This is a genomic window from Nocardioides sp. 31GB23 (genome assembly GCF_040012395.1).
In the GTDB taxonomy this organism is placed as follows: domain Bacteria; phylum Actinomycetota; class Actinomycetes; order Propionibacteriales; family Nocardioidaceae; genus Nocardioides; species Nocardioides salarius.
Genome location: NZ_JBDYKJ010000038.1, coordinates 1 through 43,356, shown reverse-complemented (window position 1 = coordinate 43,356; position 43,356 = coordinate 1). Strand labels below are relative to the sequence as shown.

The 43,356-nt window shown below is 73.6% G+C and carries 39 protein-coding genes and 3 tRNA genes; 17 read left to right on the top strand and 25 right to left on the bottom strand.

The annotated features are described in order from the left end of the window. Nucleotides 1–103: 103 nt before the first annotated feature. Entirely contained in the window at nt 104–1,045 is a 942-nt protein-coding gene (locus ABKW28_RS13540) for a helix-turn-helix domain-containing protein (protein ID WP_007079305.1), read from the bottom strand. A 107-nt stretch (nt 1,046–1,152) separates the two neighbouring features. Between ABKW28_RS13540 and ABKW28_RS13535 the strand changes: the two genes are divergently transcribed. From ABKW28_RS13535 to ABKW28_RS13510, 6 genes are all read left to right on the top strand, one after another. Beyond that, nucleotides 1,153–1,464: an antibiotic biosynthesis monooxygenase gene (locus ABKW28_RS13535; RefSeq protein WP_348610460.1), complete on the top strand. Its 312-nt coding sequence runs from the start codon at nt 1,153–1,155 to the stop codon at nt 1,462–1,464. A gap of 989 nt (nt 1,465–2,453) precedes the next feature. Next, nucleotides 2,454–3,779 carry an ISL3-like element ISPfr2 family transposase gene (locus ABKW28_RS13530; protein ID WP_348610466.1) on the top strand — a complete coding sequence of 442 codons (1,326 nt, stop codon included), beginning with the start codon at nt 2,454–2,456 and terminating at the stop codon, nt 3,777–3,779. 102 nt (nt 3,780–3,881) lie between these two features. Then, nucleotides 3,882–3,954, top strand: a tRNA-Gly gene (locus ABKW28_RS13525). Between the two features lie 32 nt (nt 3,955–3,986). Next, nucleotides 3,987–4,057, top strand: a tRNA-Cys gene (locus ABKW28_RS13520). A gap of 1 nt (nt 4,058) precedes the next feature. Further along, nucleotides 4,059–4,133: transfer RNA gene (locus ABKW28_RS13515), tRNA-Val, on the top strand. A 545-nt stretch (nt 4,134–4,678) separates the two neighbouring features. Then, nucleotides 4,679–5,200 (top strand): hypothetical protein, encoded by a 522-nt coding sequence (locus ABKW28_RS13510; RefSeq protein ID WP_193669312.1) that lies wholly within the window; start codon nt 4,679–4,681, stop codon nt 5,198–5,200. A gap of 3 nt (nt 5,201–5,203) precedes the next feature. On the opposite strand, the gene ABKW28_RS13505 is transcribed toward ABKW28_RS13510, so the two are convergent. Then, nucleotides 5,204–5,536, bottom strand: a complete 333-nt coding sequence (locus tag ABKW28_RS13505) for a hypothetical protein (RefSeq protein WP_193669311.1) — start codon at nt 5,534–5,536, stop codon at nt 5,204–5,206. 107 nt (nt 5,537–5,643) lie between these two features. Here ABKW28_RS13505 and ABKW28_RS13500 point away from each other — a divergent pair, with 107 nt between their 5' ends. Next, nucleotides 5,644–6,159, top strand: a complete 516-nt coding sequence (locus ABKW28_RS13500) for a hypothetical protein (protein ID WP_348610457.1) — start codon at nt 5,644–5,646, stop codon at nt 6,157–6,159. A gap of 15 nt (nt 6,160–6,174) precedes the next feature. Here ABKW28_RS13500 and ABKW28_RS13495 read toward each other — a convergent pair whose 3' ends face one another. Then, on the bottom strand, nt 6,175–7,275 hold the full coding sequence (locus ABKW28_RS13495; protein ID WP_307822757.1) for an NAD-binding protein: 1,101 nt from the start codon (nt 7,273–7,275) through the stop codon (nt 6,175–6,177). 10 nt (nt 7,276–7,285) lie between these two features. Continuing rightward, the gene (locus tag ABKW28_RS13490) at nt 7,286–8,299 is read right to left on the bottom strand and encodes a YihY/virulence factor BrkB family protein (RefSeq protein WP_193669309.1); all 1,014 of its coding nucleotides are present in this window, start codon (nt 8,297–8,299) and stop codon (nt 7,286–7,288) included. A 17-nt stretch (nt 8,300–8,316) separates the two neighbouring features. Between ABKW28_RS13490 and ABKW28_RS13485 the strand changes: the two genes are divergently transcribed. Beyond that, entirely contained in the window at nt 8,317–9,990 is a 1,674-nt protein-coding gene (locus ABKW28_RS13485; protein WP_348610454.1) for an acyl-CoA dehydrogenase family protein, read from the top strand. A 21-nt stretch (nt 9,991–10,011) separates the two neighbouring features. Here ABKW28_RS13485 and ABKW28_RS13480 read toward each other — a convergent pair whose 3' ends face one another. Further along, complete coding sequence (locus ABKW28_RS13480; RefSeq protein ID WP_348610451.1) at nt 10,012–11,457, bottom strand: glycine hydroxymethyltransferase; 1,446 nt, start codon at nt 11,455–11,457, stop codon at nt 10,012–10,014. Between the two features lie 338 nt (nt 11,458–11,795). Between ABKW28_RS13480 and ABKW28_RS13475 the strand changes: the two genes are divergently transcribed. From ABKW28_RS13475 to ABKW28_RS13460, 4 genes are read left to right on the top strand one after another with little or no spacing between them, the layout of a single operon-like run. Then, nucleotides 11,796–13,502 (top strand): nitrite/sulfite reductase, encoded by a 1,707-nt coding sequence (locus tag ABKW28_RS13475; protein ID WP_193669306.1) that lies wholly within the window; start codon nt 11,796–11,798, stop codon nt 13,500–13,502. Further along, complete coding sequence (locus ABKW28_RS13470) at nt 13,499–13,696, top strand: hypothetical protein (RefSeq protein ID WP_193669305.1); 198 nt, start codon at nt 13,499–13,501, stop codon at nt 13,694–13,696. Before ABKW28_RS13475 ends, ABKW28_RS13470 begins: the two co-directional genes overlap by 4 nt. Further along, a complete protein-coding gene (locus ABKW28_RS13465) occupies nt 13,693–14,439 on the top strand; it encodes a phosphoadenylyl-sulfate reductase (protein ID WP_348610448.1) in 747 nt (248 codons plus the stop codon). Before ABKW28_RS13470 ends, ABKW28_RS13465 begins: the two co-directional genes overlap by 4 nt. Nucleotides 14,440–14,494: 55 nt before the next feature. Further along, entirely contained in the window at nt 14,495–15,238 is a 744-nt protein-coding gene (locus tag ABKW28_RS13460) for a sirohydrochlorin chelatase (RefSeq protein WP_348610445.1), read from the top strand. Nucleotides 15,239–15,264: 26 nt separating this feature from the next. Here the strand turns inward: ABKW28_RS13460 and ABKW28_RS13455 are convergent, their stop codons facing one another. From ABKW28_RS13455 to ABKW28_RS13410, 10 genes are all read right to left on the bottom strand, one after another. After that, on the bottom strand, nt 15,265–15,654 hold the full coding sequence (locus tag ABKW28_RS13455; RefSeq protein ID WP_348610442.1) for a DUF3037 domain-containing protein: 390 nt from the start codon (nt 15,652–15,654) through the stop codon (nt 15,265–15,267). Then, on the bottom strand, nt 15,651–16,475 hold the full coding sequence (locus ABKW28_RS13450) for a HipA family kinase (protein WP_348610439.1): 825 nt from the start codon (nt 16,473–16,475) through the stop codon (nt 15,651–15,653). The genes ABKW28_RS13455 and ABKW28_RS13450 overlap by 4 nt, the downstream gene beginning before the upstream one ends. Beyond that, entirely contained in the window at nt 16,472–17,311 is an 840-nt protein-coding gene (locus ABKW28_RS13445) for a PPK2 family polyphosphate kinase (protein WP_348610463.1), read from the bottom strand. The genes ABKW28_RS13450 and ABKW28_RS13445 overlap by 4 nt, the downstream gene beginning before the upstream one ends. A 34-nt stretch (nt 17,312–17,345) precedes the next feature. Continuing rightward, on the bottom strand, nt 17,346–17,984 hold the full coding sequence (locus ABKW28_RS13440) for a regulatory protein RecX (protein WP_348610436.1): 639 nt from the start codon (nt 17,982–17,984) through the stop codon (nt 17,346–17,348). 14 nt (nt 17,985–17,998) lie between these two features. After that, complete coding sequence (gene recA, locus ABKW28_RS13435) at nt 17,999–19,051, bottom strand: recombinase RecA (RefSeq protein ID WP_341229448.1); 1,053 nt, start codon at nt 19,049–19,051, stop codon at nt 17,999–18,001. Between the two features lie 178 nt (nt 19,052–19,229). Continuing rightward, complete coding sequence (locus ABKW28_RS13430; protein WP_341229436.1) at nt 19,230–19,664, bottom strand: hypothetical protein; 435 nt, start codon at nt 19,662–19,664, stop codon at nt 19,230–19,232. Further along, nucleotides 19,661–20,824 (bottom strand): molybdopterin-dependent oxidoreductase, encoded by a 1,164-nt coding sequence (locus tag ABKW28_RS13425; RefSeq protein ID WP_204797123.1) that lies wholly within the window; start codon nt 20,822–20,824, stop codon nt 19,661–19,663. Before ABKW28_RS13425 ends, ABKW28_RS13430 begins: the two co-directional genes overlap by 4 nt. A 24-nt stretch (nt 20,825–20,848) precedes the next feature. Beyond that, the gene (locus ABKW28_RS13420; RefSeq protein ID WP_193669298.1) at nt 20,849–21,496 is read right to left on the bottom strand and encodes a class I SAM-dependent methyltransferase; all 648 of its coding nucleotides are present in this window, start codon (nt 21,494–21,496) and stop codon (nt 20,849–20,851) included. Then, nucleotides 21,493–22,182: a DUF2064 domain-containing protein gene (locus tag ABKW28_RS13415; protein WP_348610433.1), complete on the bottom strand. Its 690-nt coding sequence runs from the start codon at nt 22,180–22,182 to the stop codon at nt 21,493–21,495. The genes ABKW28_RS13420 and ABKW28_RS13415 overlap by 4 nt, the downstream gene beginning before the upstream one ends. Beyond that, nucleotides 22,179–22,811 (bottom strand): glycosyltransferase family 2 protein, encoded by a 633-nt coding sequence (locus tag ABKW28_RS13410; protein ID WP_348610430.1) that lies wholly within the window; start codon nt 22,809–22,811, stop codon nt 22,179–22,181. Before ABKW28_RS13410 ends, ABKW28_RS13415 begins: the two co-directional genes overlap by 4 nt. 45 nt (nt 22,812–22,856) lie before the next feature. On the opposite strand from ABKW28_RS13410, the gene ABKW28_RS13405 reads away from it, so the two are divergent. Beyond that, the gene (locus ABKW28_RS13405; RefSeq protein ID WP_348610427.1) at nt 22,857–24,041 is read left to right on the top strand and encodes a hypothetical protein; all 1,185 of its coding nucleotides are present in this window, start codon (nt 22,857–22,859) and stop codon (nt 24,039–24,041) included. A 72-nt stretch (nt 24,042–24,113) separates the two neighbouring features. On the opposite strand, the gene ABKW28_RS13400 is transcribed toward ABKW28_RS13405, so the two are convergent. Genes ABKW28_RS13400 through ABKW28_RS13370 form a run of 7 tightly spaced genes read right to left on the bottom strand, consistent with a single transcriptional unit; the run spans nt 24,114 to nt 30,008 of the window. Beyond that, nucleotides 24,114–25,157, bottom strand: a complete 1,044-nt coding sequence (locus ABKW28_RS13400; protein ID WP_348610424.1) for an NAD-dependent epimerase/dehydratase family protein — start codon at nt 25,155–25,157, stop codon at nt 24,114–24,116. Further along, complete coding sequence (locus tag ABKW28_RS13395; RefSeq protein WP_341229927.1) at nt 25,154–25,954, bottom strand: S-methyl-5'-thioadenosine phosphorylase; 801 nt, start codon at nt 25,952–25,954, stop codon at nt 25,154–25,156. The genes ABKW28_RS13400 and ABKW28_RS13395 overlap by 4 nt, the downstream gene beginning before the upstream one ends. 5 nt (nt 25,955–25,959) lie before the next feature. Further along, entirely contained in the window at nt 25,960–27,237 is a 1,278-nt protein-coding gene (locus tag ABKW28_RS13390; RefSeq protein WP_348610421.1) for an MFS transporter, read from the bottom strand. Beyond that, nucleotides 27,234–27,428, bottom strand: a complete 195-nt coding sequence (locus ABKW28_RS13385; protein WP_193669293.1) for a DUF3046 domain-containing protein — start codon at nt 27,426–27,428, stop codon at nt 27,234–27,236. The genes ABKW28_RS13390 and ABKW28_RS13385 overlap by 4 nt, the downstream gene beginning before the upstream one ends. Before the next feature lie 18 nt (nt 27,429–27,446). Next, on the bottom strand, nt 27,447–28,214 hold the full coding sequence (locus tag ABKW28_RS13380) for an ABC transporter permease (RefSeq protein ID WP_348610418.1): 768 nt from the start codon (nt 28,212–28,214) through the stop codon (nt 27,447–27,449). Nucleotides 28,215–28,239: 25 nt separating this feature from the next. Beyond that, nucleotides 28,240–29,082, bottom strand: a complete 843-nt coding sequence (locus tag ABKW28_RS13375; RefSeq protein WP_348610415.1) for an ABC transporter permease — start codon at nt 29,080–29,082, stop codon at nt 28,240–28,242. Then, nucleotides 29,082–30,008 carry an ABC transporter ATP-binding protein gene (locus tag ABKW28_RS13370; protein WP_193669398.1) on the bottom strand — a complete coding sequence of 309 codons (927 nt, stop codon included), beginning with the start codon at nt 30,006–30,008 and terminating at the stop codon, nt 29,082–29,084. Before ABKW28_RS13370 ends, ABKW28_RS13375 begins: the two co-directional genes overlap by 1 nt. 140 nt (nt 30,009–30,148) lie before the next feature. Here ABKW28_RS13370 and ABKW28_RS13365 point away from each other — a divergent pair, with 140 nt between their 5' ends. From ABKW28_RS13365 to ABKW28_RS13355, 3 genes are read left to right on the top strand one after another with little or no spacing between them, the layout of a single operon-like run. Further along, a complete protein-coding gene (locus ABKW28_RS13365) occupies nt 30,149–30,652 on the top strand; it encodes a GNAT family N-acetyltransferase (protein WP_348610412.1) in 504 nt (167 codons plus the stop codon). 42 nt (nt 30,653–30,694) lie between these two features. Beyond that, nucleotides 30,695–35,380 carry an ATP-dependent helicase gene (locus ABKW28_RS13360; protein WP_348610409.1) on the top strand — a complete coding sequence of 1,562 codons (4,686 nt, stop codon included), beginning with the start codon at nt 30,695–30,697 and terminating at the stop codon, nt 35,378–35,380. Continuing rightward, entirely contained in the window at nt 35,373–36,212 is an 840-nt protein-coding gene (locus ABKW28_RS13355) for a DNA-formamidopyrimidine glycosylase family protein (protein WP_348610406.1), read from the top strand. The genes ABKW28_RS13360 and ABKW28_RS13355 overlap by 8 nt, the downstream gene beginning before the upstream one ends. On the opposite strand, the gene ABKW28_RS13350 is transcribed toward ABKW28_RS13355, so the two are convergent. The 3 genes from ABKW28_RS13350 to ABKW28_RS13340 form a co-directional block, all read right to left on the bottom strand. Next, nucleotides 36,169–40,071, bottom strand: coding sequence for a M12 family metallo-peptidase (locus ABKW28_RS13350; protein WP_348610403.1), 3,903 nt, complete (start codon nt 40,069–40,071; stop codon nt 36,169–36,171). The genes ABKW28_RS13355 and ABKW28_RS13350 overlap by 44 nt on opposite strands. A gap of 182 nt (nt 40,072–40,253) precedes the next feature. After that, a complete protein-coding gene (locus ABKW28_RS13345) occupies nt 40,254–40,571 on the bottom strand; it encodes a helix-turn-helix transcriptional regulator (RefSeq protein ID WP_193669286.1) in 318 nt (105 codons plus the stop codon). A gap of 59 nt (nt 40,572–40,630) precedes the next feature. After that, the gene (locus tag ABKW28_RS13340) at nt 40,631–41,137 is read right to left on the bottom strand and encodes a CinA family protein (RefSeq protein ID WP_348610395.1); all 507 of its coding nucleotides are present in this window, start codon (nt 41,135–41,137) and stop codon (nt 40,631–40,633) included. On the opposite strand from ABKW28_RS13340, the gene ABKW28_RS13335 reads away from it, so the two are divergent. Then, nucleotides 41,102–42,952 (top strand): glycoside hydrolase family 15 protein, encoded by a 1,851-nt coding sequence (locus tag ABKW28_RS13335; protein WP_348610392.1) that lies wholly within the window; start codon nt 41,102–41,104, stop codon nt 42,950–42,952. The two genes, ABKW28_RS13340 and ABKW28_RS13335, sit on opposite strands and share 36 nt — an antisense overlap. The last annotated feature ends 404 nt before the right edge of the window (nt 42,953–43,356 follow it).

Sequence of the window (43,356 nt, the reverse complement as noted above, 5' to 3'; positions counted from 1 at the left end):
TGTCGAGTGGGTCGTCCAGGGGCGACGCAGGAGCGTCGACGCGACGTGCTGAGAGGTGGTTCCAACCGGGCGCTAGGACACCGGCTACAGGCATGGCGATAGGTCAGGAACGGCGTCGCTCCCTGCGCAGGAGGGAGCGCAGAGTCTCGGCGTTCGCGTAGCCGACCCGTAGCGCGATCTCGGCGGAGGTGAGGTCCGTGGTTGCTGAGAGGTGCCGAGCTCGTTCGATGCGAAGCCGTTGGACGAAGCCGAGCGGAGTGAGGTTGAGCGCCGCACGGACTCGTCGTTCGAGGGTGCGCCGGCTGGTGCCGAGCGACTGCGCGACGAAGGCGACGTTGAACGGTTCGTCCAGGCGGGCGCGCACGAAGCGTTCGAACTCGACGACGATCGGGTCCTCGTGCCGGAGATGTTCGTAGGCGACGAAGGCCGCCTGCGACGGACGCTCGTCGATGATGAGGAGCTTGGCGACATGTTGGGCCAGGTCGGGGCTGATCGATCGCACGAGTGAGAGCGCGAGGTCGATGTGGGCGAACGCGGCGCCGGCGGTGACGAGGTTCCCGTCCACGACGACCATGGTGTCGAGATCGAGGGCGACGGTCGGATAGCGCTTCAGGAACTCCGGCCCCAGGAACCAGCTGGTCGTCGCCCGCCGATGATGCATCCGTCCGGTCTCGGCGACGGCGAACACGCCGGTGCACGCCGCGGCGATCCGGGTGGTCGCGTCGTCGAGGCGCCCGAGCGAGGCGATGACCGAACGAGCATCTCGGCTCTGGAGGGCGTCGTTGGTAGCGGCGGCCGTGAGGGTTCCAAGCGCAGGGACGACGACCACGTCGAACTCTCCGGACTCCGACAGCGGGTGGTCAACCGACAGGGTCATCGATGCCGTCGTGGTCACTCGCCGTTTCGGTCCGAGGATGGCGAGTTCGATCGGGTCGATCCGCGGGTCGATATCGCCGCGGGCTCCGTCGGCCACCCGCACGATGTCGATGACCGACGCGACAGCCGAACCGAAGCAGCCGTCGATCGCGATCAGTCCGATACGCATGGCGCGAACAATAGCAATACTGTCGTATACGCCACTCCCCATCGGCCCTCGCTCGTCATACGCTGAACTCGCCCCACGAAGAACCCCGACTTCAAGGAGAACCCCTCATGTCCACACCCGCATCACTTCCGTATGCCTTCGTCGCCAAGATCGTCGCGGCCGATGGACAGCACGACGCGCTCGCCGATCTGCTCGCCGGCGCTGTCGCACTCGCCAACGAAGAAGTGGGAACGATTGTCTGGTTCGCGGCTAGAACCCACGCCGACACCTTTTGGATCTTCGATGCATTCCCCGACGAGGCCGCTCGCGACGCCCACGCCAACGGCGCCATCGTCGCAGCCCTGATGGCCAACCAGGACCTCCTCGGCGCAGCACCCGAGATCCTGGCGGCCGACGTCCTCGCGTCCAAGCTCCCGTAGTCCGCCAACGCACGAGACGATCGCGCCCCGCCGAGCCGTCGGACCCGACCGCCTCGACACCCGCACCACGTTGACGATCCCCGACGGGCCGATCACGAGGGGGGCCAGGCAACACCAGGCGCAAGCCTGGAGCGGCACTGGTTCACCGGTGGTCATCGAGAGAGCCAGCGCGGTTCCATGGCAGCGCAACCGTGTCAACTTGCCCTCCGTCCCGCTAGGCGCCGTGGGCGGGTCTTGGTTGCGATCCGTTGCCGTGACGGGAGACGCGTTGCGCGTCGCAGCGATGACGGGGCGTTGGCGTTCCGGGGCGTTGCGTTCGTGCGCGTCGCCCGTGCGGCATGGAACATCTCGCTGCGCACACAACGACCGCTGCGCCGACGCACCGTTGACACCTCGCACGTCCAGGTCGCGACACAACGCCACGCCGCGTTGCCGAGCGGAGCGAGGCCTATCGGCACACGGACAGGATGCCGGCCGCGAGCGCTCAGCCGGCGAGGGGTCCGTCGCAGAGGAGAGCGACGTCGGTGTCGGGGGCAGAGCCGTGAGGCCAGCGCATCGCGCGACCACCAGAACCCAACCGCCCTGCCCTGCGTTTCCGCAGGTCAGGGGCTGTTCGCCAGAGCCGCCTGTCGGAATCGAACCGACGACCTAATCACGTCGGCTTTGCGTCTATCGCTTGATGCGCCCACTGGGCGAACGAGCCGCTGACCTGCGCAAACGCCGAGAGTGGGCGCCGCCATCCGGTGGTGACCGACGACGACCGACCAGTACCGACCGTTTCACCGGAGCTTGCGGCGGCGTCGAAGCCGAGCAAGCTCCATTCTTTTAGCTCACCGCGCCCTCCTCCTAGCCGGTCCCGTCGTCGTCGAAGACGTTTCAGGGGTCTTCCCAGATGGCGGTGTAGGTCGGCCGGGCGCGTCGGTCCGCAGATAGACGTCGAGGTCTCCCGACGACGGAGCTGCTACGCCATCCATCCGAAAGACCTCGACGTGTCCGACGCTACCCCGCCGGCCGGCTTCGGCCGCCCTGACCTGACCGCCTTCGCTCGACTCGACGGCCTCGGTCTGAGCGTGACCGGGCAACGACTTGAACCGGATCGTGCGGTCCTCGCGTGCCGCTTGGTGGAACCAGATCAGTGGTGCCGACGGTGCGGCAGCGAAGGCGCTGCTCGTGACACCGTGATCCGGCGGTTGGCCCACGAGCCGCTGGGCTGGCGACCGACCGTGCTGGAAGTTGTAGTGCGCCGCTACCGCTGTGCCGACTGCGGACACGTGTGGCGCCAAGACACCAGCGCCGCGGCGGAGCCACGCGCGAAGCTCTCGCGCACCGGGCTGCGGTGGGCGCTGGAAGGGATCGTGGTCGCACACCTCACCGTCGCCCGTGTCGCCGAGGGACTCGGGGTCGCGTGGGACACCGCCAACAACGCGGTCCTGGCCGAAGGCAAGCGGCTGCTGATCAACGACCCCACGCGGTTCGAGGGCGTGAAGGTCATTGGCGTCGATGAGCACGTCTGGCGCCACACCAGGCGTGGCGACAAGTACGTCACCGTGATCATCGACCTCACCCCGGTCCGCGATGGCGCCGGCCCAGCAAGGCTGCTGGACATGGTCGAGGGCCGGTCGAAGGCGGCGTTCAAGACCTGGCTCGCCGACCGCGACGACGCCTTCCGTGACGCGGTCGAGGTGGTCGCGATGGACGGCTTCACCGGGTTCAAGACCGCCGCTGCAGAGGAGATCCCGGACGCGGTCACGGTGATGGATCCCTTCCACGTCGTGCGCTTGACCGGTGACGCCCTCGACAGGTGCCGGCGCCGGGTCCAACTCGCGATCCACGGGCACCGTGGGTTCAGGGACGACCCGCTCTACAAGTCGCGGCGCACGCTGCACACCGGCGCGGACCTGCTCACCGACAAGCAGAGCGACAGGCTACGCGCGCTGTTCGTTGATGACGCTCACGTCGAGGTCGAGGCGACCTGGGGTGTCTACCAGCGCATGATCGCCGCCTATCGCCACGAGGACCGGCAACGTGGCCGCGAGCTCATGGAGAAGCTGATCACCGACCTCAGCGCCGGCGTCCCCAAGGTGCTCACCGAGCTCACCACCCTGGGCCGGACCCTGAAGAAGCGAGCCGCTGACGTGCTCGCCTACTTCGAACGACCCGGCACCAGCAACGGGCCGACCGAGGCGCTCAACGGACGGCTCGAACACCTGCGCGGCTCCGCACTCGGGTTCCGCAACCTGACCAACTACATCGCCCGAAGCCTGCTCGAGACCGGCGGCTTCAGACCCCAACTTCTACACCCCCGATTGGGATGAGCCGGTTTGCCGCCTCGCCACGCCGACGACACCCGGATTTGGCGCGACCTGGGGGTTGGGCTAATGTTCCTGTCGCAGCCCGGGGGAAACCCCAGGCGGCAAGCGGACGTAGCTCAGTTGGTAGAGCGCAACCTTGCCAAGGTTGAGGTCGCGAGTTCGAGCCTCGTCGTCCGCTCGGAGAGGTCTCTCTCTTGGTTAGACCTCCGTGGTGGAGTGGCCGAGAGGCGAGGCAACGGACTGCAAATCCGTCTACACGGGTTCAAATCCCGTCTCCACCTCGGGCGATTGGCGCAGCGGTAGCGCGCTTCCTTGACACGGAAGAGGTCACTGGTTCAAACCCAGTATCGCCCACCAGGTTCGTAGCACCCCGAGGCCGGTCTCCTTCTCAGGAGCCGGCCTCGTTCCATGTCCGGACAGCACGCGAGCGGGGGCTGGCGCGAGGCGCACCATCCTGACGACCCGTACGCCGCCGTCGGCGTGTCGCGTGAGGGTCGTCAGGACCGTGACGGGCCGGTCGGCGTAAGCAAGGTGGGCGGGGTTGCTTGCGGGGTCTCGGCGACGTTCCTCGCTGGCGCTCGTCGCTGCTCGACCAACGATCGCCGAGCCGGCTCGTTCGAACCGGCCGGCTCGGCGAGGCGGCAGGGACGTCCAGTCGGGTCGTCTGGACACCTGCCGGATTCACGGCCGAGGTTCGCCAACAGCCTGCGCGGCCGTCGCGGCCGCGACAGAGTTCGGAGGGACGCCGCCACCTCAGTCCCCCCTGGTGGTCGCGGTCCGAGGCGCAACCCGGCCGTCTCCGGCGTGTCCCCGCCGGAGACGGGTCAGCCTCGTCCTTCGACACGGATGACCTCATCAGTCACATCCGTCACACGGGCCACAGCTGGGCCTACATTCCTCGGGTGCACCGACCTTCCCGCCTGTCCGCCGTCGTCGCCACCGCGCTCGCCACCGCCGCCCTCTCGCTGCCCCTGTCGCCGACACCCACCGCCTCGGCCACCGCGCCCGTGGCCACGGTCCAGGTCAGCGCCGCCGCCGGAACCGCGGACCGCCGCGCGGCGGACGACCGCGACCGGGGCTGGGCGCGCCTGACCACCTACCGGCGGGCCGCGCTCGAGGGCTGTCGCCCACCGCGCAAGGACGGCTTCCGCCGCATCGTGCTGCGCCTGCACAACGTCCACGAGAAGCGGCTGCGCCGAGCCGAGATCAGCTTCAAGGACCGCGCCTACTCCCAGCCGTGGAGCGGCAGCAGCCGCACGCCGTGGGTGCGGCCCGGCCGCGCCGCGCCGCTCGCGCGGGTCTCCACCACGGGCCGCCTGGTCACCCAGCGGCTGCGGGTGCGGCTGCGCACCCGCCACGACGCGAGCCCGGTGCGCTCGCTGCGGTGGAGCGAGGTGCCGACCTGCCGACGCGGGCGCCGCTGAGCCTCACAGCGGCGTGAGGCTCGCGCTCGGCAACCACTCCTGCACCAGGCCCCACGAGCCGGGCCGCACGCGCGCGGCGTACACGACCAGGCCCTGCCAGCCCTCGGGACCCTGCCGCCACTCCAGCAGCAGGCCGGGGCGCTTCTCGCCCTCCTCGTCGAGCGGGTCGCCCACCCAGCAGTGCCGCGCGGGGCACGCCGAGGTCGGCGTACGACGCGCGGGCGCGGCGGGCGGGGCCGGCCGGTCGCTGCGCCGGCGCTCGCCGAGCGGCACCCCGCTCCCCCGCTTGTTCATCCCGCCGGCCACCCGCCGATCCTCCCACAGGATCGAACGCACGTTCGACCCCCGTGTCGATCCGTGCGCGCCCCGCGGCGTCGGATACGGTCGTGGGGACCCGCACCCGAGCCGACCGAGCCGACAGACCCGATCAGCGGAGGACCACCGTGCCGAGCACCCCCCATCCGTCCCGCGCGAGCACCCGCCGCCCCGTCCTGGGCTCGGTGCTGGTGCCGGTGGCCGTGTCCCTCATGGTCGCCGCCGTGCTGGTCGTGCCGGGCCTGGTCTCCCCCGGCGATGCCACCGAGGACCGCACCCGCGACCTCGACCGCTCGGCGGCCGGCTCGAAGAGCTGGGACACGATGAAGACCTACAAGCGCGCGAAGCTGCAGGCCTGCCGCCCGCCCTCGAGCAACGGCTACGCCCACCTGCTGGTGCGGATGAAGAACAAGCACAACACCTCGGAGCGCCGCGCCGAGGTGTGGGTCAAGGACGCCGCCGCCGGCCCGATGTGGACCTCGTCGGCGCACAGCGGCTGGACGCGCGCGGGCAGGCGCAAGGTCTTCGCCCGCTTCAGCGGCACCGGCGACCTGGCCAAGCAGAAGGTGCGCGTCAAGATGCGCACCCACAACGGCGCGAAGAAGTTCACCTACTTCAACTGGTCACGCGTGCCCGTCTGCTGACCGGCCGGCGACGGCTCAGTCGTCGTCGGTCGCGGCGTCCTCGTTGTGGGTGCCGGGGCGCGGGGCCCAGGGCAGCTCCTTCGCCGGGCGTACGACGATCAGCCGGTCACCGCGGGCGAGCTGGCTGACCACCGGGTCGAAGTAGCGGTAGACCTTCTCGTCGCGCACCACCGAGATCACCTGGTCGGGCAGCGACTGGGGCTGGCGGCCCACCTCGGTGACCAGCAGCTCGCGCTCGGCCACCTCGAGCCCGTCGCCGTAGCTGAGCAGGTCCTCCATCACGGTGCCCAGCGTCGGGGAGACGCTGGACAGGCCCAGCAGCCGGCCGACCGCGTCGGAGGAGGTGATGACGGAGTCGGCGCCGGACTGCCGCATCAGCGGCGAGTTCTCGTGCTCGCGCACCGCGGTGACGATGTAGGCGTCGGGGTTGAGCTGGCGCACCGTCAGGGTGGCCAGCACGTTGGAGTCGTCGCGGTCGGTGGTGATGATGACCTGCTCGGCGTCGGCGACACCGGCGCGGCGCAGCACGCCGCGGCGGGTCGCGTCGCCCGAGACGACCGCCAGGCCGTCGGCGTGCGCGTCCTGCATGGCGACCTCGCTGGGGTCGACCACCACGATCGCCTCCCGCTCGAGACCGTTGTTGAGCAGGGTCTGCACCGCGCTGCGGCCCTTGGTGCCGTAGCCGATGACGACGACGTGGTGGTCCATGTGCTTCCTCCAACGGGCCACGCGGAACATCTCGCGACCCTGTGATGCCAGCACCTCGATGGTCGTGCCGATGAGCAGGACCAGGAACGCGATGCGGGCGGGGGTGATGACGAAGGCGTTGATCAGGCGGGCGGAGTCGGTGACCGGGGAGATGTCGCCGTACCCGGTCGTGCTGAGCGTGACGGTCGTGTAGTAGATCGCGTCGATCAGGCTGATGCCCGGGTCGGGTCCGGTGCCGTCGCGGTAGCCGCCGCGGTCGAGGTAGACCAGCAGCACGGTGCCGACGAGGATGGCCAGGGCGGCCAGCAGCCGCCGGGACAGCTCGAACCAGGGCGACCGGACCGGCTCGGGCAGGGAGATGGTCCCCCGCTCGCGGCCCTCGGTGAGGTCACGGGGCTGCTCGGTCACACGGGCGAACCTACTCGACCGGCTCCTCGAGCGGTGCGAGGCGGTCCCGCGACATGCGGGCCCGGAAGCGCTGCACCAGCTCGAGGCGCGCCCGCGTGGTGGCCGACTGCGGGAAGACCGTGTCGAACGCGGCGTTGACCGCCGCCCCGATGAGCACGGCCAGGGCGAGCAGGTAGAGCCAGAGCAGTACCGCGATGGGCGCCGCCAGCGGGCCGTAGATCGAGCGCGACTCGGCGGCGGTCACGGTCAGCACCCAGCGCAGCAGGTAGGAGCCGCCGATCCAGGCCAGCAGCGAGAAGGTGGCCCCGGGCAGGTTGAAGCTCCAGTTGGTGCGCACCGGCACCGACAGGTGGTAGAGCGTGGCCAGGAAGCAGATGCACACCGCCACCACGACCGGCCAGTAGAAGGCCATCAGCATGTCGACCCGGTTGGGCAGCACCTGGCGCACCATCGTGGGCCCGGCCACGACCAGCGGGAGCGAGACCACGCCGGTGACCATGGCCAGCACGTAGAGCAGGAACGACAGCGCCCGGGTCTTGACGATCCCCCGGTGCCCGCCGAGACCGTGCATCACGGTGATGGTGTCGACGAAGACGTTGAGCGCGCGCGAGCCCGACCACAGGGCGAGCACGAAGCCCAGGGAGATGACGTCGAAGCGACCGCCCTCCAGGACGTCGTCGATGGTCTTGGCGATGACGTCGTCGACGGCTCGCTCGGTGAGCAGGCGCGAGGAGACCTCGAGGATGGCCGCGCGCACGTCCTCGACCTGGGCGGGGGTGAACTGGTCGGAGACGTAGCCGACGCCGCCGGCCAGCGCGAAGATCAGCGGCGGCACCGAGAGCACCGCGAAGAACGCCGCCTCGGCGGCCAGTCCGGTCACCCGGTAGCGCAGGCACGAGCCCGCCGTGGTGACCACCAGGCGCCACAGCAGGTGCCCCGCCCGCCGCGCTCGCGCCTCGAGCGTCTCGCGCAGCTGCTCCACCGCCTCGCGCAGCTGGGAGGTCCCTCCGGTGCCCGAGGCCATGCGCCTACGGTATCCGCATGCAGACCTCCAGCAGCGCTCGCGCCGACCTGCGCGTCGTGACCAACCAGGCTCCCCCGCTCACCGGCCACAACGTGGTCACCGCCGACGCCGCCCTCACCGAGGGCGTGCTGCGCCACGGCACCCAGGAGACGCTCGACAGCCTGGTGGCCCTCGGCACCGAGGCCGGCTCGGCCGAGGCCCGCGAGCACGGCCAGCTCGCCAACGAGCACCACCCCGAGCTGGTGCCCTACGACCGCTACGGCCACCGCATCGACGAGGTGACCTTCCACCCCTCGTGGCACTGGCTGATGGAGCGCGCCGTCGGGCACGGCCTGGCCGCGACCCCGTGGGAGGAGCAGGCCGAGGGCGATCGCCACGCCCACCTGCGCCGCGCCGCCGGCTTCATGGCCTGGTCGCACACCGAGCCCGGGCACGGCTGCCCGATCTCGATGACGTACGCCGCCGTGCCGGCGCTGCGGGCCGACGAGGCCATCGCCAAGGAGTGGACCCCGCTGCTGGCCTCGCGCCGCTACGACCCCGGGGTGCGCAACCCGAGCGAGAAGCTCGGGGCGCTCGCGGGCATGGGGATGACCGAGAAGCAGGGCGGCTCCGACGTGCGCGCCAACGTGACGCGGGCGCAGCCCTCGGGCGGCCTCGACGGCACCTACACGCTGCACGGGCACAAGTGGTTCACCTGGGCGCCGATGAACGACGTCTTCCTGGTGCTGGCCCAGACCGACGGCGGGGTCACCTGCTTCGTGGTGCCGCGGGTGCTGCCCGACGGCACCCGCAACCAGCTCGACGTCGTGCGGCTCAAGGACAAGCTCGGCAACCGCTCCAACGCCTCCTCCGAGCTCGAGATGGACGGCACCGTCGGGCTGCGCCTGGGCGACGAGGGCCGGGGCGTGCGCACCATCATCGAGATGGTCGCCGCCACCCGGCTCGACTGCGTGCTGGGCTCGGCCTCCCTGATGCGCCGCGCGGTCTCGGAGGCCTCCTGGCACGTCACGCACCGCTCGGCCTTCGGCTCGCGCCTGGTCGACAAGCCGCTGATGCAGAACGTCGTGGCCGACCTGGCCGTGGAGTCCGAGGCCGCCACCGCGCTGGCGCTGCGCCTGGCCTCGGCCGTCGACGGGCTGGCCGACCCGCACGAGGCGGCGCTGCGGCGCATCGCCCTGCCGCTGGCGAAGTTCTGGGTCTGCAAGCGCACCCCGATGATGGTCGCCGAGGCGCTGGAGTGCCTGGGCGGCAACGGCTACGTCGAGGAGTCGGTGATGCCGCTGCTCTACCGCGAGGCCCCGCTCAACTCGGTGTGGGAGGGCTCGGGCAACGTCAACGCCCTCGACGTGCTGCGCGCCCTGGGCCGCGAGCCCGAGGTGCTCGACGCCTGGATCACCGAGGTCGGCCTGGCTCGCGGCGGCGACGCGCGCCTCGACCGGGCCGTCGAGGACACCCTGGCCCTGATCGGCTCGCTGATGGGCGAGCCCGAGGCGATGGAGCGCAGCGCGCGCCGGCTGGCCTCGCGGATGGCGGCGGTGCTGCAGGGCTCGCTGCTGGTGCGCTTCGCCCCGCCCGAGGTGGCCGACATCTTCTGCGCCTCGCGGCTGAGCCCGTCGTACGACGGCGTGCTGGGTGCACTCGAGGGCGGCGACCTGCGTGCGGTCGTGGAGCGGACCACCCCAACCGTCTAGGCGGGGCGCCCCGCACGGGCCTCAGCTCAGCTCGAGCCCGGGGTAGAGCGGGTGCTTGTCGAGCATCTCGGCGGAGCGCGCCCTGACCCGGTCGGCGACGCCGTCGGCCAGCACGAACGACGCCTTGGACTGGCCGCCGGCCTTGGTCGTGCCGGGCTGGGTGTTGGAGAGCACGTCGACGATGAGGTCGGCGACGGTGTCGAACTCGTCGTGGCCGAACCCGCGGGTGGTCAGCGCCGGGGTGCCCAGGCGGATGCCGGAGGTGTACCAGGCGCCGTTGGGGTCGGCGGGCACCGAGTTGCGGTTGGTGACCACGCCAGCCTCGAGCAGCGCCGACTCGGCCTGGCGACCGGTCAGGCCGTACTTGCTGACGTCGACCAGCACCAGGTGGTTGTCGGTGCCGCCGGTGACCAGGTCGGTGCCGCGGGTCAGGAAGCCCTCGGCCAGCGACTTGGCGTTGTCGGCGACCTGCTGGGCGTAGCCGCGGAAGGAGTCCTGGCGGGCCTCGGCGAAGGCGACGGCCTTGGCGGCCATCACGTGCGAGAGCGGGCCGCCGAGCACCATCGGGCAGCCACGGTCGACGCTGGGGGCGTACTCCTCGGTGGCCAGCACGATGCCGCCGCGCGGCCCGCGCAGCGACTTGTGCGTGGTCGAGGTGACGATGTGGGCGTGCGGGACCGGGTCCTCGTCGCCGGTGAAGACCTTGCCGGCGACCAGACCCGCGAAGTGGGCCATGTCGACCATCAGGGTCGCGCCGACCTCGTCGGCGATCTCGCGCATCTTGGCGAAGTCGACCCGGCGGGGGTAGGCGGAGTAGCCCGCCACCAGCACCAGCGGCCTGAACTCGCGGGCCTTGGCGGCGACCTTGTCGTAGTCGAGCAGCCCGGTCTCGGGGTCGGTGCCGTACTGCTGCTGGTGGAACATCTTGCCACTGATGTTGGGCCGGAAGCCGTGGGTCAGGTGGCCGCCGGCGTCGAGGCTCATGCCGAGCAGGCGCTGGTTGCCCAGCTCGCGGCGCAGCTCCTCCCAGTCGGCGTCGGTGAGCTCGTTGACGTTCTTGGCCTGCGCCTTCTCCAGCCAGGGGCCCTCGACGCGGTGCGCCAGGATCGACCAGAACGCCACCAGGTTGGCGTCGATGCCCGAGTGCGGCTGCACGTAGGCGTACTCGGCGCCGAACAGCTCGCGGGCGTGCTCGGCGGCGATCGACTCGACGGTGTCGACGTTCTGGCAGCCGGCGTAGAAGCGGTGACCGACCGTGCCCTCGGCGTACTTGTCGCTGAACCAGGTGCCCATGGTCATCAGCACGGCCGGCGAGGCGTAGTTCTCGCTGGCGATGAGCTTGAGCGAGGCGCGCTGGTCGGCGAGCTCGGCGCGGGTCGCCTCGGCGATCCGCGGCTCCACCGAGGCGATGACCTCGAGTGCCTGGGAGTAGGCGCTGCTGGACAGGCGGGACAGGTCGTCGGTCATGGGGCCAGCCTACGCAGCGCGCCGCCCCGGCCGGGCCCGTGGCAGCGGCGTACGCCGGCCGGCAGGGTGTGACGTGTGCCGCACTCGCGGCGCGGTTGAGCGTGCGGACGGCACCGCCGGTCCAGATGTCGAGATCGACGTCTCACTGCATGAGATGTCGGGTTGTGGCCGGGCCGTCCAGAAGTTGAGACTCCTTGCCATGAGCCTCGCCGCGACCCACGTCCACCTGGTGGTCCGCCGCCACGTGGACCTCGGGCGCACCCGCAGCTCGATGTGTCGACCCTCCTGAGCCGCCCTTTCCCGCGCGTCGCCGCGCACCCGCTCTCGAAGGACAACCGATGACCGAGCTCCTCACCCCCGCTCCCGCCCCTGCCCGCCCCCGCGCCAAGCGGGGCGAGGGCCAGTGGGCACTGGGCTACCGCGAGCCGCTCAACAAGAACGAGCAGGCCAAGAAGGACGACAACCCGCTCAACGTGCGGGCACGCATCCTGCACACCTACTCCCGCCGGGGCTTCGACTCGATCGACCCGGCCGACCTGCGCGGCCGCTTCCGCTGGATGGGCCTCTACACCCAGCGGGCCCCCGGCTTCGACGGCGGCAAGACCGCCATGCTGGCCGAGGAGGAGCTCGACGACCGCTTCTTCATGATGCGGGTGCGCACCGACGGCACCCTCCTCGACGCCGCGGCCGTGCGCGCCCTGGGCAGCGTCGGTGTCGACTTCGCCCGCGACACCGCCGACGTCACGGACCGCCAGAACATCCAGTACCACTGGATCCGCATCGAGGACGTCCCGCAGGTCTGGGAGCGCCTCGAGGCAGCAGGCCTGAGCACCCTCGAGGCGTGCGGCGACTCGCCCCGGCCCTTCCTCGGCTCCCCGCTGGCCGGCGTGGCCGCCGACGAGATCATCGACGGCACCGCGGCGCTGGAGGAGATCAACCGCCGCTACATCGGCGACCCCGAGTACGCCAACCTGCCGCGCAAGTTCAAGACCGCGCTCACCGGCCACCCCTCCCACGACGTCTCCCCCGAGACCAACGACATCGCCTTCGTCGGCACGGTGCACCCCGAGCACGGCCCCGGCTTCGACCTGTGGGTCGGCGGCGGGCTCTCCACCAACCCGATGCTCGCCCAGAAGCTGGGCGTGTGGATCCCGCTCGACGAGGTCGCCGACGCCTGGGCCGGGGTCGCCGCGGTGTTCCGCGACTACGGCTACCGCCGGCTGCGCTCGCGGGCGCGGCTGAAGTTCCTGGTCTCCGACTGGGGCGTCGAGAAGTTCCGCGAGGTGCTCGAGACCGAGTACCTCCAGCGCCGCCTGGTCGACTGCGAGTCGCCGGTCTCCCCGCGCGCCCACCGCGACCACATCGGCGTGCACGACCAGGTCGACGGGCTCAAGTACGTCGGCGTGGCCCCCGTGGTCGGGCGGATCTCGGGCACCACGCTGCTCGGCCTGGCCGACGTGATCGAGGAGTTCGGCCTCGCCGGCGCCCGGCTGACGGCGTACCAGAAGATCGTGCTGCTGGGCGCCGACCCCGCGCGCATCGAGGACCTCGTCGCCCGCCTCGACTCCATCGGCCTCTCCGCCCGGCCCTCGGGGTGGCGGCAGAACACGATGGCCTGCACCGGCATCGAGTTCTGCAAGCTGGCCATCGTCGACACCAAGGACCGCGCCCGCGCCCTGGTCGCCGAGCTCGAGCAGCGCCTGCCCGACCTCGACGTGCCGATCAGCGTCAACGTCAACGGCTGCCCCAACGCCTGCGCCCGCACCCAGGTCGCCGACATCGGCCTCAAGGGCCAGCTGGTCACCCACGAGGGCAGCCAGGTCGAGGGCTTCCAGGTGCACCTGGGCGGCGCCACCGGTCTGGGGGCCAACTTCGGGCGCAAGCTGCGCGCCCACAAGGTCACCAGCGCCGGCCTGGGCGACTACGTCGTCGCGGTCGTCTCGCACTACCTGGCCGACCGCACCGGGCCCGAGGAGCCCTTCGCCGACTGGGTGGCCCGCGCCGACGAGGCACTGCTGCGCGGCGAGGCGGAGGTGCCCGCATGAGCGAGCGCGCGGTGCCCTACCAGTGCCCCTACTGCGGCGACGACGACCTGCGCCCGCACGAGGTGGTCGACGCCGACGGCGAGGTCAGCTCGCCGCACGGCCAGTGGGCCTGCCGCTCGTGCCTGCGTGCCTTCTCGCTCAAGATGCTGGGCCAGCTGCGCCCCGGCCCGACGGCCGACGGCGGCCCGGCGTGAGCACCGCGACCACGCGCGCCGCGCGGGCCAACCGGGCCACCAGCACCGAGGGGCGCAGCCCCGAGGAGCTGCGCGAGATCGTGTCGCACTGGGGCGCCGAGCTCGAGCTCGCGCCGGCCGAGACCATCATCGAGTGGGCCGCGGCCACCTTCGGCGACCGCTTCGCCATCACCTCCTCGATGGGCGACGCGGTGCTGGCCCACCTGGCCTCGAAGGTGGTGCCCGGCATCGACGTGGTCTTCCTCGACACCGGCTACCACTTCGTCGAGACCATCGGCACCCGCGACGCCGTCGAGGCGACCCTCGACGTCACCCTGCGCACCGTGCGGCCCGAGCTCAGCGTCGCCGAGCAGGACGCCCAGCACGGCCCCGACCTCTACCGCACCGACCCCGACCGCTGCTGCGCGATGCGCAAGGTCGAGCCGCTGCGCCGCACGCTCGCGTCGTACGACGCGTGGGCGACGGGGCTGCGGCGCGCCGAGACCCACGACCGGGTGATCGCACCCGTCATCGGCTGGGACGCGCGCAAGCAGAAGGTCAAGGTCTCCCCCATCGCCCGCTGGTCCGACGAGCAGGTCGAGACCTACATCGCCGAGAACGGGGTGCTGGTGAACCCGTTGGTCCACGACGGCTACCCCTCCATCGGCTGCTGGCCCTGCACCCGGCGCGTCGCCCCCGGCGCCGACGCCCGCAGCGGCCGGTGGGCCGGCACCAGCAAGACCGAGTGCGGGATCCACGCATGAGCAGCACCCGCCCCACGTACCCCAACGCCCGGCACGACCCGAGGAGGTCCCTCTCATGACCGCTCCCGCCCTGGTGGCCCTGGCCCACGGCAGCCGCGACCCGCGCTCCGCCGAGACCATCGGCGCCCTCGTCGACGAGGTCCGCGCCACCCGCCCCGACCTGCGCATCGAGAAGGCCTTCCTCGAGCTGGCCAAGCCGTCCTTCCAGACAGTCGTCGACCGGCTCGTGCGCGCCGGGCACGACGAGATCGTCGTCGTGCCGCTGCTGCTCACCGAGGCCTACCACGCCAAGGTCGACGTGCCGGCGGTCATCGCCGCCGCCACCGAGCGGCACCCCGACCTGAAGATCCGCGCCACCAAGGTGCTGGGCCTGGAGACCTCGTTCCTCGAGGTGCTCGACGTGCGGATGCGCGAGGCGCTGCAGCGCTCGCGGGTGCGCGAGCTCGACGCGCTGGTGCTGGTCGCCGCCGGCTCGAGCGACGCGCTGGCCAACCAGAGCGTGGCCCGGATGGCCCGCCTGTGGGGCGCCCACCACAAGCTGCCGGTCACCGCCGCCTTCGCCTCCGCGGCCCCGCCTGCCGCCGGCGAGGCGGTGCGCGCCTTCCGTGCCGAGGGCCGGCGCCACATCGCGGTCGCCTCGCTCTTCCTGGCCCCCGGCTTCCTGCCCGACCGGGCCGCCGAGCTCTCCCTCGAGGCCGGCGCGGTCGCGGTCTCCGAGCCGCTGGGGGCGCACCCCGAGATCGCCCGCGCCGTGCTGGCGCGCTACGCGGTCGGCGCGGTCGAGCTCGTCCCGGTCTGACCCGGACCGAACCGGGCTGACCCCGGTCAGAGGACCAGGCGCTCCAGCAGGTGCTCGAGCTGGCGCGCCGGGTCGCGGGTCAGGCCGCCGTGCACCGGTCCGGGCTGCAGCACGGTGCTGCGCGGCGCCTTGAGGAAGCCGAAGCGCTGGCTCAGCGGGTGGCCCGCCGCGGCGCTGGTGGCGGCGTCGCCGGCGCACACCGCACGCACCACCTCGAGCGCCTCGCACACCCGGTCGAGGTCGAGGGCGGGGTCGAGCGCGCTCAGCCGGTCGCGGTCGACGTGCCAGGCGGCGTCGAGGTAGTCGTGGGCCTGGGCGTAGACGACCACGCCGACGTTGAGGAACTCCTCGCGGTCCACGCGCGGCACGCAGCGCAGCGTGACGTACTGGTAGGCCACCGGGGCGGTGGGGCTCATCGCGCGGAGTCCGTCGCCGGGAGCCAGGCGCGGGTGGCCAGGCGGGCCGCGAGCAGGTCGACGTACGCCGCGCGCACCTCGCCGGGCGTCTCGGCGCCGGGCACCGGCTCGAGCCACTCGTCGGGCACCGTGGCCAGCACCGCGGCCAGGTCGTCGACACCCAGCAGGGCGCTGATCTCCTCGTCCGCGGCCGGGAGCCGGTCGAGGTGGTCGACGAGCGCGTGGTCGTCGACGCTCCACGGCTGCTGGGCGAACCGCTCGCCGGCGCCGGGACGCTCCAGGCTGCCGCCGGGCCACCCGTGGTGGAAGTACAGCGACGCACCGTGGTCGATGACCCACAGGTCGTCGTGCCAGACCAGCAGGTTGGGGTTGCGCCACGACCGGTCGACGTTGGCGGTGAAGGCGTCGAGCCACAGCACCCGGGCGGCCTCGTCGGGGCCCGAGCCCGACGGCAGCGTGCCGTCGAAGCCGAAGGAGCCGGGCAGGAAGTCGACGCCGAGGTTGGTGCCCACGCTCGAGCGCAGCAGGTCCTGGACCTCCTCGTCGGCCTCGTAGCGGGCCAGCTCGTCGTCGAGGTCGAGCACCACCAGGCGCGGGGTCCGCAGTCCGATCCGACGCGCGATCTCGGCCACCAGGACCTCGGCGACCAGCACCCGCAGGCCCTGGCCGGCCCCGCGGAACTTGCAGACGTAGGTGCCGAGGTCGTCGGCCTCGACGATGCCCGGGAGGCTGCCGCCCTCGCGCAGCGGGGTGACGTAGCGGGAGACCGCCACCCGCGCCAGCGGGGCGGTCTGCGGCCCCGACGTGGTCGGCGCGCTCACCGCACCGGCTCCTCGTCGAGCAGCCGCCGGCGCTGGGCCTCGACGTCGACGTCGGTGGTGGGCCAGGTCGGGGCCAGGTGCACCAGCGTGTCGCGCAGCAGCAGCCCGACGGCCAGGTTGCGGTACCACTTCTTGTCGGCCGGCACGACGTACCAGGGCGCGACCTCGGTGTTGGTGCGCTCGAGCGCGGTCTCGTAGGCGGCGCGGTACTCGGGCCAGCGCTGGCGGTCGTCGATGTCGACCGGGTCGAACTTCCAGTGCTTGTCGGGCCGGTCGAGGCGCTTGAGCAGGCGCTCGCGCTGCTCGTCGGGCGAGATGTGCAGGAAGCACTTGAGCACCGGCGTGCCGGCGGCCAGCAGCTCGGCCTCGAGCTCGTTGATGGCCTCGTAGCGTCGCTCGACCTCCTCGGGCTCGGCCAGGGCGCGCACCTTGGCCACCAGCACGTCCTCGTAGTGGGAGCGGTCGAAGACGCCGATGCGACCCGGGGACGGCAGCGCGCGGCGCACCCGCCACAGGAAGTCGTGGGCCAGCTCCTCCTCGGTGGGGCCGGCGAAGGCGGTGACCTGCACGCCCTGGGGGTCGACCAGGGAGACCGTGTGCCGAACCACGCCGCCCTTGCCCGAGGTGTCCATGCCCTGCAGCACCAGCAGCACGCTGCGCGCGCCGCCGCTGCGGCCCTCGGCGTAGAGACGCTCCTGCAGGTCGCTGAGCTCCTCGCCCAACGTCTCGAGCGCCTCCTGGCCCTCGGACTTGCCGCCGTCGAAGCCGGGCGTGGCGTCGGTGGGCAGCGCGGACAGGTCGACGGGGCCCGGTGGCAGGCGCAGGTGCTCGGCGATCACCCGGGCATCCTGCCACCTCGCCGAGGCGGCCTCAGTCGTCGTCGCCGCGGTCGGAGGCGGCGAGCTCCTCGCGCACCACCGAGAAGGCCAGCGAGGAGCCGTAGCCCTTGCGCGCCAGCATCCCCACCAGCCGCCGGGTCGCGGTCGTGTCGTCGACCCGGGCCAGCGAGCGCAGCTTCTTGCGCACCAGCACCCGCGCGGACTGCTCCTCGTCGTCTGGGTCGACGTCCTCGAGCACCTCCTTGACCAGGGCGTCGTCGACGCCCTTGCGGCGCAGCTCCTGGGCCAGCGCGCGAGGGGCCAGGCGTCGACCGGTGGCGTGCTCCCCCGGCCCGCGGGCCGCGACCCAGGCCCGGGCGAAGGCCTCGTCGTCGACCAGGCCGACCTCCTCGAAGCGGTCGAGCAGCCGGGTGGCGATCTCGTCGGGGACCAGCTTGGCGGCCAGCTTGTCGGCCAGCTCCTTGCGGCTGCGCGCGCGCCCGGTCAGCTGGTCGAGCAGGATCGTGCGCGCCACCGACTCGGGGTCGGCCTCCGGGCCGTCGGCGACCGGGTCGGCCGGCACGGCCGGTGGTGGGCTCGCCGGCTCCGCGCGCTGGGTCCAGGCGTCCACGCCGAGGGACACGTCCCCCGCCCAGTCGGGCGGCGGACGGTCCTCGTGCAGCTCACCCACGTCGTGCCTCCGGCTCAGAAGTCGTCGACGCCCACCGGGTCGGCCTCGGCGGGTGCCTCGGCATCGACCTGCGGACCGACGCCGAGCTTCTCGAGGATCTTCTTCTCCAGCTCGTTGGCCAGGTCGGGGTTGTCGCGCAGGAAGGTCCGCGCGTTCTCCTTGCCCTGGCCCAGCTGGTCGCCGTCGTAGGTGTACCAGGCACCGGCCTTGCGCACGAGGCCCGCCTCGACGCCGACGTCGATCAGGCCGCCCTCGCGGCTGATGCCCTTGCCGTACATGATGTCGAACTCGGCCTGCTTGAACGGCGGCGCGACCTTGTTCTTCACGACCTTGCAGCGGGTCCGGTTGCCGACCATGTCCTGGCCGTCCTTGAGCGTCTCGATGCGGCGCACGTCGAGGCGCACCGAGGAGTAGAACTTCAGCGCCCGGCCACCGGTGGTGGTCTCGGGCGAGCCGAACATCACGCCGATCTTCTCGCGCAGCTGGTTGATGAAGATCGCGGTGGTGCCGGAGTTGTTCAGCGCACCGGTCATCTTGCGCAGCGCCTGGCTCATCAGGCGGGCCTGCAGACCGACGTGGCTGTCGCCCATCTCGCCCTCGATCTCGGCCCGGGGCACCAGGGCCGCGACCGAGTCGATGACGATCAGGTCGAGGGCACCCGAGCGGACCAGCATGTCGGCGATCTCGAGCGCCTGCTCACCGGAGTCGGGCTGGGAGACCAGCAGCGCGTCGGTGTCGACGCCCAGGTTCTTGGCGTACTCGGGGTCGAGCGCGTGCTCGGCGTCGATGAAGGCGACGATGCCGCCGCCACGCTGGGCGTTGGCCACCGCGTGCAGGGCGACCGTCGTCTTGCCCGAGGACTCCGGGCCGTAGATCTCCACCACCCGCCCGCGGGGCAGGCCACCCAGGCCCAGCGCCACGTCGAGGGCGATCGAGCCCGTGGGGATCACCTCGAGGGGGGCGCGCGTCTCGTCACCGAGGCGCATCACCGAGCCCTTGCCGAACTGCTTCTCGATGTTGAGCAGCGCGGCGTCGAGCGCCTTGTCGCGGTCTGCACCAGCCATGATGTCTCCGTCCGTGGGCGGCGCCTGCGGCACCGCGGTCGTCCCAGTTGTCTGTCGTCGTGGCCGACGCTAGAGGGGACCGCCGACAAGTCCGACCCGGAGCCCCGGGCCTGTGGAGGACGGCGTCCTGCGCGTCACCTGTGCACCCACTCTATGCCGAACACCTGTTCGAGGTGGGAGGTCAGGTCGGCGTGTCGGCAGTGCGTCGGGCCCGGCGGGCCCGCAGCACCGACGACACCAGCACCACGACCACCACCAGCCCCACGAGTCCCAGCCACCCCAGCGTGTAGTCGCGGTCCAGCAACGTCTGGTTGGTGGGGTCGGTGGTGCGGCCGAAGCCGCCCAGCACCGGCACCGCGACCAGGGTCAGCGCCCCCAGGACCACCGCCCCGGCGACGACCGGTCCGCGCGCGAGCGGCGGGACCACCCGCGACACCACCAGCCCGAGCAGCAGCAGCGCGACCGAGAGCACCACGTCGTGCACCAGCACCGCCCCGCCGGCCCACACCGCGGCGTCGAGCACGTCGGCCGGCTCCCGGCGCGACCACAGCAGCCAGGCGCCGTACGCCGTGACGAGCGCGCCGACGCCGCCCAGGACGAGCCGCCCGGGGCTCACGTGCGCACCTCGACCCGCGCCAGCCACTTGGTCTGCAGCACGCCCGGGCGGTTGGGCGCGATGAGCCGCGCCGGGTAGCCGTGGTCGAGGTCGAGCTCCTCGCCCGAGAGCCCCAGGGCGACCAGGGTGCGGTCGTCGTCGACGAAGCCGGACTGCAGCAGCGTCACCCGGAACGGGCCCGACTCCTGCAGCGAGGTGAGGACCACCTCGGCGTCGCGCGGCGCCTCGACCAGGTCGAGGAGGTCGCGCAGCCGCACGCCCGACCACGTGCCCGAGGCGCTCCAGCCCTCGACGCAGGCGATCGGCAGCTCCTCGGTGCGCTGCGGCAGCGCGAGCAGGTCGTCGCGGGTCAGGGACACGCTGCGGGTGTCGTTGACGACCTCGAGGCGCCACCCCGGGTCGCGGGCGGCGTCGGTGACCCCGGCGTCCTCGGCGGTCTTGTTGATCGGCACCCCCTGCGGACCCTCGCCCGAGCGCACCGCCAGCACCGAGACCCGGCGCAGGAGGGGCACCGTGGAGCCGGCCGTGGCCAGCACCACCGCTCCGGTGGCCAGCCAGGTCGCGCGCAGGAGGCCGCGGCGGCTCAGCGGGCCCGGCCGGGTCGCGCCCGGCCGGTCGAGCTCGGTGTCGTCGACGTCGTGGGTCAGGGCGTGGCGCACCAGCGGCAGCTTGACCGCGACGTGCAGCACCAGCGCCCCGATGGCGATCCACGCCATCGCGTAGTGCGTGGAGCGGAAGGAGAAGGCCCAGGGGTACCAGTGGCTGATGTTCTGCAGCCCGGTGACCAGCAGGAACAGCGCGGCCCCCACCAGCAGCAGGATCGAGAGCTTCTCGGCCAGCTCGACGACCAGGCGCCGCAGCCGCAGCGAGGGCCGGGCCAGCAGCAGCGGGTAGACGGTCCAGAGCTTGACCAGCAGCAGCGGCACCGCGGCGGTGCCGCTGATGACGTGCAGGCCCTGCGTGAACCGGTAGCCCCACGCCGGGCTGGTCGGGAACGGGACCGGCTGGGAGGGGTTCTGCGCGTAGTGGCTGACCAGGCCGGTCAGGAAGGCCAGCCCGAAGCAGACCGCGAGCGCGGTGCCGACCCGGGCCGAGACCGCTGCGCTGCGCAGCCGCGACGAGAAGGAGTGCTGGTCGGGCAGGCTCGGGGGTGCCTTCACGACCCCGACCCTACGACGCTGTCCTCATCGCGTGGCGACCAGCACAGCGACCCACCGGGCGCTGGCACCCAGGACGCCGCAGGAGCGCACGACGAGACCGGCCTCGCGGGCCACGTCGTGGATGTCGTCGACCCCCACCACCGACCACAGGAACGGGCGGCTGCGCACCTCGCCGGTCTCGAGGCTGACCCACCGGGTGCTCATCGCCACCCCGGGCGCGGCGAGCTCGACGACGACGCGGCCGTGGCCGAGCACCAGGTCGCGGGTGCGGGCCAGCAGGGTGGCCGGGTCGCCGCCGATGCCGACGTTGCCGTCGGCCAGCAGCGCCGTCTCCCAGCGCCCCTCCCCGGGCAGGGTGTCGAAGAGGTCGCGCTGCAGCGCGCTCGCGCCGCGGCGGCGGGTCTGCTCGACGGCCTCGGGCACCACGTCGATGCCCAGCACCGCGTGGCCCAGGCGGGCCAGCGCCGCGGCCATCCGGCCGGGCCCGCACCCGATGTCGAGCGTGGGTCCCTCGCAGTGGCCCAGCAGCAGCAGGTCGTCGGGGTCGGCCTCGCGGGTCCACTCCCCCATCGGCAGGTCGGAGGGGCCGCCGTCGAGTCCCACGACCCGGCAGGCGTCACCGCGCAGGGCCCGGGAGAAGACGCTGGTGAAGGGCTCGTCGCGCGTGCTCACGAGGGCATCCGCCCGCGCCAGGCATCGCCGAACCGGCTGCCGGGCGCGACGGCGGCCAGCACCGCCTCGGCGTCGGCGACGGTGTCGACGTCGTTGAGCGTGGCGGTGCCGGCCACCGACAGCCCGGCGCCCAGCAGCGCCGTCCTCGTGTCGTCGTACGTCGTCGGGGTGGACATGGCGACGCCGGCGAGCACGGCGGCGTCGGCCGGGTCGCGCAGGGCCAGCACCCACCAGCCGCCGTCGTCGGCAGGGCCGAGCACCGCGTCGTGGGTGGCCAGCGGCGCGGCCGCCTCGAGGAGGTGCGCGGGGCTGACCTGCGGGGTGTCCATGCCGACCTGCACCACCGCTCCCGGACCGCTGGCGGCCACGGCGGCGTGGGCGTGGGCCAGCCGCTCGTCGAAGCCGTCGCCGACCTGGGGCGTGGTGCGCCAGCCCGCGGTCGCGGCCAGGATCTCGTCACCGCGCACGGCCTCGGCGAGGTCGCCGGCCAGGCTGAGGTGGCAGCGCTCGGCACCCACGGCCGCGGTGGCGGCCTCGATCGTGTCGAGCAGGCAGGCGGCGGCGACCTCGGCGGCGGCGTCGTCGCCGATGTCGGCGCCCAGTCGGGTCTTGACGCGACCGGCGACGGGGGCCTTGGCCACGACCAGCACCCGGGGCGGCACGGCCGGGTCGTGCTCGGCCGTCACGAGAGCACCTTCCAGAAGTCGCGTGCGGTGCGCAGGGTGCCCTTGACCGAGCCGGACACCTTCGACCGGGTGCCCTCGGCGCGCGGGTGGTAGGCGACGTCGTGCTCGCTGACCCGCCAGCCGGCGATGGTGAGCTTCTGCAGCAGCTCGACGGGGTAGCCGAAGCGCCGGTCCTCGACGCCGAGGTCGAGCAGCGCCTGGCGGCGGGCCACCCGCATGGGGGCGATGTCGTGCGCGGCCATCGCGATCCTCCGTCTCAACCAGGCGACGATCAGAGCGTTGCCCAGCCGGGCGTGCCACGGCCACACCCCTCGGGTGACCGGTCGCCGGCGCCCGACGGCGACGTCGGCGCGCCCCGAGGTGACGTCGTCGAGCAGCACCAGCAGCTCGTCGGGGTCGAAGCTGCCGTCGCCGTCCATGAACGCGACGTAGTCGTGGGTGGCGGCCAGCAGGCCGGCGTGCACCGCCGCGCCGTAGCCGGGCACGCTCTCGTGCACGACGGTGGCACCCAGCCGGGCGGCGATCTCGGCGGTCGCGTCGCGCGAGCCGTTGTCGACGACGATGACGGCGAACTCGGAGGGGATCCTCGGCAGCAGGGCCTCGAGGGCCGGGCCAGCCGGTCCGCGCACCCGTGGGCCTCGCCGCCGCTGCACGGCTTCTGGGATCCCAAGCTCGTGGGGCCGGGCACCGCGCCCGCGCTGCTCGTGGGGCTCCTGGGCCTGACCTGGCTGCCCCGCCACGCCGCCGTCGCCTCGTGGGGGCGCCTGCTGCTGACGTCGTACGCCGTGGCGCTGGCGTGGATGCTCGCGCTCGCGTTCGTCGACGGCAGCGAGGGGATCTCGCGGGTGCTCGACCACTCCAGCGAGTACCTGCCCAGCGCCCGCGAGGTCGACGACGTGCCGCAGATGCTGCGCACCTACGCCGACCGCATCCCCTACAGCCACCCCGACAACTGGCCCACCCAGGCGGCGGGGCACCCTCCGCTCGCGCTGCTGTTCTTCGTCGGTCTGGTGCGGGTCGGCCTCGGGGGCTCCTTCGCGGCCGGGCTGGTGGTCACCGCCGTCGGGGCCACGACGGTCGTCTCGGTGCTCGCGCTGCTGCGCACCCTCGACGCCGAGGTGCTCGCCCGGCGCGCCGCGCCCTTCCTGGTGCTCTCCCCCGCCGCGGTGTTCATGGCCGTCTCGGCCGACGCGATCTTCACCGCCGTGACCGCCGCCGGGCTGGCGCTGCTGGCGCGGGCCGCGGTGGAGCGCGAGCGCCGGTGGATCGGCTGGGCGGTGGGCGCGGGGCTCGTGCTCGGCTGCAGCGTGCTGCTCTCCTACGGGATGGCGCTGATGGGGCTGGTCGCGCTCGCGGTGCTGGTGGCGGCCCGGTCGTGGCGCCCGCTGCCGGTGGCGGTGGTCGCGGCGCTGGTGCCCGTGCTGGCCATGGCGGCGGCCGGCTTCGCCTGGTGGGAGGCCTACCCGGTGCTGACCGAGCGCTACTGGGACGGCATCGCCGCCGACCGGCCCGCCTGGTACTGGATGTGGGGCAACCTGGCCGCCCTGGCCGTCAGCGCCGGCCCGCTGGTCGGCGCGGCGCTGGCGCACGCGGGCGCCCGTGCCCGGCTGCTGCGCGGCGACGCCCTGGGCGTGGGCGCGCGGGCGGTGGCCGTGCTGGTGCTGGGCGCGGTGCTGGCCATCGTGGTCGCCGACGTGTCGCGGATGAGCAAGTCGGAGGTCGAGCGGATCTGGCTGCCGTTCATGCCGTGGCTGACGATCGCCGTGGCGCTGCTGCCCGATGCCTGGCGGCGCTGGGGCCTGGCGCTGCAGGTCGCGTGGGCGCTGGTGGTCCAGCACCTGCTCTACACGTCGTGGTGACCCGGCCCGACGGGAAGTTCGGGCCGGGTCGGCGTGAGATCTGGGCCGGGTCGGCGCGACGTCAGGGCCGGGTCAGTCGCGCAGCGGGGCGGTGGCGAAGGCGGGCAGCCCCTGGTCGGGGTGGATCTCCGCGGTGAAGCCCAGCTCGTCGGCGGCCCGCCGGGGCGAGGCGACGACGTGGCGCACGTCGCCGAGGCGGTAGCCCCCGGTGACCTCGGGCGCGATGTCGCTGCCGGTGCCGCGGGCGACCAGCGACGCGACGTCGCGGATGCCGATCGGGTGCCCCGAGGCCACGTTGTAGGCGCGGTGGTGGCCCTCGGGCTCCCCGAGCACCGCACGCAGCGCGGCCACGTTGGCGCGCGCGACGTCCTCGACGTGCACGAAGTCGCGCACCTGCCGGCCGTCCTCGAAGACCTGGGGCGCCTCGCCGCGCTCGAGGGAGGAGCGGAACATCGCCGCCACGCCCGAGTAGGGCGTGTCGCGCGGCATCCGGGGGCCGTAGACGTTGTGGTAGCGCAGCGACAGGGCCGCGGCGCCGGCCTGGCGCACCCAGGCGATGGCGTAGTGCTCCTGGGCAACCTTGCTGGCCGCGTAGCTCGAGCGCGGCTCGAGGCGCGCGTCCTCGTCGACCAGCGCCCAGGCCAGCGGCTCGCCGCAGACGGGGCAGGGGTTCTCGAAGCGGCCGGCCTCCAGCGCCTCGCGGGGACGGGTGGCCGGCACCTGCTCGCCGTGCTCGGCGCAGGTGTAGCGGCCCTCGCCGTAGACGACCATGCTCGAGGCCTGCACCAGCCGGTGCACGCCCGCCTCGTGCATCGCGGCGAGCAGCACCGCGGTGCCGAGGTCGTTGTGGCCGGCGTAGAGCGGCAGGTCGGCGACGGTGACGCCGGCGCCGACCATCGCGGCCTGGTGGCACACCACGTCGACCCCGCGCAGCAGGTCGGGCCAGGCGTCGGCGTCGCGCACGTCGAGCTGGTGGGTGCCGGCGGGCGCGCTGGTGGCGCCGTGCGCCTTCTCGAGCATCAGGTCGACGCGCACCACCTCGTCGCCGGCGGCCTCGAGCCGGTCGGCGATCGCGCCGCCGATGAACCCGGCCGAGCCGGTCAGCAGGACCTTCACCGGGCGGGCACCTGGTAGGTGAGCTCGAGGTCGTCGGCCCAGGTCGAGCAGGAGCAGCCGTCGGGGTCGGGCAACGCCTCGATGGCCGCGGCGAGCAGCCCGGTGAGCCGCTCGAGGTTGGCCTTGAAGCGGGCGAAGACCTCGGCCTGGCCGACCCCCTCGCCGCTCTCGGCACCGGCGTCCATGTCGGTGACCAGCGCGATCGGGGTGTAGCACTGCAGCATCTCGCGGGCCAGCGCGGCCTCGGGGTGCCCGGTCATGTTGATCAGCGACCAGCCCTGCTCGGCGTAGTGGCGCGACTCGGCGCGCGTGGAGAAGCGGGGGCCCTCGACGATGACCATCGTGCCGCCGTGGCGCACGTCGTCGGCCGCCCCGGTCACCGCCCCGGCGAGCCGGCCGCAGTAGGGGTCGCCGAAGGGCAGGTGCACCGCGCCGCCCTCGACGTACGACGGCACCCGGCGGTAGGTGCGGTCGACCATCTGGTCGGGCACCACCACGTCACCGGGCGCCACGTCGGCGCGCAGCCCGCCCACGGCGCAGGGCGCCAGCACCTGGCGCACGCCCAGGGAGCGCAGCGCCCACTGGTTGGCGCGGTAGGGGATGGTGTGCGGCGCGTACTCGTGGGAGGTGCCGTGGCGGGGCAGGAACGCCACCCGCCGCCCGGCGACCGTGCCGATCGAGACCGGCGCCGAGGGGTCGCCGTACGGCGTCTCGACGCGGACCGTCTCGGGGTCCTCGAGGAAGGAGTAGAAACCGGTGCCGCCGATCACGGCGACGTCAGCACGCGTCTGGCTCATGGGCGTCACTGTGCCAGGTCGGCCGGGGCCCCCGGGGCCGCCACGGGGGTGAGGCGGTGTGCGGCCACGCCGGCGCCGAGCACCACCAGCGCGAGCCCGACGGCGGTCAACGAGAGGGCCGGGTAGCCGGCGAGCGCGACGACGACGCCGGCCAGCCCGCCGCCCGCCGCGGCGACCAGGTTCATCACCAGGTCGGCCGAGCCCTGCACGTCGGCGCGGGCGTCGAGCGGCGCGTGGTCGGCGATCAGCGTCGAGGCGGCCACCGTGGCGAAGGACCAGCCCAGCCCCAGCAGGAAGAGCCCGCCGAAGATCTGCCACGAGGACCCCTCGGGCGCGGCCGCCGAGAACCCCAGCGCGACGACGAGGACGCCGCCGCCGGCGCCCAGGGTGAGCGGGCGGCCGGCCGTGTCGGCCAGCCAGCCCACCAGCGGGGCGAAGGCGAACATGCCCAGCACGTGCACGCTGATCACCACGCCGATGACTCGCAGCTCGGCGCCGCCGTGCTCCATGTGCAGCGGCGTCATCACCATCACCGCGACCATGGCCGCGTGCGCGCCCGCGAGCGCGACGACCGCGGCGAGCAGCACCGGGCGCTCGCGCACCGACCGGCGGACCCGTCCCCACGAGGTGCCCGAGGGGACCAGCCCGGCGGTGCCGGCGACCTCGCGGGCCACCAGCAGCGGGTCGGGTCGCAGGAAGGTGCTGACCACCGCGGCGGCCAGCAGCATCCCGATGCTGCCCAGGGCGAAGGGACCGGTCAGCTCGGGCAGACCCAGCAGCCGGGCGAGCGCCGCGGCGGGGCCGGTCAGGTTGGGCCCGGCCACGGCGCCGATGGTGGTCGCCCACACCACGACGGCCAGCGCCCGGCCCCGCTGGGCGGGCTCGGCCAGGTCGGTGGCGGCGTACCTGGCGGCGTTGTTGGCGGCGGTGGTCGAGCCCAGCAGCACCGCGCCGAGCAGGAGCAGCGCCATCGAGCCGATGCTGCCGGCGACCACGGCGAGCACGGCCCCGCTCGCGCCGAGCAGGTAGCCGGTGGTCAGGCCGGGCCGGCGCCCGTGCAGCGCCATCACCCGGGCCAGCACGTAGGAGGCCAGGGCGGCGCCGAGCACCTGGAAGGTCTGCGCCAGCCCCGCCTGTCCCTCGCTGCCGGAGATGTCGCGGGCCAGCAGCGAGGCGGTCGCGATGCCGATGGTGATGCCGACCGCGCCGACGGCCTGGGTCACCACCAGCGTGGCCACGGTGCGCCGCTGGAGGGCCGCCTGCCGCACCCCGGGCGTGGTCACCGGTAGCGCTCGGGCAGCTCGAGCACGCGCCAGACTGCGGCCCAGACCCGCTTGGGCTCGATGCCGTCGTCGATGGCCTGGCGGGTGGTCCGGCCGCCGAGCTCGTTGATCACGAACAGCTCGGCCCAGGAGCCCGACGACTCCCTGCCCAGCGCCTCGTCGAGCCGTGCCCAGAACTCCGTGTGCCTCACGTGCCCATTGTGCGGGGGCTAGGTGAGCAGCAGCGAGTCGAGGCGTCGCCGGGCGACCAGGAGCCCGGCCAGCCCCATCGCCACCAGGTAGACCACCGAGACCGCGGAGTCCCACGTGACCACGCCCGTGGTCAGCTCGCGGCACAGCACCACGCCCCGGTAGAGCGGCGTGGCCTCCACGACCCAGCGCAGCACCCCGGGGTAGGTGGTGACCGGGAAGAAGGTCGCGGAGAACAGGAACATCGGCAGCGTCGAGAGGGTGACCAGCTCGAAGTCCTGCCAGGAGCGCATGTACGTCGTCAGCGCCATCGCCACCGCGCCGAAGGCCAGCCCGATGAGCAGCGCGGCCGGCAGCACCAGCACCGCCCACCACGACGAGACCAGTCCCATCGACAGCATCACCAGCAGGAAGCCGAGCGAGTAGACACCTCCGCGCAGCAGCGACCAGGCCAGCTCGCCGCGGGCGATGTCGGTCGTGGTCAGCGGCGTGGCCAGCATCTGGTCGAAGAGCTTGGAGTACTTGAGCTTGAAGAAGAAGTTGAAGGTCGAGTCGAGCACGGCGCCGTTCATCGCCGACGCCGCGAGCATCCCGGGCGCGACGAACTCGGCGTACGGGATCTCGCGGCCGCCGACCTCGAAGCCGCTGATGAGCGCGCCGACGCCGACGCCGATCGAGAAGAGGTAGAAGACGGGCTCGAGGAAGCCGGTGGCGAAGATCCACCAGACCCGGCGGTAGGCCAGGAAGTTGCGCTGCAGGATCAGCCCGGTGCTCGCGGTCACCACCATGTCGCCGCCTCCCCCACGGGGCCGCTCACTGCTGCATCCGTCGGGCCAGGCGGCGCACGGCCCACCACCAGCCGAGCACGACCAGGGCGAGCAGGTAGGCCACGTGCACGGCCGCCATCGACCAGTCGGGCACGCCCAGCACGAGCATCCGGGTCAGGTCGACGCCGTGCCACAGCGGCGTCGCGCGCGCCAGGGCCTCGAGCGGCGCGTCGAGGTTGGCGACCGGGAAGAAGGCACCGGAGAAGAGGAACATCGGGATCATCCCGAGCCGGAAGACCAGCGAGAAGGCCGTCTCGTCGCGCAGCCCGGCCGCGAAGGCGTAGAGCGGCACCGCGAAGGCCATGCCGAGCAGGACCTGCACGACGAAGGCGCCCAGCACCCCGGGAGCCGACTCGTAGACGCCGAAGGGCGCCGTGACGGCCAGGAAGACCGCCGCGGTCACCGCGACCCGGAAGGCCACGAAGCCCAGGTGGGCCAGTGCGATCTCGCGCACCCCGAGCGGGGTGGCGGTCATCGAGAAGTAGGTCTTGTTCCACTTCACCATCGCCATCACCGGGTAGGTGACCTCGCCGACGACGGTGGTCATCGAGGTCGCCGCGACCAGGCCCGGCACCACGAAGGCGAGGTACGACGTCGCCCCCTCGAGCGTGGCGGGGTCGGCCTCGACGAAGCCGCCCAGCAGCACCCCCATCGCCAGCACGTAGAGCAGCGGGGTGATGAACGAGGAGACGATGCTGCCGCGCCAGGTGCGGCGGTAGACGGTGGCCCAGTAGTCGACCAGGCGCAGCGCGCCGCGCAGCGTGCTGGTCGGGGCGCTGCCCGCGGACGGGTTGCTCGGTGCGGGGCTGCTGGGTGCGGGGTTGCTCATCAGTCGACCAGGGTCCGTCCGGTCAGGCGCAGGAAGACGTCCTCGAGGGTGGCGCGGCGCACCAGGGTGGCCACCGGCTCGAGACCGCGCTCGTGCACCTTGGCCAGGGTCTCCTCGCCGTCGGCGGTGTAGAGCAGCAGCCGGTCGGGCAGCACCTCCACACGCTCGGCGAGGTCGGCGACCCGCTCGACGTGCCGGTCGTGGCCCGCGCCCGGCTCGGCGACGCCGAACCGGAGCTCGGCGACCTCGCGCGTCGAGTGCTCGCGGATCAGCTGCAGCGGCGACCCCTCGGCGACCACGAGGCCCTTGTCCATCACCACGAGCCGGTCGGTCAGCTGCTCGGCCTCGTCCATGTAGTGGGTGGTCAGCACCAGGGTCACGCCCTGCTGCTTGAGCCGGAAGAGCCGCTCCCACACCACGTGGCGCGCCTGCGGGTCCAGCCCGGTGGTGGGCTCGTCGAGGAGCAGCAGCTCGGGCGAGTTCACCAGCGACCGGGCGATCGTCAGGCGCCGCTTCATGCCACCGGAGAGGTCGTCGACGCGGGCGTCGGCCTTGTCGGTGAGCTGCACGAAGTCCAGCAGCTCACCGACCCGCTCGCGCACCTCGCGGCGCCCCATCCCGAAGTAGCGGCCGTAGACGTAGAGGTTGTCGCGCACCGACAGCTCGGTGTCGAGGGTGTCCTCCTGCGGGCAGACCCCGATCCGGGCCCGGATGGCGGGCCCGTCGACGGCGGGGTCGAGCCCCAGGATGCGCAGCCGCCCGTCGGTGACCGGCGAGACGGCCGCGACCATGCGCATCGTCGAGGACTTGCCGGCCCCGTTGGGGCCCAGGAAGCCGAAGGCCTCCCCCCGCTGCACCTCGACGTCGATGCCGCGCACCGCCTCGAAGGCGCCGAAGCTCTTGCGCAGCCCACGGGCCTCGATCATCGGGTGCCCGGGGGCGCTGTGGTCGCTGTGGTCGGGCACGCGGACACTCTAGGGACTCCTCTTCGGGGCGCCCGGCAGACACCACGGCGACCAGCGACTAGGTTCGCGCGGGTGGTCCGCACACGTGAGGAGACCTCCTGATGGGCATCACCGACGACGCCTCGCGCCTGGGCGTGCTCCAGGTCGACGGCACGGCGTACGCCGTCACCCGCGCGCGCCGCGGCGACGTGCCGGCGCTCGTGTCGCTGCTGGCCGACGACGAGCTGGGCCGCGGGCGCGAGGGCGGCGACCTGCAGCCCTACCTGCGGGCCTTCGCCCGCATCGACCGCTCGCCCGACAACCTGCTGCTCGCGGTGCGCTCGCCGCAGGGCGAGGTGGTGGCCACCGCGCACCTGACGATGCTGCCCGGCCTGTCGCGACGAGCGACGCTGCGGCTGCAGGTCGAGGCGGTGCGGGTGGCCTCCTCGGTGCGCCACCTCGGGCTGGGCACCGAGCTGCTGGAGTGGATCACCGGCTACGCCCGCAGCCACGGTGCCGGGCTGGTGCAGCTGAGCACCGACCGGTCCCGCCCCGGCGCCCGGCGCCTCTACGAGCGGCTCGGCTACGTGGCCAGCCACGACGGCATGAAGCTGCACCTGACCTGACGGGTGGGACCCGTTGTCGGTGCCGTGGGCCAGACTTGCCCGGTGCCCGACGTCGTCGCCCCCCACGCCGCCCTGGAGCGCTTCAGCGAGCCCACCCGCACCTGGTTCGCGGCGGCGTTCGCGGTGCCCACGCCCGCCCAGGCAGGTGCGTGGGAAGCCATCGGCGCCGGGCGGCACGCGCTGGTCGTCGCCCCGACGGGCTCGGGCAAGACGCTGAGCGCCTTCCTCTGGTCGATCGACCGGCTGCTCACCGACCCCCCGCCCAGCGACAAGCAGCAGCGCTGCCGGGTCCTCTACGTCTCGCCCCTCAAGGCGCTGGCCGTCGACGTCGAGCGCAACCTGCGCGCCCCGCTGACCGGCATCCGCCACACCGCCGCGCGCCTGGGCACCGAGCTGCCCGAGGTGCGGGTGGGGGTCCGCTCGGGCGACACCAGCGCCGCCGACCGGCGCAAGATGGTCACCGCGCCCCCCGACGTCATGATCACCACGCCCGAGTCGCTGTTCCTGATGCTCACCTCGCAGGCCCGCGAGGCGCTGCGCGGGGTGCAGACGGTGATCGTCGACGAGGTGCACGCGGTCGCCGGCACCAAGCGCGGGGCCCACCTGGGGGTCTCGCTCGAGCGGCTCGACGCGCTGCTCGACCGGCCCGCGCAGCGCATCGGCCTGTCCGCCACGGTGCGCCCGGTCGAGGAGGTCGCCCGCTACCTCGGCGGCACCGCCCCGGTCGAGGTCGTCTCCCCGCCCAGCGAGAAGCAGTGGGACCTGTCGGTGGTGGTGCCGGTCGAGGACATGACCAGCCCCGGCGGGGCCTTCGACGACGCTCCCGGCGACGACGACCCGGGCGGCGGCGCCGAGCGGGTCTCGAGCATCTGGCCGCACGTCGAGGAGCGCGTGGTCGACCTGATCGAGCAGCACAGCTCGACCATCGTCTTCGCCAACTCCCGCCGGCTCTCCGAGCGGCTGACCGCCCGGCTCAACGAGATCGCCGCCGAGCGTGCCGGGGTCGAGCCCGCGCCGGGCGACAAGGTCCCGGCCCAGGCGATGGGCCAGTCGGGCGCCACCGAGGGCAGCGCACCGGTGATCGCCAAGTCCCACCACGGCTCGGTCTCCAAGGAGCAGCGCGCCCTCATCGAGGACGACCTCAAGCGCGGCCGGCTGCCGGCCGTGGTCGCCACCAGCAGCCTCGAGCTCGGCATCGACATGGGCGCGGTCGACCTCGTCGTGCAGATCGAGTCGCCGCCCAGCGTCGCCAGCGCCCTGCAGCGCGTGGGGCGCGCCGGCCACCAGGTCGGCGAGGTCTCGCGCGGCGTGCTGTTCCCCAAGCACCGCGGCGACCTGGCCCAGACAGCGGTGGCGGTCGAGCGGATGCGGTCGGGGGCGATCGAGTCGCTGCGGGTGCCCACCAACCCGCTCGACGTGCTCGCCCAGCAGGTCGTCGCCGCCACCGCGCTCGAGCCGTGGGGCGTCGACGAGCTCTTCGAGCTGTTCAAGCGCTCGGCGTCCTTCGCCGGGCTGCCGCGATCGGCGTACGACGGCGTGCTCGACCTGCTCGCCGGGCGCTACCCCAGCGACGAGTTCGCCGAGCTGCGCCCGCGCATCGTGTGGGACCGCGTCACCGGCGAGCTGACCGGGCGCCCCGGCGCGCAGCGGCTGGCCGTCACCAGCGGCGGCACCATCCCCGACCGCGGCCTCTTCGGCGTCTTCCTCGTCGGGGGCGAAGGGCCGGGCCGACGGGTCGGCGAGCTCGACGAGGAGATGGTCTACGAGTCCCGCGTCGGCGACGTCTTCGCGCTGGGCGCCACCAGCTGGCGCATCGAGGACATCACCCACGACCGGGTGCTGGTGACTCCCGCCCCCGGCATCCCCGGGCGGCTGCCGTTCTGGAAGGGCGACAGCCTGGGCCGCCCGGCCGAGCTCGGCGCGGCGGTCGGCGCCTTCACCCGCGAGCTGGGGTCGATGCCGCGCGCCAAGGCCGAGGCCCGGGCGCGGGAGAACGGGCTCGACGAGTACGCCGCGGGCAACCTGGTCACCTACTTCCACGAGCAGCTCGAGGCCACCAACCTGCTGCCCACCGACACCACCCTGCTCGTCGAGCGCTTCCGCGACGAGCTCGGCGACTGGCGCCTGGTGCTGCACTCCCCCTACGGCACGCCCGTGCACGCTCCGTGGGCGCTGGCGATCAACGCGCGCCTGCGCGAGCGCTACGGCGTCGACGGCCAGGCGGTCGCCTCCGACGACGGCATCGTGATCCGGATCCCCGACACCGACGCCGAGCCGCCCGGGGCCGAGGTCGTGGTCTTCGAGCCCGACGAGATCGACGACCTGGTCACCCAGGAGGTCGGCGGGTCCGCGCTGTTCGCCTCCCGCTTCCGCGAGTGCGCGGCCCGCGCGCTGCTGCTGCCGCGCCGCGACCCGGGGCGCCGCTCCCCGCTGTGGCAGCAGCGGCAGCGCTCGGCCGCGCTGCTCGAGGTCGCCTCGCGCTACCCCTCCTTCCCGATCGTGCTCGAGGCGGTGCGCGAGGTCCTGCAGGACGTCTACGACCTGCCCAGCCTGATCGGGCTGATGCGCCGCGTCGACCGGCGCGAGGTGCAGGTCGCCGACGTCACCACCCACGCGCCCTCGCCCTTCGCGCGCAGCCTGCTGTTCGGCTACGTCGCCCAGTTCGTCTACGAGGGCGACTCCCCCATCGCCGAGCGCCGCGCCGCCGCGCTCTCCCTCGACCAGGCCCTGCTGGCCGAGCTGCTGGGGCGCGCCGAGCTGCGCGAGCTGCTCGACCCCGCCGTGCTCGAGGAGGTCGAGGCCGAGCTGCAGCGCCTCGCCGAGGACCGCCGGGCTCGCGGCTCCGAGGGCCTGGCCGACCTGCTGCGGCTGCTCGGGCCGCTCTCGCGCGAGGAGGTCGTGGCCCGCTCGGTGCCCGACGCCGACGTCGACGCCTGGGCCGCCGAGCTGGTGGCCGCCCGCCGCGTCGTCGAGGTGCGGATGGGCGGCACCGAGCGCTGGTGCGCCATCGAGGACGTCGGCCGCCTGCGCGACGGCCTGGGCGTGCCGGTCCCGCCGGGCACCCCCGACGCCTTCACCGACCCCGTCGACGACCCGATCGGCGACCTGGTCTCGCGCCACGCCCGCACCCACGGGCCGTTCACGGTCGACGACGTGGCGACCCGCCTGGGGCTGGGCACGGCGGTGGTCCGCCAGACCCTGCAGCGCCTGGCCTCCCAGGGCCGGGTGCTCGACGGCGAGTTCCGCCCGTCGGGCTCGGGCACCGAGTGGTGCGACGCCGAGGTCCTGCGCAAGCTGCGCCGCCGCTCGCTGGCCCGCCTGCGCAAGGAGGTCGAGCCGGTCGAGCCCGATGCGCTGGGCCGCTTCCTGGGCGCCTGGCAGCACGTGTGGGCGGCGGCGCCCTCCCCCGGTGGTCGGCCCGGTGGTCGGGCCGGCGGTCGCGGCGGCCTGCGCGGCGTCGACGGTGTGCTGTCGGCGGTCGACCAGCTGGCCGGCTGCCCGGTGCCGGCCTCGGCGCTCGAGCCGCTGGTGCTGGCCGCGCGCGTGCGCGACTACGAGACGTCGTACCTCGACGAGCTGACGGCCTCGGGCGAGGTGGTGTGGGCCGGGCACGGCACCCTGCCGGGCTCCGACGGCTGGGTCTCGCTGCACCTGGCCGACTCCGCCGAGCTGACCCTGCCCGAGGCGCAGGTGCCCGAGCACTCCGAGGCCGGGCAGGCGGTCCTCGACGCCCTCGCCGGCGGCGGTGCCTACTTCTTCCGCCAGCTCGCCGACGCCGTGCGCGCCGCCGGCGTCGAGGCCACCGACCAGGCCCTCTCGGCGGCGCTGTGGGAGCTGGTGTGGGCCGGGCGGGTCAGCAACGACACGCTGACCCCGCTGCGTGCGCTGACCCGCACCGGCACCGCCAGCCACCGCACGCGGCGGCCACCGCCGCGGGCCCGGATGGGCTCGCCGCGGATGGGCTCGACCACCGGCGCCGGGGCCCGGCTGACCCCGGCGCGGGGCGGCCCCCCGGAGACGGCGGGGCGCTGGGCGGTGCTGCCGGGCACCGACCCTGACCCGACCCGGCGCGCCAAGGCCGTGGCCGAGCGGCTGCTCGACCGGCACGGCGTGGTGACCCGCGGCGCGGTGGTCAGCGAGCGGGTGCCGGGCGGCTTCGCGGCCGTCTACAAGGTGCTCTCGGCCTTCGAGGACACCGGTCGCTGCCGTCGGGGGTACTTCGTCGACGGGCTGGGCGCCGCCCAGTTCGGCACCGCCGGCGCGGTCGACCGGTTGCGCACCTTCGCCGACGGGGCCGTCGGCGGCGACCCCGGACCCGGCGACCCGAGCGAGCGCGAACCACTGGCCATCGCGCTGGCCGCCACCGACCCGGCCAACCCCTACGGCGCCGCCCTCGCGTGGCCCGCGCGCGACGACGCCGAGAGCGGGCACCGGCCCGGCCGCAAGGCGGGGGCGATGGTCGTGCTCGTCGACGGGCGGCTGGTGCTCTACGTCGAGCGTGGCGGCCGCACCCTGCTGACCTGGAGCGACGAGCCCGACCTGCTGCACCCCGCGGCCGCCGCGCTGGCCGAGGCCGTCGGGCGCGGGGCGCTGGGGCGGCTGACGGTCGAGAAGGCCGACGGCGAGCAGCTGCTGGGCCGGGGCGACACCCCGCTGCGCGAGGCGCTGACCGCGGCCGGCTTCGTCTCCACCCCGCGGGGGCTGCGGCTGAGGACCGGCCGTGCCTGAGGGCGACACCGTCTACCGCGCCGCCCGGCTGCTCGACCGGGCGCTGGCCGGCCACGTGCTCACCGTCGCCGACCTGCGGGTGCCGCAGCACGCGACGGCCGACCTCGTGGGCTCGCGGGTCGAGGGGACCGTCTCGCGCGGCAAGCACCTGCTCACCCGGTTGCACCCGCCCGACGGCCCGCCGCTGACGCTGCACACCCACCTCAAGATGGAGGGCGCGTGGCGGGTGCTGGCGCCGGGGCGCCGCTGGTCGCGACCGGCCTACCAGGCCCGCGTGGTCCTCGGGGACGACACGGTCACCGCCGTCGGCTTCTCCCTCGGTGTCGTCGAGCTGCTGCCCACCGCCGACGAGGACCAGGTGGTCGGCCACCTCGGTCCCGACCTGCTCGGTCCCGACTGGGACGAGGAGGAGGCGCTGCGCCGGCTGCGCGAGGAGCCCGACCGCGAGGTGGGCGACGCGCTGCGCGACCAGACCCGCCTCGCCGGGCTCGGCAACATGTACGTCGCAGAGCTCTGCTTCGTCTCCGGCCTGCACCCGAGGCTGCCGGTCGGTGAGGTGCCCGACCTCGCGCGGGCGGTGCGCCGCGGGCGCCAGATGCTGCAGCTCAACAAGGAGCGGGCCGTGCAGTCGACCACCGGCGACCTGCGCGAGCGCCAGCGCACGTGGGTCTACCGCCGCGAGCGCTCGCCCTGCCGGCGGTGCGCGACGGCTGTCCGGGTGGACCGGCAGGGCCCACCCGGACGCGAGAGGGCGATCTACTGGTGCCCGCGCTGCCAGCCGGAGCCCCTCACACCCCCGCGTCCCGCGCCGGACGCGCCGGGGCCGCGCTGATCACGCCGACCCCCTCGATCTTGATGGTCCTGTTGCGCAGGGTCCTGACCTGCAGCCGGCCGGTCAGCGGGCTGGAGGATCGGGCGACCGTGACGACCGCACCGTTCTTGGTGCGCGAGCGCGACAGGTCGGCCTTCTTGAGCACCTTGCCGTCGAGCAGCACCCTGACCCGGCCGTGGCGGGGCGCCTTGGTGGCGACGAGCACGATCTTCGTCGCCCGGGTCACGTCGAGGCCGAGCACCTCGCCCCGGCTGCCGGTGCGCAGGAACCGCTTGGCGTAGTAGCGCCCGCCCCGGCGCAGCTTCCAGCCGTCGCTCTCCTGGGTGATCCGGTCGGCCGAGAAGGGCGTGCCGAAGGTCCGCGTCGCGGGGGTGGGGTCGGTGGCCCCGCCCGCGGAGCGGGCCGTGGCGCTGAAGCGGTGCGTGCCCTGGGTCAGGCCGCCCAGCCTGGCCTCGCCGTCGGCGCAGTCGACCTCTGCCCCGTCGAGGGTGCAGTCGTAGCTCGCCCCGCTGTCGTCGGAGGCCAGCTCGAAGACCACGGTGCCGCTGCGCGGGAAGGAGTCCTCGCCCGGGCCCGACCTGATGGTGGTGCTCGGCGCCGCCGCGCTGCCCGAGAGCACCGTGACGACGGTGTCGTCGGACCGGTCGTCGCGCGCGAAGCGGCCCACCAGCGTGGTGCCCACGGTGTAGGTCGTGCTCGCGCCGTCGACGTCGAGCAGGGCCGCGCACTCCGCGTGGCCCTGGGCGTCGGGGGCGTCGGAGCACAGCACCTCGCCGCCGTCGCGGTCGACGAAGGCGACCGTCGCCGTGGTCAGGTCGCCGGGCTCGCCGTCGTCGGCCTGGGCGACGCTCGCGCTCAGCACCACCGGCTGCGGGTCCTGGGTGGCCCGCACCGTGGTCGGGCCGGTGTAGTCGACCGTGCCGTCCTCGGCCAGCACCGTGACGTCGAGGCGGTCGGTGGCCTGCAGCCCGCCGGGCGCGGAGCCGGCCAGGGTGACGACCGCGTCGCCGACGTCGGCGGTGACCGGCCCGTCGACCTCGAAGCGGGCCACGCCGGGGCGGGCCCCGTCGGAGGTCGCCGAGACCCGGGTCGCGCCGAGCCCGGCCAGGCCGCTGACCTCGAGCGCCAGCTCGTCGCCGTCGACCTGGGCGGCGCTGAGCGTCACCACCACCGGCTCGTCGAAGGAGTCGCTGTGCTGGACCTGCTCGGTCTCGGAGCCGGCGCTGACCGAGAGCGAGGGCTCGATGGCGAAGTCGGCCCGGTTGACGTCGAAGAAGTAGTTGTCGACCGCCTCGACCCGCACCCGCGCGCGGCTGGTGCGCTCCTGCGGCCAGGTGACGTCGTGGCTGCCGTCGTTGGCCGTGCTCGCGGCCAGCTCGACCGGGAAGGTCGCGCCGCCGTCGGTCGACAGCGTGATCCGCACCTGCGGGGCGTACGCCGCCGCGGCGGTGCCGGCGACGTCCCAGGTGATGGTGCCCGCGCTGCCGCCGACCACGGTGGTCTGCGGCTGGCCCTGGCCCGGGGCGGGCTGGGAGGTGACCCGGAACGGCCCGGCCGAGCCCACGGTCAGGGCGACGTCGTCGTGCTGGGTGCCGCCGCCGGTGGGGAACTGGTCGCGGGCGGTGAGCCGGAAGCGCAGGGTGCGCGCGGCCGTCGGCAGCAGCTCGGAGAAGCAGTCCAGCACGGCGGGTGGGACCTCCTCGCCGCTCACGGCCGGGCAGGCGCCGGTGGCGGCGTTGGTGGTGCCGGCGAGCACCTGGGCCAGGTCGGGGAAGGTGCGAGACGGGTCGCCGCTCGCCTCGTTCTGGCCGGGCGAGTCGTAGAGCAGGGAGTCCTCGAGCGAGACGTCGGCGCTGGTGCCGAAGACCCGGAACAGCGGGCCGGAGGTCCGGCTGCTGGTCAGGGACCGACCGGTGGTGCCGCCCGTGTCGTTCTGCTCCCACAGGTAGAGCAGCGGATCGCCGTCGACGTCGCTGCCCGAGCCGGTGAGCGTGAACGGGGTGCGCACCGGGATGGTCTTGTCGGCCGGGGCGGTCACCGTCGGAGCGCGGTTGTCGGTGACGGTCGTGGTCGAGCCCTGGTTGGTGGCCGGGCCGCCCTCGACCGGCACGCCGACGTAGGCCGTGAGCGGGTCGCCCCCGGCGTCGGTGGTGTCGGTGACGGTGATGCGCGGGTGGTCGTCGGTGTCGGGCCAGCGCACGGTGAAGCCGCCGTCGTTGAGGCTGAGCACCGAGCCGTCGTACCCCTCGAGGGTCACGGCGGCACCGGTGAGGGCGCGCATCTGCTGGGTCACGTTGAGGACGTTGTAGGTCGTGGTGCCGCGTACGATCGAGGTCACGCGGTCCTCGTAGCGCAGGTTGACCGTGTCGCCGGGCGTGTCGAAGCCGCCGAAGGTGAGCGTCTGCTCCTCGCCGTAGCTCGTCGGCGCCTTGGTGACGTGGGCGGTGAACTCGTCGATGGTGCGCTGCGAGAAGTAGGGGTCGGTGTGCGGCTGCAGGTCGTCGGCGTCGCAGATGCCGGCGTAGGCCATCACCGAGGAGCCCGAGCCCGGCTCGACGGAGGTGCCCTGGTTGCGGTTCAGGCCCGAGCAGGCGCCCTGGTCGCCATCGAAGGTGTGGTTGCCGGCGAACTGGTGGCCCATCTCGTGCGCCACGTAGTCGACGGCCATGAAGTCGCCCTCGGGGAACGGCAGCCCGGTGCAGCCGCCGGCCTTGAGGTCCTCGCCCACGACGCCGAGGTAGGCCACGCCGCCGCCGTTGGTGCCGAGCATGATGTGGCCGACGTCGAACCGGTCGGCGCCGATCAGCTGGCCGGCGACGAAGACGTTGCGGTCGAGCAGGCCACCGGTGCAGCCACCGGTCTCGAGGTCGGCGGCCTCGAAGCAGGGGCTCTCGCCGCAGGGGCCGCCGGGCTCGGTGGCCTTGGCGGCGGTGTCGAGGTTGAGCGCCTCGCTGCCGTCGACCATCTGCAGGTGGATGGCCATGTCGTCGTTGTAGACCTGGTTGACGCGGTTCATCAGCGTCACCTTCTCGGCCAGCACCACCGCCGGGTCGGCGGGCTGGCCGCCGGTGCCGAAGTAGGCGGCGTACGCCGGGTCGGTGACCAGGGCCAGGGCGTAGGTGCGGCGGGTCACCGCGGCGCCGGGCTCGGTGCGCGCCTGGGCCACCTGGGCCGCTCGTGCTGGCGGGGCCGACCGGGTGGCCCTGGCGCCGGCCTGGTCGAGCAGCGAGGTGACCAGCCCGGACTCCTCGAGGTGCGGGCCCTCGGGGAGCGCGGAGCGGTGGTAGCTGACGTGCTCGGTGGTGCCGGGAGCGGTCACGACCGGGTCGAGGTACCAGGTGTCGCGACCCGACAGGCCGCGCACCGAGGCGTGCACGCCCATCGGCGTGACGTCGAGGCGCACGGTGCGCGCCGGGTCGTCGGCCTGGCGGCCCGCGAAGGTGCGGATGTCGGGGTGGGCGGCCTGGAGGCCGGCCTGCATGACGGGGTCCTCGACGACCTCGAAGGCCTGCAGGGTGCCGTCGGGGTCGGGCAGGCGCACGGTCAGGGGCTCGGCGCCGCGGCGGGCGGCACCGGTCGAGGGAGCCCGGTCGAGCCGGCCGGCCAGCGCGCTGACGTCGACGTCGAACGCCGTGAACTCGTCGGGCCGCACCCGCACCCGCTCGGCGGCGTCCTGGGGCAGCTCGAAGCCGGGCAGGGCGTCGAAGACGCCGTCGAGCACGGTCCTGGCCGGGGCGGCGGAGGCCGTGCCGGCGGGAGCGGCGGGTGCTGCGGAGGCGGGTGGCAGGGCGGCGACCAGCCCGAGGGCCAGCGCTCCCGCGGTCACCAGGTGGGGCAGGGTCGGGAACCGACGACGCATGGGGTCCTCTCGTCGGCGGCGCGCCCGGGTGCGCGTCCGCTCGTGGCGGCCCGAGGCCACCGGTGCGACAACGAGGGACAGTCCACCCGGTCACGGGGTCACGCACGGCGAAATCGCCTGTTCGGCGGGCCGTACGACGAACTTTTACCCGGCGGTGGTCCAGTCCGGCAGAGCCGACGGGCTCAGGCGGCGGAGGCGACGACGTCGTCGCGGCTGCGACCGGTGGCCGCGGGGCGCGGCACGATCGGCGTGGCGGCGCTCAGCGCCTCCTCGAGGGCCACGGCGTCGGAGACCGAGCGCAGCACCGACGACAGCGGCACGTCCAGGGCGCCGCACAGCGAGGCCAGCAGCTCCGAGGACGCCTCCTTCTGGCCGCGCTCGATCTCGGAGATGTAGCCGAGGCTGACGCGGGCCTGGGCGGAGACCTCGCGCAGGGTCATCCCGCGCTCGACGCGCTGCGCGCGGAGCACGTCGCCGAGCAACCGACGAAACAGCACCATGCGGATCTCCTGACTGCGCGAGCCCGACCGTCGAGGTCGGGCCTTCGTGGGGGCCAACACTAGCGGAGGTCCCCTTCTTCCCGGGCACACCCTTCCAGGATGTCGATGAGCACCGACACCGCCCGGGCGCACGTGTCGCGACGCACCTGCTCGCGCTCGCCGACCAGCGCGAGCCGCGACGACGTCAGCAGGCCCGGGCCGGCGACGCCGACGAAGACGGTGCCGGGCGGATGACCGTCCTGGCGCGTGGGCCCGGCGACACCGGTGGTGCTCAGCGCCCAGGTCGCGCCCGTGGCCGTGAGCGCCCCCGCGGCCATCGCCTCGGCGCACGGCGCCGAGACCACGCCGTGCTCGGCGACCAGCTCGGCGGGCACGCCCAGCAGCGCCTGCTTGAGCTCGGTGGCGTAGGCGACCACCCCGCCGACGTACGACGCGGAGGCGCCGGGCACGTCGGTGAGCAGCCCCGCCAGCAGCCCCCCGGTCAGCGACTCGGCGGTCGCCAGGGTCTCGCCGCGTGCCTGCAGCCGCGCGTGCAGCGCGGCCGCGGGGTCCGTCTCGTGGGCCATGGAGGTGAGCGTCGCACACGTAGGGTCGAGGCCATGGCTCTGCGCATCGAGGACTACGCCCTCATCGGCGACCGGCGCACCGCCGCCCTGGTCGGTCGCAACGGCTCGGTCGACTGGCTGTGCCTGCCGCGCTTCGACTCCCCCGCCTGCATGGCGGCCCTGCTCGGCACCGAGGGGCACGGGCACTGGCAGATCGAGCCCGAGGGCGAGTACGAGTCGAGCCGGCGCTACCTGTCCTCCTCGTCGGTGCTCGAGACGACCTTCCGCACCCCGACCGGCACCGTGACCCTCACCGACCTGATGCCCACCGGCGACGGACGCGCCGACCTGGTGCGCCGCATCCGCGGCGTCGAGGGGACGGTGCGCCTGTGCCTGCAGTGGCGGGTGCGGATGGAGTACGGCGAGGTGACGCCCTGGGTGCGGCGCGAGGAGATCGGCGGCGAGCAGGTCATCACCGCGGTGGCAGGGCCCGACCGGCTGGTCCTGCGCGGGCCGCGGCTGCCCGAGGCGCGCGACCACACGCACAACGACGAGTTCGACGTCGAGGCCGGCCAGGAGCTGACGTACTCGATGGTCTGGGTGCCCTCGCACCAGCGGCTCGACGAGCTGGGCGACCTCGAGGACCGGATCCGCGAGACGATCGACAAGGACGAGGACTGGGCGCGGCTGTGCCGCACCGACCTGCGCCACCCCGAGGCGGTCAAGCGCTCGCTGCTGACGCTGCGGCTGATGACGCACGAGGCCACCGGCGGCATCGTCGCGGCGCCCACGACGTCGCTGCCCGAGACCTTCGGCGGCTCCCGCAACTGGGACTACCGCTACTGCTGGCTGCGCGACGCCGCGCTCACGCTGGGCTCGCTGCTGGAGGCCGGCTACACCGACGAGGCGATGCTGTGGCGCGACTGGCTGCTGCGCGCGGTCGCGGGCGACCCGCACGACCTGCAGGTGATGTACGCCGTCGACGGCTCGCGTCGTCTCGACGAGCGCGAGCTCGAGCACCTGCCCGGCTACGAGGACTCGCGACCGGTCCGGGTCGGCAACGGCGCGGTCGACCAGCTCCAGCACGACGTCATCGGCGAGGTGATGGACGCCCTCGAGAAGGTGCGCGAGGTGATGGACGAGCCCGACGGGAACGCCTGGGAGCTGCAGAAGGCGCTGCTGTCGAGCCTGGCGGAGAACTGGGAGGAGCCCGACTGCGGCATCTGGGAGATGCGCGGCGACCTGCAGCACTTCACCCACTCCAAGGCCCTGGTGTGGGTCGCGTTCGACCGGGCCGTGCGGGCGGTGGAGAAGCACGGGCTCGACGGCCCCGTCGACGAGTGGCGCCGCCTGCGCGACGAGGTCCGCGAGCAGGTGCTGACCCGGGGCTACGACGAGCAGCGGGGCACCTTCACCCAGCACTACGACACGTCGGAGGTCGACGCCTCGCTGCTGGTGCTGGCCTCGTTCGGCCTCGTCGCGGGCGACGACCCCCGCATGCTGGGCACGATCCGCGCCGTCGAGGAGGACCTGCTGCGTGACGGGCTGGTGCTGCGCTACCGCACCGACTCGGGTGTCGACGGCCTCGAGGGCGACGAGCACCCGTTCCTGGCCTGCTCGTTCTGGTTGGTCGAGGCCTACGCCGAGGCCGGCCGGGTCGAGGACGCCACCGCCCTCTACGACCGGCTGGTCGGGCTCGCCAACGACGTCGGGCTCTACGCCGAGGAGTACGACCCGGGCACCGGCCGGATGGTCGGCAACTTCCCCCAGGCATTCAGCCACCTGACCCTCACCCAGGCCGCCTTCGCCCTCGCCCGCCACGCCGCCGACGTCTGAGCCGACCCGGCACCACTTCCCGCCGAGCCGGCACCAGCTCCTCCGCCGTTGGTCGAGCAGGGAGGAGCGCCAGCGACGACGGCGACCACCGCCGTTGGTCGAGCAGAGAGGAGCGCCAGCGACGAGCGACGCCGAGACCCCGTGAGGACCGCGCCCGCCGTACGCCATGGGCTCGCCGGGTTTCGAGACGGTTGCTGCGCAACCTCCTCAACCAACGCCTCCGTTGGTCGAGCAGCGAGGAGCGCCAGCGACGAGCGACGCCGAGACCCCGTGAGTGGCCCGCCCACCGCAACCACCCGCCGTACGCCATGGGCTCACCGGGTTTCGGCGTCGCTCGAGCCTTCGGCCCTCGCTGCTCAACCAACGGTGCCGTTGGTCGAGCAGAGAGGAGCGCCAGCGACGAG

Coding starts and splice junctions, on each gene's coding strand:
- ABKW28_RS13380 (WP_348610418.1), bottom strand. CDS start 28,214: ATGGTGGTGACCGCGAGCACCGGGCTGATCCTGCAGCGCAACTTCCTG.
- ABKW28_RS13460 (WP_348610445.1), top strand. CDS start 14,495: ATGACCGCTCCCGCCCTGGTGGCCCTGGCCCACGGCAGCCGCGACCCG.
- ABKW28_RS13455 (WP_348610442.1), bottom strand. CDS start 15,654: ATGAGCCCCACCGCCCCGGTGGCCTACCAGTACGTCACGCTGCGCTGC.
- ABKW28_RS13480 (WP_348610451.1), bottom strand. CDS start 11,457: ATGACCGACGACCTGTCCCGCCTGTCCAGCAGCGCCTACTCCCAGGCA.
- ABKW28_RS13350 (WP_348610403.1), bottom strand. CDS start 40,071: ATGCGTCGTCGGTTCCCGACCCTGCCCCACCTGGTGACCGCGGGAGCG.
- ABKW28_RS13365 (WP_348610412.1), top strand. CDS start 30,149: ATGGGCATCACCGACGACGCCTCGCGCCTGGGCGTGCTCCAGGTCGAC.
- ABKW28_RS13475 (WP_193669306.1), top strand. CDS start 11,796: ATGACCGAGCTCCTCACCCCCGCTCCCGCCCCTGCCCGCCCCCGCGCC.
- ABKW28_RS13470 (WP_193669305.1), top strand. CDS start 13,499: ATGAGCGAGCGCGCGGTGCCCTACCAGTGCCCCTACTGCGGCGACGAC.
- ABKW28_RS13540 (WP_007079305.1), bottom strand. CDS start 1,045: ATGCGTATCGGACTGATCGCGATCGACGGCTGCTTCGGTTCGGCTGTC.
- ABKW28_RS13370 (WP_193669398.1), bottom strand. CDS start 30,008: ATGATCGAGGCCCGTGGGCTGCGCAAGAGCTTCGGCGCCTTCGAGGCG.
- ABKW28_RS13535 (WP_348610460.1), top strand. CDS start 1,153: ATGTCCACACCCGCATCACTTCCGTATGCCTTCGTCGCCAAGATCGTC.
- ABKW28_RS13490 (WP_193669309.1), bottom strand. CDS start 8,299: ATGGCCTCGGGCACCGGAGGGACCTCCCAGCTGCGCGAGGCGGTGGAG.
- ABKW28_RS13375 (WP_348610415.1), bottom strand. CDS start 29,082: ATGAGCAACCCCGCACCCAGCAGCCCCGCACCGAGCAACCCGTCCGCG.
- ABKW28_RS13340 (WP_348610395.1), bottom strand. CDS start 41,137: ATGGCCCACGAGACGGACCCCGCGGCCGCGCTGCACGCGCGGCTGCAG.
- ABKW28_RS13395 (WP_341229927.1), bottom strand. CDS start 25,954: ATGAGCCAGACGCGTGCTGACGTCGCCGTGATCGGCGGCACCGGTTTC.
- ABKW28_RS13345 (WP_193669286.1), bottom strand. CDS start 40,571: ATGGTGCTGTTTCGTCGGTTGCTCGGCGACGTGCTCCGCGCGCAGCGC.
- ABKW28_RS13485 (WP_348610454.1), top strand. CDS start 8,317: ATGCAGACCTCCAGCAGCGCTCGCGCCGACCTGCGCGTCGTGACCAAC.